Origin of the sequence: Actinoplanes sp. NPDC026670 (genome assembly GCF_040638175.1) — a bacterium.
Lineage (GTDB): Bacteria > Actinomycetota > Actinomycetes > Mycobacteriales > Micromonosporaceae > Actinoplanes.
The window spans coordinates 1-57,671 of sequence record NZ_JBEZXU010000055.1; the positions used below are offsets into that span (position 1 = coordinate 1).

Annotated in this window: 48 protein-coding genes (1 of these 48 running past the window's edge); 22 read left to right on the forward strand and 26 right to left on the reverse strand. The window is 70.8% G+C overall.

Annotated features, from left to right (window positions below; genetic code table 11):
- Positions 1 to 1,824: 1,824 nt before the first annotated feature.
- Together AB0E94_RS38135 and AB0E94_RS38140 are read right to left on the reverse strand one after the other, a co-directional pair.
- Positions 1,825 to 2,505, reverse strand: coding sequence for a hypothetical protein (locus AB0E94_RS38135; protein WP_360336603.1), 681 nt, complete (start codon positions 2,503 to 2,505; stop codon positions 1,825 to 1,827).
- A gap of 641 nt (positions 2,506 to 3,146) precedes the next feature.
- The gene (locus AB0E94_RS38140; RefSeq protein ID WP_360336605.1) at positions 3,147 to 4,802 is read right to left on the reverse strand and encodes a serine/threonine-protein kinase; all 1,656 of its coding nucleotides are present in this window, start codon (positions 4,800 to 4,802) and stop codon (positions 3,147 to 3,149) included.
- Positions 4,803 to 4,964: 162 nt separating this feature from the next.
- On the opposite strand from AB0E94_RS38140, the gene AB0E94_RS38145 reads away from it, so the two are divergent.
- Entirely contained in the window at positions 4,965 to 5,432 is a 468-nt protein-coding gene (locus tag AB0E94_RS38145; RefSeq protein ID WP_360336607.1) for a peroxiredoxin, read from the forward strand.
- Here AB0E94_RS38145 and AB0E94_RS38150 read toward each other — a convergent pair.
- The gene (locus AB0E94_RS38150; protein ID WP_360336609.1) at positions 5,404 to 6,573 is read right to left on the reverse strand and encodes an acyltransferase; all 1,170 of its coding nucleotides are present in this window, start codon (positions 6,571 to 6,573) and stop codon (positions 5,404 to 5,406) included. The two genes, AB0E94_RS38145 and AB0E94_RS38150, sit on opposite strands and share 29 nt — an antisense overlap.
- The gene (locus tag AB0E94_RS38155; RefSeq protein ID WP_360336611.1) at positions 6,564 to 7,685 is read right to left on the reverse strand and encodes an alpha/beta hydrolase; all 1,122 of its coding nucleotides are present in this window, start codon (positions 7,683 to 7,685) and stop codon (positions 6,564 to 6,566) included. Before AB0E94_RS38155 ends, AB0E94_RS38150 begins: the two co-directional genes overlap by 10 nt.
- A 528-nt stretch (positions 7,686 to 8,213) precedes the next feature.
- Here AB0E94_RS38155 and AB0E94_RS38160 point away from each other — a divergent pair.
- The 4 genes from AB0E94_RS38160 to AB0E94_RS38175 all read left to right on the forward strand — a co-directional run bounded on the left by AB0E94_RS38160 (position 8,214) and on the right by AB0E94_RS38175 (position 14,656).
- Positions 8,214 to 9,626: a histidine kinase gene (locus AB0E94_RS38160; protein ID WP_360336613.1), complete on the forward strand. Its 1,413-nt coding sequence runs from the start codon at positions 8,214 to 8,216 to the stop codon at positions 9,624 to 9,626.
- A gap of 635 nt (positions 9,627 to 10,261) precedes the next feature.
- Positions 10,262 to 10,579: a hypothetical protein gene (locus tag AB0E94_RS38165; protein WP_360336615.1), complete on the forward strand. Its 318-nt coding sequence runs from the start codon at positions 10,262 to 10,264 to the stop codon at positions 10,577 to 10,579.
- Positions 10,576 to 11,256, forward strand: coding sequence for a response regulator transcription factor (locus AB0E94_RS38170; RefSeq protein ID WP_360336617.1), 681 nt, complete (start codon positions 10,576 to 10,578; stop codon positions 11,254 to 11,256). Before AB0E94_RS38165 ends, AB0E94_RS38170 begins: the two co-directional genes overlap by 4 nt.
- A gap of 241 nt (positions 11,257 to 11,497) precedes the next feature.
- Complete coding sequence (locus tag AB0E94_RS38175) at positions 11,498 to 14,656, forward strand: LamG-like jellyroll fold domain-containing protein (RefSeq protein WP_360336619.1); 3,159 nt, start codon at positions 11,498 to 11,500, stop codon at positions 14,654 to 14,656.
- A gap of 16 nt (positions 14,657 to 14,672) precedes the next feature.
- On the opposite strand, the gene AB0E94_RS38180 is transcribed toward AB0E94_RS38175, so the two are convergent.
- The 3 genes from AB0E94_RS38180 to AB0E94_RS38190 form a co-directional block, all read right to left on the reverse strand.
- Positions 14,673 to 16,181 (reverse strand): hypothetical protein, encoded by a 1,509-nt coding sequence (locus AB0E94_RS38180; RefSeq protein ID WP_360336621.1) that lies wholly within the window; start codon positions 16,179 to 16,181, stop codon positions 14,673 to 14,675.
- A gap of 241 nt (positions 16,182 to 16,422) precedes the next feature.
- Positions 16,423 to 18,759, reverse strand: a complete 2,337-nt coding sequence (locus tag AB0E94_RS38185; RefSeq protein WP_360336623.1) for a 1-deoxy-D-xylulose-5-phosphate synthase N-terminal domain-containing protein — start codon at positions 18,757 to 18,759, stop codon at positions 16,423 to 16,425.
- A complete protein-coding gene (locus AB0E94_RS38190; protein ID WP_360336625.1) occupies positions 18,756 to 19,943 on the reverse strand; it encodes a PLP-dependent transferase in 1,188 nt (395 codons plus the stop codon). Before AB0E94_RS38190 ends, AB0E94_RS38185 begins: the two co-directional genes overlap by 4 nt.
- Positions 19,944 to 20,056: 113 nt before the next feature.
- Here AB0E94_RS38190 and AB0E94_RS38195 point away from each other — a divergent pair, with 113 nt between their 5' ends.
- The gene (locus AB0E94_RS38195; protein ID WP_360336627.1) at positions 20,057 to 20,536 is read left to right on the forward strand and encodes an Lrp/AsnC family transcriptional regulator; all 480 of its coding nucleotides are present in this window, start codon (positions 20,057 to 20,059) and stop codon (positions 20,534 to 20,536) included.
- A gap of 61 nt (positions 20,537 to 20,597) precedes the next feature.
- Here AB0E94_RS38195 and AB0E94_RS38200 read toward each other — a convergent pair whose 3' ends face one another.
- Entirely contained in the window at positions 20,598 to 21,368 is a 771-nt protein-coding gene (locus tag AB0E94_RS38200; protein ID WP_360336629.1) for a hypothetical protein, read from the reverse strand.
- Between the two features lie 59 nt (positions 21,369 to 21,427).
- The gene (locus AB0E94_RS38205; RefSeq protein ID WP_360336631.1) at positions 21,428 to 21,877 is read right to left on the reverse strand and encodes a GNAT family N-acetyltransferase; all 450 of its coding nucleotides are present in this window, start codon (positions 21,875 to 21,877) and stop codon (positions 21,428 to 21,430) included.
- A 280-nt stretch (positions 21,878 to 22,157) separates the two neighbouring features.
- Between AB0E94_RS38205 and AB0E94_RS38210 the strand changes: the two genes are divergently transcribed.
- The 3 genes from AB0E94_RS38210 (at position 22,158) to AB0E94_RS38220 (ending at position 24,436) form a co-directional block, all read left to right on the forward strand.
- Complete coding sequence (locus tag AB0E94_RS38210) at positions 22,158 to 22,457, forward strand: hypothetical protein (RefSeq protein ID WP_360336633.1); 300 nt, start codon at positions 22,158 to 22,160, stop codon at positions 22,455 to 22,457.
- A gap of 158 nt (positions 22,458 to 22,615) precedes the next feature.
- The gene (locus tag AB0E94_RS38215; protein WP_360336635.1) at positions 22,616 to 23,845 is read left to right on the forward strand and encodes an Ig-like domain-containing protein; all 1,230 of its coding nucleotides are present in this window, start codon (positions 22,616 to 22,618) and stop codon (positions 23,843 to 23,845) included.
- A gap of 192 nt (positions 23,846 to 24,037) precedes the next feature.
- A complete protein-coding gene (locus AB0E94_RS38220; RefSeq protein WP_360336637.1) occupies positions 24,038 to 24,436 on the forward strand; it encodes a hypothetical protein in 399 nt (132 codons plus the stop codon).
- A 1-nt stretch (position 24,437) separates the two neighbouring features.
- Here the strand turns inward: AB0E94_RS38220 and AB0E94_RS38225 are convergent, their stop codons facing one another.
- A complete protein-coding gene (locus AB0E94_RS38225; protein WP_360336639.1) occupies positions 24,438 to 24,818 on the reverse strand; it encodes a DUF2750 domain-containing protein in 381 nt (126 codons plus the stop codon).
- A gap of 92 nt (positions 24,819 to 24,910) precedes the next feature.
- The gene (locus AB0E94_RS38230) at positions 24,911 to 26,038 is read right to left on the reverse strand and encodes a cellulose binding domain-containing protein (RefSeq protein WP_360336641.1); all 1,128 of its coding nucleotides are present in this window, start codon (positions 26,036 to 26,038) and stop codon (positions 24,911 to 24,913) included.
- Positions 26,039 to 26,202: 164 nt separating this feature from the next.
- Here AB0E94_RS38230 and AB0E94_RS38235 point away from each other — a divergent pair, with 164 nt between their 5' ends.
- Positions 26,203 to 27,795, forward strand: a complete 1,593-nt coding sequence (locus tag AB0E94_RS38235; protein ID WP_360336643.1) for a lysyl oxidase family protein — start codon at positions 26,203 to 26,205, stop codon at positions 27,793 to 27,795.
- 36 nt (positions 27,796 to 27,831) lie between these two features.
- Here the strand turns inward: AB0E94_RS38235 and AB0E94_RS38240 are convergent, their stop codons facing one another.
- Positions 27,832 to 28,965, reverse strand: a complete 1,134-nt coding sequence (locus tag AB0E94_RS38240) for a ring-hydroxylating oxygenase subunit alpha (protein WP_360336645.1) — start codon at positions 28,963 to 28,965, stop codon at positions 27,832 to 27,834.
- Between the two features lie 6 nt (positions 28,966 to 28,971).
- Entirely contained in the window at positions 28,972 to 29,457 is a 486-nt protein-coding gene (locus tag AB0E94_RS38245; protein WP_360336647.1) for a GAF domain-containing protein, read from the reverse strand.
- A 279-nt stretch (positions 29,458 to 29,736) separates the two neighbouring features.
- Between AB0E94_RS38245 and AB0E94_RS38250 the strand changes: the two genes are divergently transcribed.
- Both AB0E94_RS38250 and AB0E94_RS38255 read left to right on the forward strand, forming a co-directional pair.
- The gene (locus AB0E94_RS38250; protein WP_360336649.1) at positions 29,737 to 30,111 is read left to right on the forward strand and encodes a hypothetical protein; all 375 of its coding nucleotides are present in this window, start codon (positions 29,737 to 29,739) and stop codon (positions 30,109 to 30,111) included.
- Positions 30,112 to 30,197: 86 nt separating this feature from the next.
- A complete protein-coding gene (locus tag AB0E94_RS38255) occupies positions 30,198 to 30,581 on the forward strand; it encodes a roadblock/LC7 domain-containing protein (protein WP_360336651.1) in 384 nt (127 codons plus the stop codon).
- A 4-nt stretch (positions 30,582 to 30,585) separates the two neighbouring features.
- Here AB0E94_RS38255 and AB0E94_RS38260 read toward each other — a convergent pair whose 3' ends face one another.
- Both AB0E94_RS38260 and AB0E94_RS38265 read right to left on the reverse strand, forming a co-directional pair.
- The gene (locus AB0E94_RS38260; protein ID WP_360336653.1) at positions 30,586 to 31,572 is read right to left on the reverse strand and encodes a phosphatidylinositol-specific phospholipase C; all 987 of its coding nucleotides are present in this window, start codon (positions 31,570 to 31,572) and stop codon (positions 30,586 to 30,588) included.
- A gap of 34 nt (positions 31,573 to 31,606) precedes the next feature.
- Entirely contained in the window at positions 31,607 to 32,116 is a 510-nt protein-coding gene (locus tag AB0E94_RS38265; RefSeq protein ID WP_360336655.1) for a peptidase M23, read from the reverse strand.
- 127 nt (positions 32,117 to 32,243) lie between these two features.
- Here AB0E94_RS38265 and AB0E94_RS38270 point away from each other — a divergent pair, with 127 nt between their 5' ends.
- Entirely contained in the window at positions 32,244 to 34,508 is a 2,265-nt protein-coding gene (locus tag AB0E94_RS38270; RefSeq protein ID WP_360336657.1) for an EAL domain-containing protein, read from the forward strand.
- Between the two features lie 936 nt (positions 34,509 to 35,444).
- On the opposite strand, the gene AB0E94_RS38275 is transcribed toward AB0E94_RS38270, so the two are convergent.
- The 4 genes from AB0E94_RS38275 to AB0E94_RS38290 form a co-directional block, all read right to left on the reverse strand.
- Positions 35,445 to 36,878, reverse strand: a complete 1,434-nt coding sequence (locus AB0E94_RS38275) for a diguanylate cyclase (RefSeq protein ID WP_360336659.1) — start codon at positions 36,876 to 36,878, stop codon at positions 35,445 to 35,447.
- 257 nt (positions 36,879 to 37,135) lie between these two features.
- A complete protein-coding gene (locus AB0E94_RS38280; RefSeq protein ID WP_360336661.1) occupies positions 37,136 to 38,827 on the reverse strand; it encodes a thiamine pyrophosphate-binding protein in 1,692 nt (563 codons plus the stop codon).
- 25 nt (positions 38,828 to 38,852) lie between these two features.
- Entirely contained in the window at positions 38,853 to 39,398 is a 546-nt protein-coding gene (locus AB0E94_RS38285; RefSeq protein ID WP_360336662.1) for a DUF305 domain-containing protein, read from the reverse strand.
- 38 nt (positions 39,399 to 39,436) lie between these two features.
- Positions 39,437 to 40,945 carry a DUF1996 domain-containing protein gene (locus AB0E94_RS38290; RefSeq protein ID WP_360336663.1) on the reverse strand — a complete coding sequence of 503 codons (1,509 nt, stop codon included), beginning with the start codon at positions 40,943 to 40,945 and terminating at the stop codon, positions 39,437 to 39,439.
- A gap of 246 nt (positions 40,946 to 41,191) precedes the next feature.
- Between AB0E94_RS38290 and AB0E94_RS38295 the strand changes: the two genes are divergently transcribed.
- The 5 genes from AB0E94_RS38295 (at position 41,192) to murJ (ending at position 46,530) form a co-directional block, all read left to right on the forward strand.
- Complete coding sequence (locus tag AB0E94_RS38295) at positions 41,192 to 42,361, forward strand: histidine kinase (protein ID WP_360336664.1); 1,170 nt, start codon at positions 41,192 to 41,194, stop codon at positions 42,359 to 42,361.
- Positions 42,358 to 43,014, forward strand: a complete 657-nt coding sequence (locus tag AB0E94_RS38300; RefSeq protein ID WP_360336665.1) for a response regulator transcription factor — start codon at positions 42,358 to 42,360, stop codon at positions 43,012 to 43,014. The genes AB0E94_RS38295 and AB0E94_RS38300 overlap by 4 nt, the downstream gene beginning before the upstream one ends.
- 78 nt (positions 43,015 to 43,092) lie before the next feature.
- Positions 43,093 to 43,905 (forward strand): CPBP family intramembrane glutamic endopeptidase, encoded by an 813-nt coding sequence (locus AB0E94_RS38305; RefSeq protein ID WP_360336667.1) that lies wholly within the window; start codon positions 43,093 to 43,095, stop codon positions 43,903 to 43,905.
- Between the two features lie 110 nt (positions 43,906 to 44,015).
- On the forward strand, positions 44,016 to 44,906 hold the full coding sequence (locus tag AB0E94_RS38310) for a hypothetical protein (protein ID WP_360336669.1): 891 nt from the start codon (positions 44,016 to 44,018) through the stop codon (positions 44,904 to 44,906).
- Positions 44,907 to 44,973: 67 nt separating this feature from the next.
- Positions 44,974 to 46,530, forward strand: a complete 1,557-nt coding sequence (murJ, locus tag AB0E94_RS38315; protein WP_360336713.1) for a murein biosynthesis integral membrane protein MurJ — start codon at positions 44,974 to 44,976, stop codon at positions 46,528 to 46,530.
- A 4-nt stretch (positions 46,531 to 46,534) separates the two neighbouring features.
- Here the strand turns inward: murJ and AB0E94_RS38320 are convergent, their stop codons facing one another.
- Positions 46,535 to 46,999: a tyrosinase family oxidase copper chaperone gene (locus AB0E94_RS38320; RefSeq protein ID WP_360336671.1), complete on the reverse strand. Its 465-nt coding sequence runs from the start codon at positions 46,997 to 46,999 to the stop codon at positions 46,535 to 46,537.
- Between the two features lie 199 nt (positions 47,000 to 47,198).
- Here AB0E94_RS38320 and AB0E94_RS38325 point away from each other — a divergent pair, with 199 nt between their 5' ends.
- Positions 47,199 to 47,678: a tyrosinase family oxidase copper chaperone gene (locus tag AB0E94_RS38325; protein ID WP_360336673.1), complete on the forward strand. Its 480-nt coding sequence runs from the start codon at positions 47,199 to 47,201 to the stop codon at positions 47,676 to 47,678.
- A 24-nt stretch (positions 47,679 to 47,702) separates the two neighbouring features.
- Positions 47,703 to 48,509 (forward strand): tyrosinase family protein, encoded by an 807-nt coding sequence (locus AB0E94_RS38330; RefSeq protein WP_360336675.1) that lies wholly within the window; start codon positions 47,703 to 47,705, stop codon positions 48,507 to 48,509.
- A gap of 3 nt (positions 48,510 to 48,512) precedes the next feature.
- Here AB0E94_RS38330 and AB0E94_RS38335 read toward each other — a convergent pair whose 3' ends face one another.
- Entirely contained in the window at positions 48,513 to 48,932 is a 420-nt protein-coding gene (locus AB0E94_RS38335; protein WP_360336677.1) for a hypothetical protein, read from the reverse strand.
- 172 nt (positions 48,933 to 49,104) lie between these two features.
- On the opposite strand from AB0E94_RS38335, the gene AB0E94_RS38340 reads away from it, so the two are divergent.
- Positions 49,105 to 51,060: a translation factor GTPase family protein gene (locus AB0E94_RS38340; RefSeq protein WP_360336679.1), complete on the forward strand. Its 1,956-nt coding sequence runs from the start codon at positions 49,105 to 49,107 to the stop codon at positions 51,058 to 51,060.
- A 75-nt stretch (positions 51,061 to 51,135) separates the two neighbouring features.
- On the opposite strand, the gene AB0E94_RS38345 is transcribed toward AB0E94_RS38340, so the two are convergent.
- From AB0E94_RS38345 to AB0E94_RS38360, 4 genes are all read right to left on the reverse strand, one after another.
- Entirely contained in the window at positions 51,136 to 52,440 is a 1,305-nt protein-coding gene (locus AB0E94_RS38345) for a right-handed parallel beta-helix repeat-containing protein (RefSeq protein ID WP_360336681.1), read from the reverse strand.
- Between the two features lie 69 nt (positions 52,441 to 52,509).
- The gene (locus AB0E94_RS38350) at positions 52,510 to 53,733 is read right to left on the reverse strand and encodes a putative acyl-CoA thioester hydrolase (protein ID WP_360336683.1); all 1,224 of its coding nucleotides are present in this window, start codon (positions 53,731 to 53,733) and stop codon (positions 52,510 to 52,512) included.
- A gap of 58 nt (positions 53,734 to 53,791) precedes the next feature.
- On the reverse strand, positions 53,792 to 54,244 hold the full coding sequence (locus tag AB0E94_RS38355) for a hypothetical protein (RefSeq protein WP_360336685.1): 453 nt from the start codon (positions 54,242 to 54,244) through the stop codon (positions 53,792 to 53,794).
- Between the two features lie 211 nt (positions 54,245 to 54,455).
- The gene (locus tag AB0E94_RS38360) at positions 54,456 to 54,725 is read right to left on the reverse strand and encodes a DUF2277 domain-containing protein (RefSeq protein ID WP_360336687.1); all 270 of its coding nucleotides are present in this window, start codon (positions 54,723 to 54,725) and stop codon (positions 54,456 to 54,458) included.
- Positions 54,726 to 54,879: 154 nt separating this feature from the next.
- Between AB0E94_RS38360 and AB0E94_RS38365 the strand changes: the two genes are divergently transcribed.
- Positions 54,880 to 56,352, forward strand: coding sequence for a GGDEF domain-containing protein (locus AB0E94_RS38365; protein WP_360336689.1), 1,473 nt, complete (start codon positions 54,880 to 54,882; stop codon positions 56,350 to 56,352).
- Here AB0E94_RS38365 and AB0E94_RS38370 read toward each other — a convergent pair.
- On the reverse strand, positions 56,349 to 57,671 hold the 3' portion of the coding sequence (locus AB0E94_RS38370; protein ID WP_360336691.1) for a DUF6114 domain-containing protein. 36 nt of this gene lie beyond the right edge of the window; the window shows 1,323 of its 1,359 coding nt (coding positions 37–1,359); the start codon falls outside the window, past its right edge; it ends in the stop codon at positions 56,349 to 56,351. The genes AB0E94_RS38365 and AB0E94_RS38370 overlap by 4 nt on opposite strands.

The window sequence follows — 57,671 nt, forward strand, 5'->3', positions numbered from 1 at the left end:
CCCGCCGCCTATCGCCCGCCGCCTGCCGCCTGCCGCCTGCCGCCTGCCGCCTATCGCCTGCCGCGCGCCGCGGGGGCGGTGGCCGATTTGGGGTCGCGGGTGGCTGGCGGGGTCGCGTTCGTGTGGTGGGCGGGGTCGCGGTGGCCGTCGTGGTCGCGGTCGCCGTGGCAGTCGCGCCGTTGCCGGGGCGGCGGGACAGACCGCCGAGGCGGCCTGTGGCGTGAAAACAGGTGCAACACGGCCGCCGACCAAACCCGGTGGTGCGACGGCATATCCCGCATCGGTTCGTGATGCGAGGGCCAGCGGCAGTGCGGGCGTGGGCTCACGCGCATGAACTGCCTGCGCCAGGGAAGCCGACCGTGGTGCGGTTCCGGACCGTCGTGCCCAGTCAGCAAGGGGAGCGGATCGGGGCTGCGAGGTGGAGACGGGCTGCGATGTCGGGCCGGTCGCAGCGCGGGGCATGCCGTGAGGCGAGACCTGGCCTCGGCGCGAATGAGACCTGTGAGGCGCGAGTCGGCTTCGGCACGGAGGGAATGCGGCGTGAAGTTGACGCTGCTGCGGCCTGTTGCGGTGCAGGAGCCGGTGGTGGTGTGGCCTGTTGCGGTGTGGGAGCCGGTGGTGGTGTGGCCTGTTGCGGTGTGGGAACTGGTGGTGGCGCGGCCCGCTGCGGTGTGGAAGCGGGCGGGGCGGTTACCGGCTCCGGTTCGCCGGTGGGCTGGGCCTTGGGCCTGGATGTGACGGCTGGCCGCTGGGTGTAGGCGGACTTCGATCGGAGGGCCGGCTGGGATGTAGGGGCCGAGGGCGGCTTGGTGGGGGACCTCTGTGGTGGGGCTGCCCTTCGTGTGTCGAGGGCTGAGCGTCCGGCGGGGTGTGTATGGCTACGCTCGGTGGCGGGTGCGGAGCCGCTTACGCGGAGGCGGCGTAGCTTTTCGGCGTGGCGGCGTTGTAAGCCCCAGGCGCGGTGCTTTCGTGTTCGCGGCGGAATTCTTCGCGTGCGGCGGAATAGTTTCGGGACGCGGTTCGGTCGCGCATCGCGGCAATCTCGGACCTGCTGAAAAGCGACCCCTGACTCATGCATAAATTTTCCTCCGCCTCGGGCAAGAAGTGTAAGAACTGGATCATGCCAAACTGTCTTCGCAAGGGTTCTGCATCGGTTCTTCACGTGATACGGCATGGCCTCTGCCGACGGTGAAGGATGCGAGTCCTGGCCGCCGGATGCCCGAAAGAGGGAGCCTCGGATTGCTGCGGCCGGCCGAGCCTGCGGAACTGGACGATGACCTACCGAGCCGCAGCCGAGGGTGGGGGATCGGACTCCGGCAGGACAACTCGGTGACGGGACGGCCGGGCTGCATGGTTCGGCGGCGTGCCTCGATGAGGGGCGGGGACTGAGCGGTTGGGCCAGGGGGTGCGCACGCCGGCCCGGCGTTGGCCAGCGGAACGGCGGAGAAGCGCAGGGGAAGGCGCGGAGAAGCGAAGGGTGGCGGAGCGAAGGGCAAGAGGGCAAGAGGGCGAAGGCGCGGAGAAGCGAAGGTCGGCGGAGCGAGCGGAGAAGTGAAGGGCGGCGGAGCGAAGGGCGAGACGGAGAGGGAGCGAGGGCGCGGAGAGGTGAAGGGTGGCGGAGCGAAGGGCGAGAGGACGAGGGAGCGAAGGCGCGGAGGAGCGAATGCCGGCGGAGAGGGCGAGGAGGACGGAAGGGCGGAGGAGAGAGGAGCGACGGGACGAAAGCGGAGGAGCACAGAGCAGAGGAGCACGGAGCGGAGCAGCGCGGAGACCCGAAGGGTGAAGGGGCGGGAGAGCAGAGGGCAGAGCGCGGAAGGGGGGTGGTCAGGCCTTGCAGCTGTACTGGACCGGCGTGCCGACCTGGAGGGGCGACGGCTCGAGGATGTTGACCGTTGCGGTCTCGGTGCTTGAACCGACGCCGGTGAAGGTCCATTTCAGGGTCAGGGCGGCGGAGCGCTGACCGCTGCCCACCTGTTCGGTCAGTACTGCGCCCGGTGGGGCGTCGGAGCGGAACCACTGGTAGCGGATCACTCCGCTTCGGCCGTTGGTTCGGACGGTGGCTACCACGTCCACGGTCACGTCGCAGCGGGTTCCGGCCGGTTCGGGAACGGCTACCGTTACGCCTTCCAGTTCCAGTGGGCTCAGGCGCTGCCAGATGTAGAACCCGACCACGCCGATCAAGGCCAGGGTCAGCAGGCTGGAGAGCAGGGACACCAGCCGGCGCCACAGCGGGCGACGGCGGCGGGCGGTGCCGGCTGCGCCCGGCCAGGCCGGGGTGGCCGCTGGAGTCGGTGGGACACCTGGGCCGAAGCGCAACTCGTTCTGTGCGCGCACAGTGGGCAGCGAACCGTCGGAGAAGGCGGTCGGATCCGCCGGCGCGGTCCAGGTGGGCGGTCCGAGGCTGACCGTTTGACCAGGATCACCGTGATATGCGGAGGGATCGCCGAGGCGAGCGGTGGCGTCACCGGAATACGCGTTCGACGGGCCGAGACGTGCGGTGGGCACGTTGGGCTGCCCAGATCGCACAGTTGGAGCGTCGGGCTGGCCGAGGTGCGCAGTGGGAGCGCCGGATTGCCCGGAATGCACGGTTGGGGCGTTGGGCTGGCCAAGGTAAGCCGTGGGCTGCCCGGAATGTCCAGTTGGGGCGTCAGGCTGACCGAGGTAAGCGGTGGGCTGCGCGGAATGTCCGATTGGGGCGCCAGGCTGGCCGAGATGAGCGGTGGGCTGCCCGGAATGTCCAGTTGGGGCGCCGGGCTGGCCAAGATGCGCAGTAGAAGCGTGGGGCTGGCCCATATAAGCGGTAGGGCCGTCAGCCTGACCAGAATCGGCCACAGGCTGCCCGAACGGCGCAGAAGGAACACCGGGCTGACCGACATACGCGGTAGGGGCGTCAGGCTGCCCCAGGTAGGCAGTGGGCTGCCCAGGACGATCCCCGCCGGAATAAACCGTAGGCTGCCCGGTGACATCACCGAGATGGCCGGGCCGCCCGAGACGACCCTGCTCCGACCCGCCATACGTGGCAGGCACCCCCGGCGCCGGACGGTCGATCGTCGGCCACGGGTCGGCCGGGACCGCCATGGTCTGGTCGTCGATGGGTTCGTCCGGCCGGTTCATGACGACCGCTCCCAGTTCGGCACGGCCTGCTCCTAACCCGGGGTGCAGATGTTGTCGAGGGTCACGTAGGTCGACGAAGGCGAACGGCCGGTGTTGCCGGCGGCGTCGACCGCGACGACCGACACCGGGATCCGGGTGGCCGTCTTGGGAATGGACAGCGGCCCCAGCGTCCCCTGGAACGTCCCCCGGCGGAGCAGGCTCATCGACCCGGTCGAGGTGGTCCCGTTCAGCGTGTAACGGAACGTCACGGTCAGCGCCCCCGCCGCGCTCACATCATCGCTCACGGTGGCCGTGATGGTGCTGGTCCGAGGGCCGTACGTGCACCCCGTACCCTCGATCCGGGTGGGATTTGCACCTGCCGTGCCGACCGTCGGCGCTGTGGTGTCCGGCGGCGTCGTGCTGACCGACGGCGAGGGCGACGGCGAAGCCGAGGCCGACGCCGAGACGCTGGGTGAGACGGACGGCGAAGGCGAAGCCGAGGCCGACGCGGACGGCGACCTGCTGGGTGTGCTGCCCGGTTCCGTGGTCGGCGACGGGCTCGCCGAGGCGACCGGGGTGGCCGAGATCCCGGCCGGCACGACCCCGGACGGCCCGGCGACCGCCGGAGCGATCCCGGGCGTGGTGGTCGGCCCGCCCGAGACGGCCGTGCTCTCCTCGGCCGCCGAAGCGTACTGATAGCCCATCCCGCCGAGCAGCAGAGCCACCACCACCCCGGCCCCGACCAGCGCGGTCATCTTCCGGTTGCCGCTGAACCGGCCGGGTGACCCGGTGCCGAGCGCCGTTGTGGCGAAGCTGGTGCCGCCGGAGTTGCCGTCCGGGAACGGCCACAGCGCCGCGAGCAGCGCCGCCCGCCGCCCGAGCTCCTGCAGGCCGCGATCCTCCCAGTCGGCGCCGTACGCGTCCCCGGCCACCTGCTCCAGGATGTCGAGGAAGGCGATGGCGTGTGGCGGCCGGTCGGCGGGCTGCTTGGCCAGCCCGTACCGGAGCAGGTCGTGGACCGGCTCGGGAGCCGGATCGGTCGGGATGGGCGCGTTCGTGTGCTGCTCGTGCAGGACGAACAGGTTGGTGCCGTCGAACGGCGGCTTGCCGGTGAGGCATTCGAAGAACGTGGCGGTGGCGGCGTAGATGTCGCACGCCGGGGTGGCGGGCGCGCCGGTCCACTGCTCGGGCGCCATGTACCGGGGTGTGCCGGTGACCACGGTGCCGGTGCCCTGGCCGACCTGGGTGGCGATGCCGAAGTCGGCGAGTTTGCTCTGCCCCTCGCCGGTGACCAGCACGTTCTCCGGCTTGTAGTCGCGGTGCACGACGCCGTGGGTGTGTGCCGCCGCGAGCCCGGCGAGGGAGCCCTTGAGCACCACGAGCGCCGCCTCGGGGGTGGTCGGGCCGTGTTCGCGCAGCATCTGCCGCAGCGACACCCCGTTGACCAGCTCCATCACGATGGCCGCGCCGTCGGCGGACTCGACGTATTCGTAGAGGCGGGAGACGTACGGATCGTCGATCTCGCCCAGCAGTTGCGCCTCGCGGCGGAACGCGGCCCGGAACGCCGCGTCGTCGCCGAGGACGTGCGTCAGGTACTTGATGGCGACCGCGGTGCCGGTCTCGTCGTGGGTGGCGAGCACCACGGTGCCGGACGCGCCGGCGCCGAGCTGACGGACGGGCGTGTAGCCGGACAGCTCCCAGCCGCTCATGTGAAGCACTCCACCATCCATGGGGGCGGATGCCTTCGTCCGCCGCGCCGATCATTCTGGTCCTGGTGAAAGTACTGGACAACCGCAACTCGGACGGATTCTGTGACCGAAAGGCGACCGCGCCGCGTGGTGGTGAACGGGCGTTCACGTACCCTCGATCGGGTGAACATCGGCAAGGGTGACATCGCGCCCGATTTCGAACTGTCCGACCAGGACGGCACACTCCGGCGGCTGAGTGACCTGGTCACCGCCGGCCCGGTCGTCCTCTTCTTCTATCCGGCGGCGATGACCCGCGGCTGCACCGCCGAGGCCTGCCATTTCCGTGACCTGGCGGCCGAGTACCGGGCCGCGGGCGTGCAGCGGGTCGGCATCAGCAAGGACCCGGTGGCGAAGCAGAAGGAGTTCGCCGAGGCGAACACCTTCGACTACCCGCTGCTCTCCGACCCGGATTCCAAGACCATCGAGGCGTACGGGGTGAAGCGCCGCCTGAGCCTGGGCTCGCTGAGCACCAAGCGGATGACCTTCGTGATCGGGACCGACCGGGCGATCCTCGACGTGATCCACAGCGAGCTGGACATGAACCAGCACGCGGCCCAGGCGCTCAAGGTGGCCGCTGCCGCGACGGCGTGACAGCCCGGTGGAAGACCGCGCACAGCACGGCCAGCGTCACCGCGAAGACCGGCAGCCACAGCAGGCGGTGCACGGGCCAGTCGCCGGCCGGCTCGTCCAGCAGCCCGGGCAGCGGCCCGGCGAGCATCCCGGCGAAACCGACCAGCAGCAGCGCGCTCTGATGCCAGCAGTACACGGTCATCGCCACCAGGTTGAGCCCGGCGACCGGCGCCCACCGCGCGGGTCGCCGCAGCGCTCCGGCGATCCGGTCGCGGACCAGCAGGAACACCCCGAGTTGTGCGGCGGCCAGCGCCAGCGCGAACAGCGACGGCGGGTCGAGGTTGGACCATCCGTCGCCCGGCACGCCGACCGCGCTCGCCGGGTAGCCGGCCACCAGCACCAGCAGCGTGCCGGCCAGGACACCGGCCGGCGCCAGCACGAGCCCGGCCCGCCGGGGCAGAGCGCCCTGGGCCAGCGCGATCCCGAGCAGGTACGGCGCCGCCCAGCCGGCCACAGTGGCCACCGGGGGCAGCCAGTCCGCGGTGTCCAGCCGCCTGGTCACGTCACTGACCGCGACGATCGCGACGGGCGGCAGCAGCGCCCACCCGCCGTACCTGATGATCGCCTTTCGCAGCATCGGGGCAAGACCGGTCAAAATCAAAAAGACCAACAAAAACCACATTGGGTGTACGAGTAACGAGCGCACCAGATGCAGGGTGTTCTCCGGCACCCCCACGGCACTGAGCAGCAGCCAGGCCGGCACCCAGACGGCGGCGAGCACCAGGACCGGGCGTCCCAGCCGGGCGAACCGGGCGGCCAGTGACCGGTGGCCGCCGTCGCCCCGGGCGGCCGGTGACCGGTGGCCGCCGTCGCCCCGGGCGGCCAGTGACCGGTGGCCGCCGTCGGCCCGGGCGGCCGCATACCCGCCGGCGAAGAAGAACAGCCCGAGCGTCTGCAGCACCCAGGTCAGCGGGATCAGCGCCGGCCGGTCCTGGAGAGGGCTCGCGCCGTGCCAGTCCGAGGGCCGCGCCGGGTCGCTGACCACCGCCGAGACCAGCCAGTGCCCGAGAACCACGCCGACGATCGCGACGGCCCGCAGCCCGTCCACGCTCCGGTCCCGGTGCGCCGGCGTGCCCGCCTCGATCCGCGCGATCAGACCCACGCCACGCCACCCTCAATGGCCGCGCCGTCGCCGATGGTCGTGCGATTGGTAAGGCCCGCGCCGTCGCCGATGGCCGCGCCATCAGTAAGAACCGCGCCGTCGCCGATGGCCGCGCGATCAGTTAGGGCTGCGCCGTCAACGATGGCCGTGCGATCAGCGATGGCCGCGCCGCGATCAGCGATGGCCGCGCCGTCGACGGTGGCCGCGCGATCAGCAGGGGCCGCGCCATCAGCAACGGCCGGACGTTCGGCGATGACCGGATCGTCGGCGAGGGCGATCCGGGTGAGCGCCGTCATCGAGTCGGTCCCGGGCGTCAGGTAGTGGTCGTGATCGTGGACATCGGCGGTCGCGAACAGCCTGGCGCCGAACCCCGGATCGGTCGGCGCAACACCGTGGCCGAGCCCCAGCAGCCGCCCGCCGGGCACCCACCCGATCCAGTCCGACGTGCTCCGCCCGGCCCAGACCCGGGCCCCCGTGCCCAGCGCGGCCACCGAGTCCACGCCCATGCCGGGACTGCCGAACACCGCGATGTCGGTCACCGCCGGGCCGAGCCGGGACGCCGCGTGCCCGATCACGGTGGACCCGTAACTGTGCCCGAACAGCGCGATCGTGGCCCGCGGCCGCACCGCGACGAGCCCGTCCACGAACGTCACGAGCGCGTCCGCCCCGGCCTCGGCAAGGTTGGCCCGGGCGGCCTCGTCGACGCCCTGCGGCGTCTCGTAGCCGAGCCACGCGATCACCGCGAGCCCACCGGAATCCGCGGCGGCTCTCCGCAGGTCCTCCGCCCAGACAGCCGGTGATCGGTACGCCTGCCCGCCCACGCCACGCCAGAAGTTCTGGAGCCGGTTACGCATGCCCGGAACGAGCACCACGATCCGCCGTGCGTTCGTCAGGTCACCGAAGACCTGGGCGATCCGGCCGCGCCCCCGCGGGTCGAACAGCAGGAAGTCCCCGTCCGGCCGGTCGAGCCCAGCAGCGAGCATGGCCCGCCGGTTCGCCTCGTACCGCACCCCAACCGGCGCGCCGTCCAGGTTCCCGACCAAACCGGGATACCCGGCCGCCAGCTCGTGCCGCGCACCGTCGTCAAGGGCCGCGAACCAGTCCCGTGCCACCGCCGGTTCCCCCGGACAGGGCCACCGGACCACCCCGCCAGCCGTCGCCCACCGCTGGAATCCGCCTGGCATTACCGCCGTCAGCGACGGCTCACGGTCCGCTATCCCGCGAGCCGTCGTCCACGACTGGAATCGGTACGGCATTGCCGTTGTCAGCGACGGCTCGCGGTCTGTGAGCCCGTGAGCCGTCGTCCACGACTGGAATCGGTACGGCATTGCCGTTGTCAGCGACGGCTCGCGGTCTGTGAGCCCGTGAGCCGTCGTCCACGACTGGAATCCGCACGGCAATACCGCCGTCAGCGACGGCTCGCGGGCTGAGGGCGGGGCCAGCACGGAACTCGCGGCCGGCGCCACGATCACCGTGGCCACCGTCAGGAACGTCCGCAACCGTCTGATCAGATGCATGCCGCTCACCGTGCCGGGCCGGCGTCGCCGTCACATCGGCCCGTGGATCACACCGGAGGTGGCCCGTGGGCGTAAGCCCGCGGGCCGATGCCCGCCGGCGCTCGCGTCGATAAAGTCGGCGCCATGTCGACCGCGCGAAGCCGGACAGGCGCCGTGTTGGCCTGGGCTGGCACGATCCTGTTCCCGTTCGCCCTGTTCGCCGTGGTCGTCCTGCCCGGCTTCACCGACCCGCTCCTCCGGGTGGTGACGGTGGTGGCAGCGCTGGTGCTGCCGGTCGGGCTGGCCCGCCGTGCCCCGCTGCCGGCGCTGGCGCTGCTCGTGATCGGTGGCGCTGCGGTCTCCGTGCTCGCCATCTCTGGTGGGTTCCCGGAGATGGCCGTGGTCGGCGCCTTCGTGGTGGTCGCCGACCTGATGGTGGGCAACGTGGCGTCCCGGCGGGAGCGGCGGGTGTCGATCACGGCGGCGGTCCTCACGGCGATCGCGCAGGTGACGATGATGCTGGTCTTCGAGAACCCGGGCGACCTGCTGACCGTCCCGGCCGTCATGATCCTCGCGGTGGTCACCGCCTGGGTCGCCGGCGATTCGATCCGGCAGCGCCGACGGCACGCCGCCGCGCAGCGGGAGCAGGCCGAAGCCCGCGCGGTCGAGGCGGAGCGCCTGCGGATCGCCCGCGAGCTGCACGACATGGTCACGCACAGCATCGCTGTGATCGCCGTCCAGGCCGGGATGGGCCGCCGGGTGATCGACACCCAGCCCGCGGAGGCCCGTGCCGCGCTCGCCAACATCGAGGAGACCAGCCGGGACACCGCGGCGGCGCTGCGCCGGATGCTGGGCTCGCTACGGCGTACCGATGCGGGTTCGGGCCCCGCGCCCCGCGAACCGGCGCCGGGACTGGCCGATCTGGACGGTCTGGTCGCCCGTAGCGCGCAGGCCGGGGTGGTGGTCGGCCTGCGCCGCGACGGTGATGCGGTCCCGCTGCCGCCGGACATCGACCTGTCGGCGTACCGGATCGTGCAGGAGGCGGTGACCAACGTGATCAGGCATGCCAGCGTCGGACGTTGCGACGTCGAGGTCCGGCAGGACGCCGGCACGCTGACCATCGAGATCACCGACGACGGCACGGGCGCCGGCGGCAGCACCGACAGCAGCCGCAACGGCAGCACCGACGCCAGCCGCAACGGCAGCACGGACGACAGTCGTCGTGGCGGCACCGGCAGCAGCCGTGACGACGGCACCGACGGCAGCCGTAACGGCGGCACCGACGCCAGCCGTAACAGCAGCACGGACGACAGTCGTCGTGGCGGCGCCGCCGGCAGCCGTTACGGCAGCACGGACGGCAGCCGCAACGGCAGCACCGACGGCAGTCGTCGTGGCGGCGCTGCCGGCAGCCGCAACGGCATTACCGGCATGCGCGAGCGGGTGAGTCTGCTTGGCGGCGAGTTCGACGCGGGCCCACGACCGGGCGGCGGCTTCCGGGTGACCGCCCGAATCCCCCTGCCGGAGTCGGCGACTCAGCCCGCCTCTCGATCTTGGTGAGTTCCGCGATGACGGCGAGACTTCTGCACAGCCACCTGAGCGTGAGAAGGACAGCCCTCAGGCGGGATGACGTCTCCTCCCCGGCGCATCGCCCCGGCTCGTCGCCTGGGCTCGTCGGCCTGGCTCGTCGCCTGGGCTCGTCGGCCTGGCTCGTCGCCTGGGCTCGTCGGCCTGGCTCGTCGCCTGGGCTCGTCGGCCTGGCTCGTCGGCCCGGCGCGTCGCTCGCGGATCTTGCACGGTTCTCCGCCCTCGCGGCGATCTTGCAGCCCTTTCCATGTCCCGACGGGAAGAAAGCTGCAAGGTCTCCCCGGCGCAGTGGACCTTGCACGACAAACCACACCCAGACATGAAGAAACCTGCAAGATCGCCGCGAAGGTGGAGAACCGTGCAAGATCTGCGAGGCTGGCCAGGGCTGAATCCGCTGCGAGCACAATATTCCGGTCGGCGTCCCGGTCGCATGCGTGACCGGTGCGACAGCCCGAAGGTGTGGAAGGCCCGGTGGGTTGCGTGATGACGGTGTGCCGGAAGTTCACAAGTCTTCCGGGGCGCTTCGCGCCTGCCCGGGGTGAGGGAAAACTGCTGTGGCAGGCGTCATTGCGCCCTTACGCCCCGCGAGATCGGGCGAGCCTCGCGTCATGGCCACAGTCACCTGCAGCTTCGCACGGGTCGGCTTTGTTTCTATCCAGATCGCGGGCGTTGGGGTGGGTGGCGCGATGGCCACGTTCCCCTTCTCGATCTTGGTGAGTTCCGCGAGGACGCCCGGCGTGTCGCAAGTCCACAAGGTCGCGGGTGGCGGGATGGCGGTGTACCGGAGGTCCACAAGATCGCGGGGGAATGGGTGGTCGCTCGATGACGGTGTGCTCGAAGTCGACAAGATCGCGAGGAAGTGGGTGGGCTGGGCGATGGCGGTGGTGTTCGACGTTCGCACGAAACGTGGGAAGGCTGGTCGGTGACGGCTGACGGTGCTGTGGCGGCGATCCGGGTGGTGCTGGCCGATGATCAGCCGCTCATTCGCAGCGCGCTGCGGGTGCTGATCAACGACGCCCCGGACATCGAGGTGGCCGGTGAGGCCGCCACCGGCGCCGAGGCGGTCCGGCTGGCCCGGGAGCTGCGCCCGGACGTGATCGTGATGGACATCCGGATGCCGGTGATGGACGGCATCGAGGCCACCGGGCACGTCATGGCCGACCCTGATCCGGCCCGGGTGCTGGTGCTGACCACGTTCGACGACGACGAGTACGTGTATGCCGCGCTGCGCGCCGGGGCCAGCGGTTTCCTGGTCAAGGACATGGCGCTGGACGACATCCTGGGCGCCGTCCGGGTGGTCGCCGGCGGGGACGCGCTGATCGCCCCCAGCGTCACCCGCCGCCTGATCCGCGACTTCGTGGCCGGCCCGAGGGCAGCGCCGGCGCGCCGCCGCCCGGACGACACGATCACCGAACGGGAGCGCGAGGTGCTGACCCTGGTCGGCCGCGGCCTGTCGAACGCGGAGATCGCCACCGATCTGCACATCAGCCCGGCGACGGCCAAGGCGCACGTGGCCAGGTTGTTCACCAAGCTGGACGCCCGCGACCGGGTGCACCTGGTGATCCTCGCCTACGAGATGGGCCTGGTGACGGCACCCGACTGAGCCTGCGAGGTGGGCCTGGTGACGGCACCCGACTGAGCCTACGAGGTGGGCCTGGTGACGGCACCCGACTGAGCCTGCGAGATGGGTCTGGTGGCGGCACCCGACTGAGCCTGCGAGATGGGTCTGGTGACGGCACCCGACTGACGAGCGAACATGTCCGAGGTTGTTCCTTTGTGTTGACTCACCAATGTAAATAGTTCAGGGTGTTGGCAATGCGCTGTTGATCGAAGGGAAACAATCGATGCCGCGATTGCCCGCCAAATCTCTGCTCGCCACCGTCCTCATGGTCCTCTCCGTGCTCGTCGCGCCCGCCGGCCCCGCCTCGGCCGCCGACCCGGTGCACGGCCTCAAGGGCGAGTACTTCCGGATGTCCGCTCCGGGCGCCCGCGACTTCCCCGAACTCGGTGGGATCGTGCTCGACCCCAACATCGACCTGCCCGGCCTGGCCGGCGCGTTCGAGTCGCTGACCGGGCGCACCGAGCACACCACCGCCCGCTGGACCGGGAAGATCACCGCCCCGGCGACCGGCGACTACACGTTCCACATGATCGGCGACAACGGGTTCCGCTTCCTGATCGACGAGCGGCCGGTGATCGACCACTGGGTCGGCGACTGGGACCGTGAGCAGGTCAGCGCCCCGGTGCCGCTGGTCGCGGGGGAGGCGCACACCGTACGCATCGAGATGTTCCAGGATGTCGGCGGCGCGAACCTGTTCCTGCGCTGGTCGGGCGCCGGCCTCGACAAGCAGATCGTCCCGGAGAGCGCTTTCACGCCGCCGGACGGTTTCCAGATCTTCCCGGTCGCGTTCACCGTGCAGCCCGACGGCCAGACGCTGATCGCCGACTTCGACGCCACTGTGGACAGCCTCGGCACGCTCGCCGAGCACCTCAGGGTCGAGGTCGACACCACGCCGTTCCCGGTCAAGAGCGTCCGGAAGAGCCGTGACAAGGTCGTCGTCACGCTCGCCGAGAAGGTGCAGAAGAACCAGAAGGTCCGCGTCAACTACGACGGCACGGGCGGCCTGGTCGTCGGTGGCGTGACCGTCCCGCAGGTGATCCGATCGGGAACGAACACGTCCACACACCGGCTGACCACCCCGTGGGGCGATCGTGTCGACACGCGCAACCCGCTGCCCGAGTACCCGCGCCCGCAGCTGATCCGCAAGGACTGGCTGAACCTGAACGGCCAGTGGGAGTTCGCCGGCGCCGAAGCCGGTGAGCAGCCGGTCTTCGGTCAGAAGCTGGCCGAGAAGATCACCGTCCCGTTCCCGGTCGAGTCGCAGCTGTCCGGCATCGAGCGGCGCGAGGACCACATGTTCTACCGCAGGCTGATCACCGTCCCGCACGGCTGGACCGGCAAGCGGATCAAGCTCAACTTCGGCGCCGTCGACTACCAGGCCAAGGTCTGGGTCAACGGCACCCTGGTCACCGAGCACACCGGCGGCTACACCGCGTTCACCGCCGACATCACCGACGCGCTCAAGAAGCGCGGCCCGCAGGAGATCATCGTCGGCGTCACCGACGTGACCGGCCCCAACCAGCCGAAGGGCAAGCAGTCGCTCAACCCGGGCGGCATCGTCTACGAGCCGTCGTCCGGCATCTGGCAGACCGTCTGGCTCGAGCCGGTCGTCGCCGCCGGGATCGACGGGATCGTCGCCACCCCGGACGTCGCGACCGGGTCGGTAAAAGTCAAGATCAACTCGACCTCGACGCGGGCTGCGACGGTCGCCGTCAAAGACAAAAAAGGCAAATCAGTCGGTACGGCCACCGGCCCCGCCAACGCCGACCTCACCATCAAGATCGCCAAGCCGCGACTGTGGAGCCCCGACGACCCGTACCTGTACGACCTCGACGTGAAACTGGGTGGCGACTCCGTCCGCGGGTACTTCGGATTGCGTACGGTAGCCGTACAGAATATCGGTGGTTTTCCGAAGTTGACTTTGAACGGAAAGCCGATCTTCTCGCTGGCCACTCTGGACCAGGGGTTCTGGCCGGACGGCCTCTACACCCAGCCGAGCGACGCCGCGCTCAAGTTCGACCTGGTGGAGACCAAGAAGCTCGGCTTCAACGCGGTCCGCAAGCACATCAAGGTCGAGTCGGCCCGCTGGTACCGGCACGCCGACGAGCTCGGTCTGCTGGTCTGGCAGGACTTCGTGTCGGCCGACATCAACAACCCGGCCGGTCAGGAGGCGTTCCTCAGCCAGGGCCGGGAGATGATGCGCCAGCTGCACAACTTCCCGTCGATCATCGGCTGGATCGTCTTCAACGAGGGCTGGGGCGAATGGGACCGCACCGCCACCGGCCAGATCGCCACCCAGATCAAGTCCGAGGACCCGTCGCGCATCCTCAACGCGCACAGCGGCGTCAACTGCTGCAACTCCAAGGGCGACTCCGGCAAGGGTGACGTGATCGATCACCACGACTACGTCAACAACGACCCGGCCTACCCGGACGCCACCCGCATCGCGATGGACGGCGAACACGGCGGCTTCACCCTGCGCACCCCCGGGCACATGTGGCCCGGCCCGCCGGCCGTCATCTACAGCGGCGTCGCCGACAAGGCGGCCCTGACCGCCAAGTACGTCGACAACACCGAGCGCTACTACCTGGAGGCGGCGGCCAACGAGCTGTCCGGCTCGGTCTACACCCAGATCACCGACCTGGAGACCGAGCTCAACGGCCTCTGGACCTACGACCGGCGAGAGATCAAAGTCGACCCCGCGGCGGTACGGGCGGTCAACGCCCGTGTCATCGCGGCCGGCGCGGCGTCGGGGCAGGCCCGCACGTACCCGGGTCACGGCGACTGGAACCTGGACGAGGGCAGCGGCACGACGGCCGGCGACAGCAGCGGCGACAGTGACCTGACCCTGACCGGCAACGCCGCGTGGACGCCGGGCGTGACCGGGTCGGCGCTGAAGTTCGACGGCGACGGCGACTACGCGGACACCACCGCGCCGGTCCTCGACACCACGAAGGACTACACGGTCAGCGCCTGGGTGACACTCGACAGACTGCCCGGCAACTACGCGACGGTCATCAGCCAGGACGGCCGCCGCACCGAGAACCCCTTCTACCTCCAGTACGGCCAGGGCGCCTTCGCCTTCAGCACCCCCGGCGGCAACCGGGCCCGGCTCGTCACCACGCCGGAGCTGAACCGCTGGTACCACCTGGCCGGCGTCCGGGATCACGCCACCGGCGAGATCCGCCTCTACGTCGACGGTGTCCGCGCCGCCACCGTGGCGGCCGGCCCCGACGTGGTCAGCACCGGGCCGCTGTCGGTGGGCCGGGCCAAGTACGCCGGGAACCGGGTCGACTTCTGGGCCGGCTCGATCGACGGGGTGCACGCCGTCGACCGGGCACTGACCGACACCGAGGTCACCGCCCTGTACAACGCCCGCTGATCACCGAACCGGCGTCTCACCCGTTGGTGAGGCGCCGGTTCACCTCCTCGGCCAGCCGCTTGTTCAGCTCGGCCAGCTGCTGATCGGTCAAGGTGGTCAGGTCACCGGTCTGGTTCTGCTGCTCCTGCTGGCGCTTCTGCTCCTCGATCCGCTTCAGCTCCTGCTCCTCGGGGGAGCCGGGCGCCGCGTACGCGCACCTGATCAGCGCGCCCTCGGCGGTCTTCAGACAGGTGGCCTCCCGGCCGCCGACCTGGCCCCGGCCCTCGATCCGGTAGCGGATGCTCTGCTCACTGCCGACCGTGGCGGTCCACGTGGTCCCGCCGGTCGGCACCACCTCGAACACCCGGTCCTCGTTCCAGCAGCAGACGTCCCGGTACTCGGCCTTGATCAGCGCCACCACCGCCTCCGGCGACGACCACGTCGGGTTCAGCCGGTGCACGGTCATCGGGGCGAGACCCAGCCCGGTCTGCCGGGTCGCCACCGTGGACACCGCGACCACCGAACTGGCCTCGCCCTGCGGGGTGAGCGGAGTGACGTACGCGCTGCCGGTCCCGTCCGCGAACCGCAACGTGAACTCGGAGTTGTTGCCCTCGTTGGTACCGTCGTCGGAGGCGTCCCAGCCGCCGCGCTCGGCCCACCAGTCGGCGAACCCGCCGACCGCCGCGGTGCCCTCCCGCTGCCGGGCCGCCAGGCTGATCGGATAGGTCGGCCCGGGGATCCGCGCGGTGTCGTTGGTGACCGTCAGGTCGCCGGTGCGTCCGTTGTAGAGCGCCACACCGGCCGGCCGCTCGGTCACCGTCACCACCCCCACCTGCCGTTTCAGCGGAACCACGACCATCGGGGTGTCACCGTCGCAGTACACGTAGACGTCCCGCTCGTCGAACCGCACCCACCGCTCGGCCGCCGAGATCTTCCGGCCCAGGTTGTGGCCGAACCAGCCGCCGACCCGTGCGTCCGCCGCGTCCAGGTCGAACGCGCAGCGCTGCGAACTGCGGCTGTTGCTGCCCAGCGGCACCTCCTGGACCAGGCCCACCTCGTAGCCGGACAGCCAGCCCCGCCGCTCGACCAGCGTGCCGAACCGGTCCGAGTCCGGCAGATACGTGATGTCGAAGATCTCCCCGGTGACGTCACCCAGGTTCGGCGCGGCCTGCGCACTGCCGACCAGATACGGCGCCCGCGCGGTCAGGCCGGGCACCGGGTCGTCGACCACCACCATGGCCGACGCGTAGTCACGGTCCCGCAGGTACGAGTCGTAGAACAGGCCGCAGATGCCGAGGATCAGCCCGGCCACCACGCCGAGCCCGGCCAGCGCGCCGACCCCGCCCGGCTGCCGTTCACCGCGCCGGCGGGCGGCGCTCACCAGTTGCGGCACCGCGTACAGCACCACGATCAGGGCCGCGGCCAGCACCCACGGGATCAGCTTCCGCAGTTCCCAGACGACGATCGTGGTGGCGTAGGACGCCCACCAGACGAACAGCGCCAACACGGCGACGAGCGGAAGAACCCACCGCAGCACACGACCCACCGGAGCCTCCTCGCGACCTTGCTCCGATTCTGGTGCACCGTGTCCACCACACCAGACCGCCGCCCGCCGTCCGTCGCCGGCCGCCGGCCGGCAGAGACCGTCAGCCGTCGCTCACCGCGGTTTCGGGTGCGCTGTTCGCGCGCTGAGCGACGGCTGGTACGGCTAGCCGTCGCTCAGACCGGTTTTGCGGCGGTATTCCATGGCTGAGCGACGGCTAGCCGTACCTGAGGCCGGAACCTCGTCAGCGGGATGTCACGGTCAGGGCGGCGTCCACGATGGAGACCGTGTCGATGCCGTGCAGGCGGTACGCGTCGGCCAGGCTCGACGACTGGCCGAACTCGGTCACGCCGAGGCACCGGATCCGGTCGCCACGGACCGCGGCCAGGAACGCCAGCGTGTGCGGATGCCCGTCGTGCACGGTGACCAGCGGCGCCCGGCAGCCGTCCGGGAACAGCTCGGACACGATGTCCCCACCCACCCCGGACTCCCGGGACCCGCGCTGCTGGAACGACCGGAACACCAGATCCGGGCTGGTCAGGCACACCACACCGGCGTTGACGCCCTGGGCCGCCAGAGCCGCGGCCGCCTCGATCACCTCCGGCATGATCGCGCCGACCCCGACCAGCGTCACGTCCTCGGCCGCGAGCGGATGCGCGGCCGGCAGACGGTACCCACCGGCGACCGCCTGCCGGCGGCGGCGTTCGCGGAGGGCGGGATCGTCCGGCACGGCGGCCAGCTGCGGGTCGATCGGCCGGGTGGAGAGCCGGAAGTACGCCGAGGTGCCGTCCGGCACACCGACCCGGCTCATCGCGTGCAGGAAGCACCACTCCAGGTCCTGCGGGAAGGCCGGCTCCCAGGCCACACAGCCGGGCTGCTCGAGCCCGATCGACGGGGTGGTGATCGACTGGTGGGCGCCGCCCTCCGGCGCCAGGGTCACCCCGGACGGCGTGCCGACCAGGATCGACTGGCCGCCGGCGTAGATCCCGTACGACCACGGCTCCAGCGCCCGCGACACGAACGGGTCGTAGAGCGTCGCGATCGGGATCAGCCGCTCGCCCCACCGGGACCAGGTCGCGCCCAGTTCGCCGAGCAGCGACACCAGGTTGACCTCGGCGATGCCCAGTTCGATGTGCTGGCCGGTGCGGTTCTCCTGCCAGCGCAGCACCCGCTCGGCGTCGTCGGCGAACCAGTCGTGCCGGTCCTGCACCGCCCACACGCCGGTCTTGTTGATCCAGCCGCCCAGGTTGGTCGAGGAGGCGACGTCGGGGGAACAGGTGACCACCCGGGCCGCCGCCGACGGCGCGTCCCGGGGCAGGTCGGCCAGCAGCCGGCCGAGCGCGGCCTGGGTGCTGATCGGCTTGCGGTAGGCGTGCCCCAGCTGGGCCGGGACGGACACCGGTGCCGGGGTGGCGACCGGCTCCCGGCGCAGCACCCGGCCCCGCTCGGCACACCACCGCCCGGCCGCGGAGCCCGGGTCGAACCGCTGCCACGGCATGGCCCGGTCCACCTCGGAGGATTCGGCCAGCACGTCCATCTGCGCGCCGGTGAGCAGCGCCGAGTGATTGTTGGGGTGGCCCTCGGTCGGCAGGCCACGGCCCTTGACCGTGTAGGCGAACACCACGGTCGGCCGGTCGGCGTCCGCGTCGACGGCCCGGAACGTGTCCACCAGCAGCCCGATGTCGTGGCCGCCCAGATCCCGGACGGCCGCCGCCAGCTCGGCCGGGTCCAGCTCGTCCAGCAGCGCCTTCAGCTCCGGCGCGCCGGGCAGCGCGTCACCGGCGTCAAGGATGCGCTCGGCCGTCTGCGCCGGGTCGGCCCGCAGCATCCGCTGGTACTCCTCGTTCGGCATCGCCTCCAGCCGGGCCCGCAGCGCCTGCCCGCCGGGCCGCTCGAACAGCTCCGAGATGATCCGGCCCCACTTGAGCACGACCACCTGCCAGCCGGCCGCGGCGAACATGCCCTGGAGCTTGGCGATCTGGATGTCCGGCACCACCCGGTCCAGGGACTGCCGGTTCAGGTCGACCACCCAGAGCAGCTCGCCCATCCGCGCGACGGCCGGGTCCATCACCGCTTCCCAGATGGCGCCCTCGTCGAGCTCGGCGTCACCGAGCAGGCTGACGAAACGGCCGCCGGTGGGCGTACCAGAGAATTGGGAACTGAGATAGCGGTGCGCCATCGCCGCCCAGAGGGCGGCGGTCGCGCCGATGCCGACCGACCCGGTGGAGAAATCGACGGTGTCCGGATCCTTCAACCGGGAGGGGTACGACTGGAGGCCGCCCTTCTCCCGCAACCTCGGCAGGTACGCCTCGTCGAGGTCGCCGAGCAGGTAGTTGACCGCGTGCAGCACCGGCGAGGCGTGCGGCTTGACCGACACCCGGTCCTCGGCGGTCAGCTCGGCGAACCACAGCGCCACCATGATGTCGACCATCGACGCGCTGGAGGCCTGGTGGCCGCCCACCTTGACCCCGGAGTCGTTGGGCCGGCCGGCGTTGGCGGCGTCGACGATCGACGCCGACAGCCACAGCACCCGGCGGGCGATTTCGCGCAGGATGTCGACGTCGGGGGCGGGATGGGTCATGACGGTCTCCGGGTCGGGGCGGTGAGGGCTCGGTCGAGGTCGGCGATCAGGTCGTCGGTGTGTTCCAGGCCGACGGAGAGCCGGACCAGGTCGGCGGACGGCCGGGCGTGCGCCGCCACCGGCCGGTGGGTGAGGGCGGCCGGATGCTGGATCAGCGAGTCCACCCCGCCGAGCGAGACGGCGTGGGTGAACAGCCGGGTGCCGGTGGTCAGGCGGCAGGCGGCCTCGAAACCGCCGCGCAGCGCGACCGACACCATCGCCCCCGGGCCGCGTGACTGCCGGCACAGCAGGCCGCGCGGATCGCCGTCCAGCCCCGGGTAGTGCACCCGGGCGACGGCCGGATGACCGGCCAGCCATCTCGCGATGCGGCCGGCGGCGGCCTGCTGGGCGCGCATCCGCACCGGCAGCGTGGACAGGCCGCGGTGCAGCAGGTAGGCGCCCCACGGGTGCAGCAGCCCGCCGGTGACCGCCCGGACCTGCCGCAGCCGGCTCGCGGTCTCCTCGCCACAGGCGATCACCCCGGCGACGACATCGCCGTGGCCGCCGAGGTATTTGGTGGCGCTGTGCAGGGCCATGGTGGCCCCGAGAGTAACCGGATTCTGCAGGACGGGAGTGGCGAAGGTGTTGTCCACCAGCAACGGGACGTCGCCAGCCTGTCCGGCGACGGCCGCGATGTCGACCAGGTCCAGGGTCGGGTTGGCCGGCGTCTCCAGGATCACCAGGCCGGTGTCCGGGCGGATCCGGCCGGACACCTCGGCCTCGGCGCAGAACGTGACCTCGGCGCCGAGCAGACCGGTGGCCAGCAGATGGTCGGTGCCGCCGTACAGCGGGCGGACCGCCACCACGTGCCGCCGGCCGGTCATCGCGGTGTGCGCCAGGATCGCCGCGGTCATCGCCGCCATGCCCGATCCGAACGCCACCGCCGTCTCGGTCTGTTCGAGCTGGGCCAGCGCCGACTCGAACCGGGCCACCGTCGGGTTCCACAGCCGGGCGTAGACGGCGCCGCCGTCGGCGAGCGGGTAGCCGCCGGTCGCCATCGCCTCGTACGACTCGCCGCCGCGCGCCGGATCGGGCAGCGGATAGGTCGACGACAGATCCAGGGGCGGCGCGTGCACGCCGAGCGCGGTGAGGTCCGCACGGCCGGCGTGCACCGCCACCGAGTCGCTGTGCAGAGGGCTCGTCATGCTCGTAGGGTTCCGGAATTCGCAACCCGAACATAGAGTCGCCGTCGAATCGGTAACCACTCGGCCATAATTCGACTTTTTCAGCAGCCCGGCGGCGATTTGGAGCGATCACTTTGCGGAACCCGCAACGGCCGGTCACCCTCGACCACGTCGACCAGCAGCTGCTCCGCGCGCTCGCCGAGGACGCCGGTGTCACCAACAAGGCGCTGGCCGGGCGGCTGGGCCTGGCCGAGTCGACCTGCGCCTACCGGATCCGGGCGCTGCGCGAGGCCGGGGTGGTCACCGGCGCCCGCGCCCAGCTCGACCTGGCGCTCCTCGGTTTTCCCTTACAAGCGATGATCAAGGTACGGCTGGGCAGCCACACCATGGCCAACGTCAGCCAGTTGTACGACGCGCTGGCCGCGACCCCCGGGGTGTTGCAGGCCTTCCACGTGGCCGGCGCCGACGACTTCTACCTGCACGTCGCGGTGGAGAACGCCGAGGCGCTGCGTGATTTCGTGCTGCGCCACGTCACCAGTCACCGGGTGGTCCGGCAGACCGAGACGCACCTGGTGTTCGAGGTACGCCCCGGCGCCGGAGTCCTGCGACCCTGACTCTCCCGCCCGCGTGGTGATGTGTGGCGTGGTTCGAGCCGCAGGCCGCCACGGTGGGCGGTCAGCAGCCGAGCCGGCGGGTGCTCAGGGCCACGTCGTCGATCCACAGGTCGAACGTGGTGGGTGTGGTGCCGGCCTGGTAGAGCTGCCAGCCGACCTTGACCGTGTTCACCGCGGGCAGCACGAACGGCACGCCGGCCCCGCCGTGCTCGGTGGTGGACGCGGTCAGCTCCGGGTTGGCGACCCCGTCGATCCACACCGCGACCTGGTTGCCGGCCCGGTCCAGCTTCCACTCGAAGCACTGCCAGGTGTCCTCGGTGACCGGGGCCGACTCACGCCAGTTCGTCCAGTCGCCGGTCGGCCCGCCGTCGGCGCCGACGCCCCAGAAGACGCCCGGAACCGTCGGCGCGTATTGGCCGCCGACCGGCCGGACGACCTCGCTGCTCCCCGTCCCGGTCGCCTCCACCAGAGTGAAGTGCGCCCAGTCGGGGGCGGTCGGGAACGCGTCGACCCGCAGCCGCATCCGGCCGAAGAGCCGGTCGCCGGGCACGGTCAGGTCGTCGATCCGCAGGAAGGCGCGCCCGTTGTCGACGGTGTGCACGTGCAGCACCCGGCCGTGCCGGGCCCGCTCGACGGTGAGGGTGCCGTTGCGGGTGTCGACACCCCACTCGGTGGTGGCCGGCCCGCCCAGTGGCTGCCGATCGAAGCTCTCGCAGAACAGCAGGTCCCGGCCACAGGACGCGGGTCCGGCGGGCCCGGACGCGACGGCCGGGACACTGCCGGCCGCGCCGAGCAGAGCGGCCGTGACGACCGCGGCGAAGAACGTGCGCAAGATTGCCTCCTACGATTCTGGGAGCGCTCCCGAAATCGTAGTGCATCGATGTCTTCGGGTCAGGTGGCGAGCGGCAGGTAGTAGGCGGCGAAGGTGTCCGGCTGGAAACCCTCGGAGCGGTAGAGGGCCTGCGCCGTCTCGTTCTCCGGGGCGGTCTGCAACTGGACCGCCACCGCGCCGGCCGCCCGGGCCTCGTCGGCGCACGCCCGCACCAGGGCCCGGCCCGCGCCGGTGCGCCGGGCCGAAGGCGCGACGAAGAGGTCGTTGAGGGTCCAGACCGGGGCCATCGAGAGCGACGAGAAGGTCGGGTAGACGTTGACGAAACCGGCTGGCTCGCCGTCCTCGGCGCGGGCCAGGAACACCACTGCCTCGCCACGCTCATGCCGTTCGCGCAGGAATGTCAGCGCCCGCTCGGGCGACGCCGGTCGGTGATAGAAGTCGAGGTACCCGGCGAACAGCGTGGCCACCTCGGGCAGGTCCTCGGCGCTGGCTCGGCTGACCTTGATCATGTCGTTCCCTCTCGTCGGGCCATCGCGGCCGGGCCCATCCTGCACGGCGAGCCGTACCTGAGCGCCGGAATTACCGGTGCATGACCGCGGTGAGCGACGGCTGGCGGGCTCAGCCGTACGTGAGCGCGGGAATTACCGGTGCATGACCGCGGTGGGCGACGGCTGGCGGGCTCGGCTGTACGTGAGCGCGGGAATTGCCCGTACCAGACCGGCGTGGGCGACGGCTGGCGGGATTTAGTCACCTCTTGTGATAGTCACTTATTCTTACTATCTTGGAGGTGTGACCACTGTTGAACTGACCCGCTTTCGGGTTGAGCCGTCCCGCGTCGATGAACTGCTCGGGGCCCGGGCGGCGATGCTTGCCGACTTCCGTGCCGACCGGGCCGGATTCCTGGACGCCCGCCTCGTCCGGCTGCCCGGGGATCACTGGCTGGACATCGTGACCTGGCGCACTCCCGAGGACTTCGCGGCCTCCCGGGCGAAAGGTGCGAATCTTCCCGGGATCGGTGCTTTCTTCGCCGCGATCGCCGAACTCGTCAGTGCCGAGGAAGGGGCAGAGCCACCGATTCCGGGCAGCTGAGGCACGTATCCGGGATACCGCGGGAGATGTAGATCTGTCAGGATGATGGCCCTCGAAGTTTTGATCGACTCGGCAGGCAACGTTTCCGGCCGCAGGCCCGTCATCTATCAGTAACGGCCATGGATGGCGCCGACCGGGACCCCTCGATTGTGAGAGCCATGATTCAGCGACGTAAGGTCATCATCGGCACACTCGGCGTGGCCGCTGTCGCCACCGCCGCCGGGTGCACCGCCTCCGGCAGCAAGAGCGCCGACGGTTCCACGGCCTGGGTCGAGCCGGTGGCGGAGTCCGAGCAGACCGCGGTGCCGGCCCGGGTGGCGATGACCCCGGTGAGCGGTACCAAGGACGTGTCGCCGGCGAACCCGATCGTGGTCACCGCCGAGGAGGGCACTCTCAAGTCGGTCACCGTCACCTCCGGCAAGACGAAGGTGGCCGGCGCCATTCAGGCCGACGGGACCTGGAAGTCGGACGACGAGCTCGACTACGGCAAGAGCTACAAGGTCGTCGCGACGGCCGCCGACAGCAAGGGTGTGGACAGTGAGCACACCTCCACGTTCAGCACCGTGAAGCCGGCGAACACCGCGAAGATCACGTTCCAGGCAAACGGGATGGCGGCGCTCAAGGACGGCAAGACGTATGGCGTGGGCCAGCCGGTGATCGTCGCGTTCAGCCGGGCCGTCAACAAGACCGCGGCGGAGAAGGCGATCGAGATCGAGACCTCGCCGGCGGTCGAGGGCAAGTTCTACTGGCGTGACGACAAGACCGTGCACTGGCGGCCGAAGAAGTACTGGACGGCCGGCACGACGGTCAAGGTCAAGGTGAACGTCTTCGGCGTCAAGCTGGGCAAGACGGTCTACGGTGCGAAGAACGCGTCAGCCAGTTTCAAGATCGGGCGCTCGCTGATCGCGGTCAGTGACAACCGGACCCACATGACGAAGGTCTACATCGACGGCAAGCTGGTCCGCTCGATGAAGAGCAGCCTCGGCAAGGGCGGTTACACCACCGGGTCGAACGGCGAGAAGATCAACTACTGGACCACCGGTGGCCCGCACGTCGTGCTCTCCAAGGAACGCGTGCACAGCATGAGCTCGGCGAGTTACGGCGTCACCGACCCGAACGACCCGAACTTCTACGCGCCCGAGGACATCCAGTACTGCACCCGGATCAGCTACTCCGGTGAGTTCCTGCACGCCGCGCCGTGGAACGGTTCGCTGGGCCGGGCCAACCTGTCGCACGGCTGCATCAACCTGAGCACCGCCGACGCCAAATGGGTGTATGAGAACTTCATGCTCGGCGACATCGTCGACGTCACGAACAGCCCCCGCGACCTCCAGGTCTGGAACGGCATCGGCGACTGGACGGTCCCCTTCGACAAGTACGGTGACTGACCGCTGACCCGGCTCGACGGCAGCCCGACCGCGACCGCGGCCGGGCTGCTCACGTCTCAGTGACGGTCAAACCTTCCGGTGCCACCAAAAGCATCACCGAATATAAATATGGTGCAATACGGCCATCGTTTGCTGCTGATCTATCAGGATATTGCCTGCGCTGACCCTTTCCATGGACCGAAGGAGTTCAGCGTGATCCGCAAGCGAATGCCGACCGCCGTCGCCATGACCGTCGCCGCCGGAGCCGGTGTGGTCGGCCTGACCGCGTCGCCCGCGGCCGCCCAGGCCGTGCCCTGCGTGCAGAAGGTCGCCGTGGTCAACAACGGCGGCTTCGTGATCGACTTCCAGATCACCACGCGTGACGGCCAGCTCTCCGCGCCGACCGACGACTACCCGATCAACCAGTGGCGGATCGTGGACCTGGCGTCCACGGCGTTCGCCGAGGGCGTCGACGTGCGGCCGCTGGTGCACGCGCAGGCCGGTGACGACGTCCCGGGCAACGTCTTCGTGTCGTACTGCGCTAACGGGCAGACCGCGACCTACACCGCGAGCGGCACCACGCTCGATTACTCGGTGACGCTGCTGACCTGAGTCAGGCGGTGAGGCGGGAGCGGAACTCGGCGAGGGTGAGGATCGCCGCGTTCCGCTCCTCCACCGGGAAGATCGCGATGTCGGCGTCGTCCTCCTCGAGCTGCGGCAGCCACTCCTTCAGGAAGTCCCGCACCGGGATCCGGATGGCGTGCTCGCCGTCGACGTCACCCTCGTTCTCCAGGCGGGCGACCGTCGCGTAGGGCCAGATCGGCAACAGGTTGCGGCGGCGGCCGTCCTCGGTGAAGAGGATGTCGCCCTCGTCGCCCCAGACCCACAGGGCGCCCCGATCGGCGATGGCCTCGAACGTGCGGGCCACGCGGGCCTCGGCGTCCAGCCCGAGCAGTCGCTCCGCGTCACGCCGTGAGATGTCATCCGATGCCATGGCGACGATGCTATCTGCCGCCGGACGGCCCGCTTCGCCGGGAGACCCGTGCCGCCGGACGACCCGTGGGGGGCCGCCCGGCGGAACTCGCATCAGGCCCGTGTACAGGCGGTTCCGTTCAGCGTGAACGTCGCCGGGCTGGCGAACGTCCCGCTGTAGCCGCCCTGGAACCCGAACGACGTGCTGCCGCCGGCCGGGATGCTCCCGTTGTGTCCGGCGTTACGCGCGGTGATCGCCCCGGAGGCGCCGCTCAGGGCCGCGTTCCATGAGCCGGTGATCGACTGCCCGGACGGCAGTGTGAAGTTCAGCGCCCAGCCGTTGATGGCGCTGCCACCGGTGTTGGCCACCGTGACGTCGGCGGTGTAGCCGGTGTTCCAGACGTTGGTGGCGTAGGTGACCCGGCAGGCCGCGCTTCCCGACGGCGTGGACGGCGACGGCGAGGACGGGTTCGACGGCGTGCCGCCACCGTTGACCGTCGCCGAGAAGTCGGTCACCGCGAGGCCGGCGCCGCCGATCCACGGCTCGAAACCGGCCTGCACGCTCGTCAGGTACCAGGAGTTGGTGACCGACGTACGCGTCTTGGTGTCGTTGATGAAGTCCAGGACGCTGAAGCTCCAGCTGTTGATCGCCGACGGGGCCAGGTAGGACACCACGGCGTTGGCGCCGTTGCTGCCCTGCCACACCTGCCAGGTCCGCCCGCCGATGGTGGCGTTGCCGACCGGGGAGCCGATCGGCTGGATCGAGCCCTGCCGGTTGAACCAGATCATGATCTCCTGCGCGTTGACGCCGTCGGTCCGCGGTGACGGGTCGAGCCAGATGTCGTACGCCGCGTCGTAGGTGGCGCCGGAGACGTACTGGAAGCTGACGTTGCTGGTGGCGCTGCTGATCGAACCGACCTGGATCGGCAGGTTGGTGCCGGGGGAGCACTTCGTGTAGTGGCATCCGAAATAGACGGCCGGGTACGACACCGGCGCGCCACTGGTGTTGCCGGTGCCCTGCTGGCTGGTGATCGAGAAGCCGGTGCCGGTGACGTTGATGCACTGCTGGGCCGAGGTGCCCCAGCGGTTGTTCATCACGACGTAGCGGCCGCCGATCGTGGTGGTGCCGTACTGCTCGCAGATCTGGGTGTCGGCCTCGGCCGGCCCGGCGAGCGTGAGCGCGATGATCCCGGATACGGCCAGCAGGCCTATCGCGAGCAGGGAACGGAAGGGACGGATCACGGGGGAGCTCCTTCTGGGGGATGGTTTGGGAGCGCTCCCAGAAGCGTACGTCCATCCCTGTTTCGTGCCAACGGGCATCTATTTCACAGGAAATTCATAGGTGTCCGATTTGGATGGTTCGGCCGCGGCCGGAGCACCGCCGGCCGCCCGACCGGAAGGACCTCATGACAGAACCGACGAACCGTCGTGGCCGCTCCCGCCTGATGACGGTGGGCGCCGTGACGGGCGCGCTCGCGCTCACCGCGGCCGGGGTGGGCGTGGCCCGGGCCGCGACCACCACGCCGGCGCTCTCCTTCGTGGCCGCCACCTCGGCGGTCACCGCGGAACGCTACGAATACGACGGCGAGGTGTGGCTCTCGTTCGACCTCGGACTGCACGTGATCGCCGGCAAGGACCCGTTCGAGATCTGGGCCAAGCGCTCCGGCTACGACAAGCCGATCGTCGCCGAGCAGGTGGTGGTCCAGAACGGGAAGAAGAAGAAAGTCGCCCTGCCGGCCGGCACGGTGGCCGACTTCAACGGCCTCAAGGACTTCACGAAGATCACCATCGCCGACGAGGCCGGCACTACGGTCAAGGAGTACTCGACGGCGTTCTGCGGCAACACCCGGGGCTCGGCGCGCACCCGGCCGGACGCCCCGGCGACCAGCCCGTACCCGACCAGTTGTGGTGGCTACAACCCGTTCACCCTCGGCGCGGTCTGGGGCATCCAGGCCGGCTGGAACTCGGCGGTGCCGGACCGGCCGTTCAGCAACGGCCGCGGTGACGACGGCTTCGACCTGCCGGTCGGGAAGTACACCGCCACGGCCACGGTGAGCCCCACGTACCAGAAGCTGTTCGGCATCCCGGAGAAGTCGGCGACCGTCAGTGTCGCCGTCACCGTGGTCGACGCGTCCGACGAGGGCAAGGGCGCTCTGGCCCAGGCGAAGAAGGCGGACCTGGAAGAGATCGGGCAGGCGCCCGCCGACGAGCACTCCCTGCACGCCGGTGAGGGCGACGCGACCCGCCAGGTCTCGTCGTACCTGCCCGAGTTCCGGGCGCCCGCCAAGCGCCCGGCCACGCTGAAGGCCGCGCCCGGCAGTGGCCCGAAGCCGGACCTCAAGTCGCTGCCGGCCTGGGGGATCGAGCTGTCCGAAGAGGACGGCAAGTGGTACGTCAACTTCGGCGCCACCGTCTGGAACGCCGGCACCTCGCCCCTGCTCGTCGACGGCTTCCGGCGCTCCGGCACCGAACTGATGGACGCCTACCAGTACTTCTTCGACGCCAAGGGCAACCAGGTCGGCTCGAAGGAGGCGGGCACCATGGAGTGGGACCCGCGGGAGGGCCACAAGCACTGGCACTTCACCGACTTCGCCCAGTACAACCTGCTCGACGCCGGTCAGAAGCTGGCCGTGCGCAGCGGCAAGGAGGCGTTCTGCCTGGCCAACACGGACGCGGTCGACTACACCATCACCGGCGCCAAGTGGCGGCCGGAGAACACCTCGCTGGAGACCTCGTGCGGCGCCGACACCGTCGTCGCGGTGCGTGAGGTCCTCGACATCGGCAACGGCGACACCTACAGCCAGAGCCGTCCCGGCCAGTCGTTCGAGATCACCGATCTGCCGAACGGCACCTACCACATCCAGGTGCTGGCCAACCCGGACAAGAAGCTCGCCGAACTGAGCACCACGAACAACTCGGCGCTGCGCGAGATCATTCTCGGCGGAACCCCGGAGGCACGGACGCTGACCGTGCCTCCGGTGTACGGCATCGAGGGCTGACATCGCAGGGTGGCCGCCCCTTCGCGGGGCGGCCATTCACCGTACGAAATCCTCATAGGCTTTGAGAATCAAGCCGTGGAAGTGGTGCACACCGTGCTCGGACAACCCCGAGCCCTCCGGGTCGTAGACGATCCGGCCCTGATCAAAAGCGGGCGTCGCCATGCCCCGCTGGACGCTCTCGACGATCGCGATGTCCTGCTGCTGGAGCACCTCGTCGATGTAGCGGACCGCCTCGGCCTCGGCGTCCGAGATCTCCGGCGTCTCGAAGAAGAAGTCCCAGGTCTCCAGCGTGCGGTCCGGCCCGTCCGGGATCACCTGGAAGACCATGAAGTTGCCGCGGCCGGGATAGCGCAGCAGGCAGGTGTTCGGCCAGAGCCACCACACCGCGTGCTGGGTGACCGACGCGCCGGACACGTCGTAGGCCGGATTGTCCGCCTTGCCGGCCTCGGCGAAGTGGCTGGACCAGATGCCGTGCGTCCTGACCTCGTAGGTGTCCATGTCGACCAGCGCCACGAACTCGCGGTGCGCGATGTGGCAGTGGTAGCACTCCAGGAAGTTGTCGATGACGTTCTTCCAGTTCGACTTCACGTCGTAGGTGAGCCGCTTGGCGAAGGTCAGCCCGGCGACGTCCGGCGCCCACCGCTCGATCTCGGCGAGCAGGTCCGGCGCCTGCTGCGCCAGCGGGGCGGCCGAGCCGTCCAGGTTGACGTAGACGAAACCGCCGAACTCCTCGGCCGCGATGCGGTCGAGACAGATCTCAGCGCGATCAAAACCGGGCATGCGGTCGGTCTGGCGGGCCCGGCGCAGCGATCCGTCCAGGTCATAGACCCAGGCATGGTACGGGCAGACGATGGTCCCCGTGGTTCCCGAACCGGAGAGCAACTCGTGCGCCCGATGCTTGCACACGTTGTAGAAGGCCCGCAGCTCGCCGGACCTGTCCCGCACCACCGCGATCGGTGACCCGGCGACCGTGGCCGCCACGTAGCTGCCCGGCGCCCGCAGTTTCTCCACGTGACAGAGCCACTGCCAGGTGCGGGCGAAGATGGCCCGCTGATCCACGTCGACCCAGCGCGGATCGGTGTACGCCGCCGCCCGCAACGACATCGACCGGGCCGGATCCGGATCGTACCCCGAACCGATGTCCTTGACGTCCTGCCTATTGACCGTCATGACTGGTCATTGTGGTGGCTCCGGGAGCAGTCGTTCGAGCGCCGCGCCGGTCGCGTCGGCCAGCGCGCAGAGCCTGGCGATCTGCTCGTCGGTGGGCCGGCGCGCGGTGGCCCAGTAGACGCCCACCGCGCCGAGCGGGTCGGCCGTGCGCACCGGGATCATCGCCAGCGACCGGACGAAGGTGGGCCGGTAGGCGGCCATCGGGATCCGGTCGTCGACGCGGATGTCCGGGATGACCGCGGTCGACCGGTACAGCATCGCCCAGCCGCTGATGCACTCCGTGATCGGGAACCGCTGGCCCTTCCAGAGCGGGCTGATCGCGTCCTCGTCGGCGTAGAAACAACGGTCGCCCTCGCGCAGCACGACCGTGGCGCCCTGCGCGTCGGCCAGGGCCCGCGCGTTGCCGCGCACCAGGTGCTGGACGCCGGCCAGGCTGGGCGCGCGGGCGAGCGCGGCCACCACGTCCCGGAGCATGTCGTCCTTGGAGTACACCACCCAACACTAGGGTCGCGGCCCGGGCGCCGCCGCCACCCCGGAGAGTGACGGCGTGTCTGTTATGCCTGATCCGTGCCCGGATGCGCTGCGGCTGGACCGACGATCGAGCCCGATTCGGCCCGCGCGGTGGACCTCGCCAGCCGATCGGAGCCCTTGAAACGATCTTAAGCCGGGCTTCCGGGGCAGTTGTTCCCCGGAGCAAGTTTCCTGTGCCAGGGTTGGCCCTTCCCGCCGATCAGCACCGGCGAAACCCGGTGCGAGAAATGTGGAGGATCCGTGGCGAACATCGAGACCGCGCTGAAAGAGGCCATGACCCTCGAAGGCGCCGTCGGCGTCGCGCTCGTTGATTACACCAGCGGGCTCACCCTCGGTTACCTGGGCGGTGACGGGGTCATGGACATGACCGTCGCCGCCGCCGCGAACACCGACGTGGTCCGCGCCAAGATGCGGGCCCTGGAGCTGCTCGGCCTCCAGGACGGCATCGAGGACATCCTGATCACCCTCGACTCGCAGTACCACCTGATCCGGCTGCTGCGCTCCCGGCACAGCGGCGACGCGCTCTTCCTCTACCTGGCCCTGCACAAGAGCCGGGCCAACCTGGGCCTGGCCCGGCACCAACTGCGCAAGATCGAGTCGGACCTCGACGTATGACTGGCCCTCATGGCGGTCTGCCGAGCCGGCTCGCTCCGCGGCACTCCACCCAGCAGCAGTCCGCGAGGTCCGTCCAGCTCGATCCCGTGACGGACCCGCGGCGGCCGCTGCGGCTGGAACTGGCCGGGCTGCGGCACCAGGTCGTCGGCGTCACCGGCTGCATCATCGCCGGCGTCGACGGCCTGCTGATCCTGCACGACAGCCGTACGCCCGGTGAGCCGCACGACGTGGCCGCGATGGCCGCCGCCGCCCACGGCATCAGCCGCACCTGCGGCGGCGCGCTGGGCCAGGGGCAGTTCCAGGAGGTGACGATCCGCAACCGGGACGGCTGTCTCGCGGTCTACGGGATCGGCGACCTGGCGTTGCTGGCCGTGGTCGGCGACGGCATGGTCAACATTGCGCGCCTGCACCTGGAGGCCCGGCCGGTGCTGGGCCGCCTGGCGCAGATGCTCGACCTGACTCAGCTGTGACTTCTCAGTTGTAGGAAATGATCTTGTTGATCAGTCCGCCGCCGGGGAAGTCCATCATCAGCACCCCGGTGCGGGTGAAAGATCCAGAATTCAACCTCCCCAGCAGGTACGGGTTGACGCCCTGCTGGAACAGCGCGCCGCCGGCCACCCAGTAGGGCGGGGCGAGGGCGCCGGAACCACTGGTGAAGTTGACGTAGATCTTCGTCGGGTCACCCGTGTTCGTGGTGGTCAGGAAGTTGTTCACGGCGGTGCGCTTGTCGGCGATCTGCGCGAACGTCGGAACGCTGTACTGGTCCTGGACGTAGGTGGACGACCCGTCGGCCCACCCGGAGAACTGGGCGAGCCCGTAGTCGGCGAACCGGCCGCCGCGCGGGCCGTTCAGCACCGCCAGCACCACCTTGCCGCGGACCGCGCCGAGGGTGGGCACCGCCGCCGCCGACGAGCGGGTCACCGACGGCGCCCAGAACAGGCCGGGGCGGGCGGCGACGTACGAGTCGAAGATGTCCGGGAAACTCTTCTGCCCGGCCGCGTCGCTGCACGACCCGGTCTCGCCGGTGCACTCGTGCTTGAACCGCAGCAGAACCGTCTCGGCCGGGTGCGCGGTGAGGAACGCGGACAGCTTGTTGAGCACGTCGTCGAAATTGGCGACCTGGTAGACCGCGCCGTGGTGGATGGTGAACGTGTTGCCGTCGTTGATCCGCGCCCGTACGTCGATCGCCCGGATGCCGGCGTTGAGCTGGGCGGTGAGCGTCCCGCCGCTGTCGCCGTAGTTCTCCTGGGTCTGCGTGTAGTCGCCGCCGTGGATCGAGATCGTCTCGTGGGTGCCCGGCACCGACAGCGCGGCCAGGCTCCGGCCGTCCGGGACCCGGGCCATCCAGTCCGGGTTGTTCGCGCTGCTCAGCGTCCGGTACGAGGTGTCGGCCGCATATGCGGGCTGGGGCACGAGGAGCAGCGCGGCGGTGGCGAACGCTGCGGCGAGAAGGCGCTTCATGCGACGAGAAGATATCGACTGCGCTTTATAAACGCTAGTCGCAGCCTTGATCCGGTTCGCCGGTGAGCTCGGCGACGAGACGGGTGGCCGCCCCGGTGTGCTTCGTGTACGCCTCCGGGAACGCCGAGATCTGCACCGCCTGGGCCGCCTCGGTGAGCCGCATCTGCTGCCAGCCCCGTACGTCGAGCAGCTTGTCGTAGAACTTCTGGGTCTGGTACGCCGGGTCGGACAGCTGCTTCGGCGTGCCCCACCCCTGGCTGGGGCGCTGCTGGAAGAGGCCGATCGAGTCACGGTCGCCGCCGCGCAGGTTGCGCAGCCGGGACTCCTGGAGGGCGGTCGCCACCGCGATCACCAGGCCCTGCTCGGGCACCCGCCGGTCGGCGCCGATGGTGACGATGATGCGTGCGTTGGCGAGCTGCTCGTCGGTCCACCTGTCGGCCGCCGACGCCGCCGGAACGGGCGTGCACCCGGCGTCGGCACGCACCAGCGGACTGATCAGGAAAGCGACGAGAACAGCGACGGCGGTCACGAACAACGCGCGCACAGGAGCCAGCACCTTACTGCGGGGCAGTGGGGACCGGCGAAGGATACCGATCAATGTCCGCCGGGTGAAAGCTCACGGGATCGGCCGTTCGGCCGAAGAAGTCTCTGTGGAGTCCACGGAGACGGACGTGCCGCGATGGAGGCTGACCCGCACGCTCGCCGCGTCGACAGGCGTGGACGCGGTCGCCTGGGCGTGGTTCGGGATCGGCCTGTTCACACCGACCCCGCCGGCGGTCGGCTGGGCGCTGCTGATGTTCGCCGTGCCGATCGCGGTGTACGCGGGCTGGCGGGCCGGCGCGGCGGGCCGCACGTTCTGGCGGTACGCGTCAGCGGGCATGGTCGGGATGGGCCTGGCGTCGATCGCCGCGGCCCGGGACTACTTCAGCGGCGATCAGGTGGGCCAGCACATCGGCGAGGTCACCGCCGGGCTCTACGTCGCCGGCCTGACCGCGTTCCTGCTCGGCCTGCTGCGCATCCCCGGGGCGAAACGCACCCGCATCGAGTGGACCCGCTTCGGCCTGGACGTCGCCACCATGGTCGTCACCGTGACGACGTTCAGCTGGTACCTGATCCTGCCGCGCTGGGAGAGCTGGACCCAGGGCACCGCGGCCGGCGCCGCCTCGATAGTCGTCATCGCCACCGCGGCGATCATCGGCATGCTGGCCTTCGTCAAGGTGTCCTTCACCGGCACCGGGCCGATCGACCGCCGGGCCCTGTACATCCTCGCCATGACCGGCGCGGTCGGGGCCGGGGGCGGCGCGCTGGCCCCCTTGCTGGCCGACCGGCCCTACCTCAACACCGGCCACGTGCTGCTGCCCACCACCTCCCTGCTGGTCTGTGTGGCCGCCGACCGGCAGCGGCGGGCCTCCCGGGCGGGACTGCCGGCGCCCCGGCCGCTGTCCCGCCGGCCGAGCATCATGCCGTACACCGCGGTCCTGGCCACCGGCGCGCTGCTGCTGTCCGCCGCGGCCTCCGGCGCCGGGAACCTGCTGGTGGTCGCGGCCGGATCGGTCGTCGTCACCCTTCTCGTCGCGATCCGGCAGGTGATCGCGCTGCGCGACAACGCGCGGCTGCTCGACGACCTGGACGCCCGCCAGCGGGAACTCGCCCACCAGGCCGGCCACGACAGCCTCACCGGCCTGGCCAACCGGGCCGTGCTGGTCCGCGAGATCACCACCGCCCTCGACGACGGCCCGGCCGGCGTGACCGTCGCGCTGCTCGACCTGGACGACTTCAAGGAGATCAACGACGACCTCGGGCACCCGGTCGGCGACGCGCTGCTCGCCGCGGTCGGCGCCCGGGTCACCGCCCAGCTGCCGGCCGGCTGCCTGGTGGCCCGGCTCGGCGGCGACGAGTACGCGCTCCTGCTGCGCCACGAACACGCCGCCACGATCGCCGCGATCGCCGCCGACCTGCGCCGCCCGGTCCGCGCCGGCGGCCACGAACTGGTCGTCGAGGCGAGCATCGGGCTGGCCCCGGCCCAGTACGGCGACACCGCCGACGAGTTGCTGCGCCGGGCCGACGTGGCGATGTACGAGGCGAAGAGCCAGGGCAAGGGCCGGCACGTGATCTACCACGAGCGGATGGACCACCGGACCGCCGAACAGTCCCGGGTCGCCGCCGACCTGCGCGGCGCCCTCGACACCGACCAGCTGCACCTGCTCTACCAGCCGATCGTGGAGATGCCCGGCGGCGAGCTGTTCGGGGTGGAGGCGCTGATCCGCTGGACCCACCCCGCCCGCGGGCCGATCGGGCCCGGCCTGTTCATCCCGGCCGCCGAACGCACCGGGCTGATCGTGCCACTGGGCGCGTGGATCCTCGAGGAGGCGTGCCGGCAGGCGGTTCGCTGGCGCAACGAGATGGGCGACGCCGCGCCGCGGACCGTCACCGTGAACGTGTCGGCCCGCCAGCTGCGGGAGGCCGGGTTCGCCGGGGAGGTGGACACGGTGCTGCGCCGGACCGGGCTGCCGCCGCACGTGCTGACCGTCGAGGTGACCGAGACTGCGGTGTTCGACGGCGGCACCGCGCTCGACGAGCTCAAGGCGATCGCGGCGCTCGGGGTGAAGATCGCCCTCGACGACTTCGGCACCGGCCACTCGTCGCTCGGGCTGCTGCGCACCTGCCCGGCCGACATCCTCAAGGTCGACAAGTCGTTCGTCGACGACGTCACCGAGAACGGCGAACCGGCCGTCATCGTGGCGGCGCTGCTCACCATCAGCGAGGGCATGCGGTTACGGGCGGTCGCCGAGGGTGTGGAGACCGCCGCGCAGGCCGCCGAGCTGCACCGGCTCGGCTACCGCTACGCGCAGGGCTACCACTACGCCCGGCCGATGCCCGCCGAGGCGATCAACGCCTACCGCCCAGCCGCCGACGGCCACCGAGTCGCCGCCTAGCCCCGGCCACCTGCCCCGGCCACCGGTCACCTGTCCCGGTTACCTGTCCCGGTCACCTGCCCCGGCCGCCGGTCACCCGCGCCGGTCGCCCGTCAGCCCGGCGGTTGGGACGCGTTCGGGCAGCGCGGTTTCGGACGGCGTTGCCGGAACGCCCGATGACGGCTGGGCAGTGCTCTTGTTGAACGATGACCAGAGCACACAATCGCCGAATGCGTGCGTTCATCAGCGCTATCACGTGGACCAGGTCCCGCGATCGGCTCAACGTGGACGCCTGTCATCGCGGCAGCGACGATCAGCGCCCACAATCGCGCAACGTGTGCTCTGGTCATCGTTGGCGATGCTCAATAGGCCGAATTTCGTGCCGCCTCCGCCGCAGATCTTGTTGACTTCGTGCACACCTGAAGCGTCTTTCAAGACTTTCGCCGTATCCGCGGTCGATCCCTCTGTCGTGCGATGATTTCGCGCCCGGCCTTCGGACTGTCGCACCGGTCACGCATGCGACCCGGACACCCGCCCGGAATGTCGTGCTCGCCCAGGATTAGGCGTCTGCCGGCCTCGTGAATCTTGCACGGTTCTCCACCTTCGCGGCGATCTTGCAGGGTTCTTCACGTCTGGATGTGGTTTGTCGTGCAAGGTCCACTGCGCCGGGGAGACCTTGCAGCTTTCTTCCCGTCGGGGTGTGGAAAGGGCTGCAAGATCGGAGCGAGGGTGAACATTCGTGCAAGATCCGCGAGAGGCGAGAGGCGAGAGGCGAGAGGCGAGAGGCGAGAGGCGAGCAGGGAATGGTGAGGGTGAGTGGGGAATGGTGAGGGTGAGCAGGGAATGGTGAGGGTGAGCAGGGAGAGGTGAGGGTGAGCGGGGAGAGGTGAGGGGCGAGGGGCGAGAGGGGGGCGCCTCGAGATGCTGTCGGATTTCAGGGGGCTTGTGGGATTCGGGCTAGACGGGGGCGTCGTCGCGGCTGTGGGCCTTCACCTCGTACATTCTGGTGTCGGCTGCGGCCATCAGGTCGTCGGCGCCTGTCGCCGGACCGCCGACGGCGACCCCGATGCTTGCCCCGATTCGGACCCGGCGGCCCGGCAGGTCGAAGGGCAGGCGCATGTCGGCCATCAGCCGTTGCGCGCGGGCCTGCACGTCGGCGGTGCTGGTCACGCCGGTCAGCACGGCGGCGAACTCGTCGCCGCCGAGACGGCCCAGCAGGTCCTCCGCGCGGAGCCCGGCGCGTAGCCGGTCCGCCGCGGCCACCAGCAGCGCGTCGCCTGCCGCGTGGCCGTATCCGTCGTTGACCGCTTTGAAGCCGTCCAGGTCGATGAAGAACAACGCCACCGAGCCCGCGCTGTCGGCCCCGGCCAGCGCCTCCTCGAGGACCCGCAGCACCTCGGCCCGGTTCGGCAGGCCGGTCAGCGGGTCGTGTGCGGCCGCGTGCGCGAGCCGGTCCTGCTGGGCGCGCCGGTCGCTGATGTCGCGCTGGTTGGAGACGATGCCGCCGACCGCCGGATGGTCGATGGCGTTGCGCAGGGTGACCTCGTGCCAGTGCCAGGTGCCGTCCCGGTGGGCGACCCGCAGTTCGAGCCGGTCCTGGCTGTCCGCGCCGCCGTCGGTCACCGTGGTGAGCGCCGTGTTGATCTGGAGCTGGTCGTCCGGATGGAACAGGTCCAGGTAGCCGGTGTTCAGCAGTTCGCCGGGATCCCAGCCGCTGACGTGCCGGACGGCCGCGCTGACGTGGGTGATCCGGCCCAGCCCGTCGATCACCGCGACCACGTCCGAGGAGTCCTGGACCAGCGCCCGGAACCGTTCCTCGGCACGTTGCAGGGTGAGGGTGGCCTCCTCGGCGCGGGCCGCGGCGAGTCCCAGGTTGCTCAGCCCGAACCCGGCCAGCAGCAGGTTGATCGTGGCGGCCAGGTGCGAGTGGGCGGGTGGCACCACCGATGGCGCGCCGAACTGTACGGCCACCTCCATCACTATCGTCACCACCGCGGTGACCGCGGTCGCCGGCCGCCACGTCTGTGACCCGGACCAGCCGATGTGCAGCACGCCGATCAGGACGACCGCGGCCGGCAGCAGGAAACCCCAGCCGGCGACCAGCAGCACGACCCCGATCAGCACGGTGGCGTGGATCAGCCGCAGCACCACCCGGTTGTGCAGGTGCCCGCGGCCGAGCCAGCGCTGGTACCGCTCGCTGCCGCTGGCCGCGAACAGCACGACGAGCGACGCCAGCAGCGCCGGGGAGCCGAGCACCGCGCCGTGCCGGCGGCCCCACACGGCGAGCCCCAGAATCGCGAGGAACAGCACCGGCGCGCCGATCACCGGCGGCACGGCGTCGGTCGCCGGGCGCGCGCCCAGGAAAGGCCGGCCGGTAGGCACCTGCGTCACGTCGCTCCTCCGCCCTGGGACCGGTCCTCGGTCTCATCGGGCGGCCGGCGCCCGGCATGAGAATTTTCCGGGCGGGATACGACGACCGGCACGGGGCGCCGGGTGGGATATGACGGCCGGTCCGGGGCGCCGGGTGGGATAGGACGGCCGGTCCGGGGCGCCGGGTGGGATAGGACGCCGGGCAGGGTATGACGGCCGGCACGGGGCGCCGGGCGGGATACGACGGCCGCCACAAAGAGCGGGGCGGGCCGTGGCGGCTACCGGCCGGTGCGGGCGGTTCCGCCGCCGGGTTCGTCGAGGACGGCCTCCACCAGGTACGGGCCGTCGTGGTCGAGCATCGTGCGCAGAGCCCCCGGCAGGTCGGCGGCGTGCCGCACCCGGGCCGCGGGCACCCCCATGGCGGCCGCCAGGTGCACGTAGTCGACACGCGGCTCACGTACGTCGAAGAACGGCGGGAAGGCGGCGGCCGGATCACCGTCGTGGTCCCGCCGGTAGTTCGCGAGGTCGTCCTTGAGCAGCTGGTATCCGCCGTTGTGGCAGACCACGAACTTCGCGGCGACCCGGTGGTGGGCGGCCGTCCACAGGGCCTGGCAGGTGTACATGCCGCCGCCGTCGCCGGTGAAGCCGACGACCGTACGCTCCGGGTGGGCGATCTTCGCGCCGATCGCGCCCGGAACGCCGACGCCGAGCGTGCCCCCGGGGTTCTGGAAGAAGTGTCCGGGCCGGGTCGGCGGCAGCCAGCGGGTCATCGCCGGTGAGCTGGTCATCGCCTCGTCGAAGACGATCGCGTCGTCCGGCAGCACCCCGGCCAGCGCCGCCGCCACGGCCGCCATCCGCAGCGGCGCCGAATCCGCGTCCAGCCCGGCGCCGAGATCGTCGGTGAGCGCCCGGTCCAGTTCCGATGCGCGCAGCGCCCCGCGCCGCCGGACCCGTTCGGCCGCGGCCTGCCGCTGCGGCTCGGTCATCGCCTCCTCGAGCGCGGTGGTCAGGGCCCGCAGCGTCAGCCGCGGGTCACCGAGCATCCCGGCGGTCACCGGATGGTCGTGGGCTATCGCGTACGGGTCGAGGTCCACCTGCACCACGGTGGCGCCCGGCGCCGGGCGAGAGCCGGGGAGCCACTGGGCGCCGACGATCAGCAGCGCGTCGGCGTGTGCCACCGGCTCAGCGCCGCCGTCGCCGCCCCACAGCGGATGGGTCCACGGCATGAGCAGCTCGGACGCCATCGCCCCGTACACCACGGCGCCCCAGGTCTCGGCGAACCGGGTCAGCTCGGCGACCGCGCCGGAGGCGGCCACACCGTCGCCGGCCAGGATCACCGGCGCGTGCGCGGTGGCCAGCAGCCGGGCCGCCGCCTGGATCGCGGCCGGCTCCGGGACCACGCGGGTGTCCGGCACGCTCGTGGGCAGCACCGCCTCGTCGGCGACCTGGTCCAGGACGTCCGGCGGCAGGGCCAGGAACACCGGCCCGCGCGGCGGCGTGGCGGCCACCTTGAGCGCCCGCCGGACCAGCTGGAGCATGCTGTCCGGGTGGGTGACGCGGGCGGCGTGCCTGGTCACCGGCCGGGCGATGTCGACCAGGTCGGCGGACCCGTCGTCCCCGGCCATCACCAGCATCGGCGTCTGCCGGCGCAGCGCGTGCCAGAGACTGCCGACCGCGTTGCCGAGCCCGGCCGCGCTGTCCAGCAGCACCACGCTGGGCCGCCCGGTGGCCTGCGCGTACCCGTCGGCGGTGCACACCACCGCGGCCTCCTGGAGGCCGAGCACGTAGTCGATGTCCGGGAACCGGGCGATCTCCTCCAGCAGCCCGTCCTCGCTGGAGCCCGGGTTGCCGAACAGGTAGCGCACCCCGTCGGCCCGGAGTTGTTCGAGTAGCCGCCGGTGCCCGGTGCGCAGGGTCCCGGCGACCGGCACGGGGGTGGTGGCGGGCGGTTGGAGCCGGCTCACGCTCATGGTCAGAGCGTAGGTAGCCGCCTGACTAATTTTCGCGTTTCCCGGCATCCGCCCCGGCGGCGACGGTGGCCCGGGCGGCCAGCACCTCGCCGGCCAGGGCCCGGGTCCGCGGATCGATGCCGTGTTCCTGTTCGCTGCGGGCCAGGGTGACCGCCTGCTCGATCGCCTCGGTCAGCTTGCCCGAGGCGGCCTCGTCGAACGCCGGCCCGGACAGCGCGGTCATCGCCGCCAGGTCGGCCTCGGTCACCATGCCCGGCATCGGCATGCCCACGTGCTGGTTCTCGGCCGGCAGCCCGGCCAGGTCGTGCAGGGCCCGCAACTCGGGCAGCTCCGCCTCGGTGAACACGCGGACGGTGGCGGCGAGGTCCCGTGTCGCCGCACCGCCCGCGCGCGCCGGCACCGCGTCGAGCAGGGGAACGACCTGCTCGTTCATGGCCAGCATGATCTCGATCCAGGCCAGGTCGGTGCCGCCGAAGGTGCTCGCCGGCGTCGGGGCCGGCGTCTTCTCCGCCTGCTGCCCGCCGCATCCGGCGAGCAGCAGGACCACGGCCACCGAGGCGATCAGGCGCATCGTGTTCCTCCTCGGTGACCGGTGACCCGTAAGGATTCTCAGCCGAACGACGGTGTCGTGCCGCACTTGGCGTCCGCGTTGATGCAGACCTTGACCAGCGCGGCCAGCTTCGCCGGGTCCCACGCGTTCATGAAGTCGCCGTGGATCGACGACGCCATGCCGGAGGACAGGGCCAGCCCGTCGCCGCCGAGCGAGTCGTAGCCGAGCATCATCGAGATGTTCGGGATCGCCACCGGGAACTTGCCGGTGCAGACGCCGTTGACCGACGGGCCCATGTGCGACTTGTGGTCCGGCGAGTCGATGTGCTTGCCGTCCCAGCAGTCCTGGTAGGTGAGCTGGTAGATCAGGTTGCCGCCGGCCGCGCACTTGGGCCAGTTGCCGTCGGCGCTGCGGCCGATCTCGGCGCTGCCCGCACACCAGAACTGGCCGCTCGCGCCCTTCGGCGTGGCCACCTGCCGCTTGGCGTCACCCTGCACCATCACCAGGCCGGGCGGGAACGGCAGGACCGTCGCCGGGTCCTTGATCTTCGCGCCGTAGTAGGCCCGGAAGTTCTTCATCTTCACCGGCTTGCCGTTGAGCAGCAGCGTCGGCGCCCAGTACGCGCTGTGGTCACCGGCCGCGTCACACGTCGTCGACTGCTTGAGCAGCTGCGCTCCGGTGCTGCTCGCGGTCACCTTCGGCCCGAAGAACGTGTGCAGGTGCGAGGCGCCGGGCAGGTTCGGCAGCACGATCGGGTCGTCGGCGGCCTCACCGGAGACGGTGCAGTTGGTGTGGAACTCCGGCACCCGCACGATCCCGGCCGGAACCGTCTTCGGCTGGACCGCCTTGTGCAGGGCGAGCGTCTCCTTCCAGGCCGCCTCGTCGACCGGCACCCAGCCACCAGGGCTCGCGGACGGGTTGGTGGGCGCGGCACTGGAGGCGGCGGGCTTGGACGGAGCGGCACTGGCCGGGGTGGTCCCGGTCGGGGTCGCGGGCGGCGGGGTGGCCGGGGTGCCAGCCGGGGTGGTGGCGGCCGGAGCGACGCCGACGTTGAAGTGGTTGATGTTGACGAAGTCCGAGCGGGACTTGCTTTTCATCACCAGGACCAGCGTCTGCTTGCCGGCCGGCAGCTTCGCGGCCTTCGCGGTGACCGTCTTCCACTTCTGCCAGCCGCCTGTCGACGCGATCGGGAAGGTCGCCAGCAGCGTGCCGTCCCGGCCGCCCAGGCGGGCCTCGATCGAGCCGCCCTCGGAGTTGTTCGACGCGATCCGGGCGCTCAGCGAGGTGGAGCCGATCGTGACGTTGCGGTACTCGAGCCAGTCGCCGGCGGCCAGCCAGCCGACGTTCTTGCCGCCGCCGGTGTCCGAGGTGTTCTCGGTCTTCGCGCCGCCCTGCGCGGCGAACGACTCGGCCTGGAGCGTGCCCGGGGTGGTGACCTCATCGGCGCCGGCGGTGGTGATGTAGATGCCGCTCGCGCCGAGCGCGGCGACGACGGCGGCACCCAGGACCACCCGGGTGGTACGGCGGCGGCGCTTCGGGTCCGGCGGGGCGACGTGCTGGGATTCCATACCCATATCGATCCTCAACAAAATGGCGGGGAAAGGGTGCGGCACGAATTATGCAGACCTTGCACAGGCGGTTCAATACGTCAAGAAAAAATTCATTTCCCCAGGTCAGGGCGGTGCTGGTGGCCGCCGTAACGCCTTTCAATAACAGTTTTTCGAGATTCCTTCCTTAAGTCTCCATTAATTAGTCGGCGGTCGATCCCCGGTTCGGCCGCAAGGCGTTTCCGGGCGGCGGGCTAGGATCCGCGGATGCGCTGGTGGAGAGCTCTGGACCCGATGCTCCGGGACGCCGCCGGCGCGGCCCTGCTGATCGTCGCGGCTTTCGTGCCGGGGGTCGCCGAGCTCGGCCTGGAGATCGGCGAGCTGCACCTGCGCCCGGCCGACCGGATCAGCCTCGCCCTGCTGCTGATCCAGGCGCTCGCCCTGATCCCGCGCCGCCGCCGGCCCGCCCTCAGCCTGGCGATCGTCGCCGCGGCGTTCGCCACGCACCAGCTCGCCGGATACCCGCCGACCGTGACCGGGCTCGCGCTGCTGGTCGCCCTGTACAGCGCGGGCGCCCACCAGCAGGGCCACCGCCGGGCGATCGCCGCCGCCGCGACCGCCGGTTACGCCGCGCTCGCGGTGGCCCTGCACCAGCGCGGCGCGGCTGAGCGGGTGATCGACTTCGTCACCTTCGGAGCGGTGCTCGCCGCGTGCTGGGCCGCCGGATCGTGGGTGCGGGCCCGGCAGGCCGAGGAGCGTCGGCGCCGTCAGGAGAGCGTCGGCGCCGCGATCACCGCCGAGCGCGCCCGCATCGCCCGGGAGTTGCACGACGTCGTCACCCACCACGTGACCGCCATGGTCGTGCAGTCCGACACGGCCGGTTTCCTGGTCGGGCCGCAACCGGACCGGGCCGTCGAGGCGGTCGCCGCGGTGAGCCGGTCCGGGCGGGAGGCGCTCAGCGAACTCCGGGTGCTTCTGGGCGTACTCGAAAAGGGTCTGGAACCGGTGGAGACCACCGAAAGCCGCCTCGCCGACCTGGTGGACCGGATACGCCGCGCCGGTCAGCCGGTCGAATTCGCCGAGGAGGGCGGGCCCGGGCCGGACGGCGGCCTCGGGCTCGCCGTGCACCGGGTCGTGCAGGAGGGGCTGACCAACGCGGTCAAACACGCGCGTGGCCGCCCGACCCGGGTGCTGGTCCGGCACGCCGTCGACGGGACCGCGATCGAGGTGGTCACCGCCGGGTCGGCGCGCGGCGAGGCCTGCGCCGGGCGCGGCCTGACCGGCCTGCGCGAACGAATCAAGATCTTCGGCGGGACGTTCGACGCGGGCGGTGGTCCGGACGGCGATTTTTCGGTACGGGTCTGGCTTCCCCTGGTCCGGGCTGAGGCGGGCGCGGGCGCGAGCCTGTCAGGAGAAACGATCGGCGGTGTGGCGTGATCCGCGTGCTGGTCTGCGACGACCAGGCGCTCATCCGCGCCGGTTTCGTGACCGTTTTCGGACTCCAGCCCGACCTGGAGGTGGTGGGGGAGGCCTCCGACGGTGCGGCCGCCGTGCGGGAGGCGCTGCGGCTGCGCCCCGACGTCGTGGTGATGGACATCCGGATGCCGCTGCTCGACGGCATCGAGGCCACCCGTCGGCTGGCCGGCCCGGACGTCGCCGAACCGATGAAGATCCTCGTGGTGACCACGTTCAACCTGGACAGCTACGTCTACGAGGCGTTGCGGGCCGGGGCCAGTGGCTTTCTGCTCAAGGACGCGCAACCGGCCGAGCTGATCGACGGCATCCGGACCGTGTCGCGGGGCGAGGCGCTCCTGGCGCCGGCCGTGACGCGTGCGCTGGTCGGGCGGTTCGGTGATCGGGTCCGGCCAGCCACCGCCGGGCAGGACGATCGGCTGGCGGTGCTGACCGCCCGGGAGGTCGAGGTGTTCCGGCTGATCGCCGAGGGCCTGTCCAACTCGGAGATCGCCGGGGCGCTGGTGATCAGCCACGAGACCGTCAAGACGTACGTCTCCCGGATCCTGACCAAGCTCTCGCTGCGCGACCGGGTGCAGGCGGTCATCCTGGCCCACCGAACCGGCCTGGTGACCTGACCATCCCCCGGGAGAGCTACCCCGGGTGCCCACCACGGGGCGATGATCTTCGATGCGATGCTGCCTAGCGTCGTACCCATGAAGGCTCTTGGTCGTCCGCTTCTCCTCCTGCTGATCTTCATCGCCGTCGACGCGCTGGTGGTGACGGTCCTCAACGCGCTGTCCGGCAGCGCGATCCGGTTGCTCGCCGCGGGCTTCGCCGCCGCCGCGGCCACCCTGTGGCTGTACGCCCTGACCACCCGCCGCATCGAGCGCAAGGAGCCGGCGGACCTGCCGCGCGCCGGGCGGCTCCGGACCCTGGCCCGGGGGACGCTCGCCGGCATCGGCCTGTTCACGGCGACCGTGCTGGCCATCGCGATCTTCGGCGGGTTCGGGATCGACGGGTGGGGCTCGTTCAGCGGAATGCTCTCGATCTTCGGCCTGATGGTGGGCGTCGCCACCGTCGAGGAGGTGCTGTTCCGCGGCATCCTGTTCCGCCAGATCGAGGAACGCGCCGGAACCTGGCCGGCCCTCGCCGTCTCGGCCACCCTGTTCGGCCTGCTGCACCTGATCAACGACCCGGCCGCGATCGGCGGCGCGCTGGCGATCGTCGCGGCCGGGCTGATGGCCGGCCTCGCCTACGTGGCCACCCGTGCCCTGTGGCTGCCGATCGGCCTGCACCTGGGCTGGAACTTCGCCGAAGGCGGCATCTTCGGTGTCCCGGTCTCCGGCGCCGACAGCTCCACGCTCGGCCTGCTGCGTGGCGTCTTCGACGGGCCGGCCGTGCTGACCGGCGGCGACTTCGGGCCGGAGGCCAGCATCTTCGCCGTGCTGGCCAGCCTGCTCGCCTCCGCCTACCTGCTGCGCCTGGCCCGCCGCCGGTCCGCCTTCCGGACCCGCGCGACCGTCTGAACGGCCCCTGTTCTTCAGGCCTGCCCGCTCCACTGAGCTGCGGGCTTCCCTCGGGCATCGAGAGCGGCTATGGTCACTCTCCTTTGATCAAGGCCAGAAGGGACAGCGCAGTGGTGGCGATCCGGAGCCGTGTGGTTTACGCCGGGCAGTCCATGGCGGCGATGCCCGCCCGGATGGTCTACGGCAACGACGCGTGGGCCAGCAACAACCGCGGCCAGCAGCGGACCCTCCGGGACCTGCGCAGCCAGCGGCCGGCCCCGGTCGACGTCGAGACGCAGCGCCTGGCCGACCAGATCGACACCCTCGGATACGCGCTCCTGGACGCCCCGGCCGACCCCTCGGCGCTGCGGGCCGTCCAGGCCGGCTACGACAACGTGATCGACGACCCGGCCGCGACGGTCGACATGGGCCGCCGCATCCGGCACGTGGTGCGTTACGTCAAGGACCCGCTGCGCCACGTGCCGGAGATGCGGGAGCTGCTGACCCCCGGCGCCCTCGGAGTGCTCGACGCCTTCTACGCCGGGGCCTGGCAGATCCAGCACGTGCGAATGTGGCGGATCGGGCACATCCCGCTCGACGAGCAGCGCTACCACCACTACGGCAACCAGTGGCACTGCGACCAGCACCCGACCACCACGCTGAAGCTGTTCGTGCAGATCAGCGACGGCGTCACCCCGGAGAACGGGGCGTTCCGTTTCCACGACGTCCCGAACACCCGACGCATCATGCGCACCGGTTTCATCGACAACGGCCACGCCGTCGGCCCGGCCCGCCGCCTGATGGACGACCCGCGCAGCGCCCACTACTTCGACGTGCCGGCCGGGCACAGCGCGTTCTGCAACACCACCCGCTGCCTGCACCGGGCCGGCATCCCGCCGGAGGGCACCACCCGGGGCATGGTCCAGTTCACCTTCGTCCCGACCACGACCGGCCTCCGGGGCGCCGACCCGTTCGCGAACGTCCCCCTCGACCCGAACGTGGCCGAGGGCAAATTCGCCTGAGGCGTGCCCCAGACGGTATGCAGGTCACGTGAGTGACGGATCTTCGATCGGGCGGGCCGGGCAGCGGATGGCGGTGGCCACGCTGGCCTCGCGGGTCGGCGGGTTCCTGCGGATTCTGGTGCTGGCCGCCGCGCTCGGGCTCGGCACCCGGCTGCTCGACACCTACAACGTGGCGAACACCCTGCCGAACGCCGTGTACGAGCTGGTCGTCGGGGGCACCATGGCCAGCATCGTGGTGCCGCTGCTGACCCGGGCGAGCCTCACCGAACCGGACGGCGGGGTGCTCTACGCGCAGCGGCTGCTGTCGCTGATCGTGTACGTGCTGAGCGCCGTCACGATCCTCGCGATCGTCGCCGCGCCGTGGCTGATCGACCTGTACGCGCCCGGGTTCACCGCCGAACAGCGGGATCTGGCGATCGTGTTCAGCCGGTTCTTCCTGCCGCAGATCCTGTTCTACGGGCTGAGCGCCACCACAGGGGCGATCCTCAACATCCGGGGCCGGTTCGCGGCCGGGGCGTGGGCGCCGCTCTGCAACAGCGTCATCGTGATCGCGGTGGGGCTGACCTACCTGTCGGTGGCCGGCAGCGCGGTCGCCGGCGCCGGGCTGAGCACCGGGCATCTGCTGCTGCTCGGGCTGGGCACCACCGCCGGGGTGGTGGCGCAGACGATTCTGGTGCTGTGGGCGCTGGCCCGTAGCGGGTTCCCGGTGCGGCTGCGGCTCGACCCGCGGGGGATCGGGATCCGGCGGATCGGGAAGCTCGGGGCGTGGGTGCTGCTCGCGGTGGTGGCCTCGCAGACGCTCACCGCTGCGGCGACCCGGGCCGCGTCCTGGGCCGGGCCGGGCGGGGTGACCGCCTATCAGAACGCGAGCGCCGTCTACCTCGTACCGTATGCGGTCATTGCCGTGTCGGTGATGACCGCCATCCTGCCGCGCCTGAGCCAATATGCCGCCCGTGGCGAACGGCAGCGGGTGACCACCGGCCTGTCCCGGGCGGTCCGCACCGCGCTCGTCGTGATGGCCCCGATCGCCGCCGCGTTCCTGCTGCTCGGGCCGCACATCGCGACGGTGCTGTTCGCGCACGGCAACAGCAGCGCGGCGACCGTCCGGGTGCTCGGGCTGGTGCTCGCCGGGTTCGGGCTGACGCTGGTGCCGTTCACCAGTTACATGATTCTCCAGCGGGGCCTGTACGCGCTCCAGGACACCAGGACGTCCGCGCTGATCACCGCGCTGGTGGCGGCGGTCGGAGTGGCCGGGTGCGCGGCCGCCGGGTGGCTGCTGCCGGGCGAGGACATCGTGATCGGCATCCCGATGGCGTACGCGCTCGCCTACACCGTCGGGCTGAACGTGACGGCCCTGGTGCTGCGCCGCCGGCTCGGGTATCTCGACGGGCGGCGTCTGGTCCGTACCCATGTGCGGGTTCTGGTGGCGACGGCGGCCGGCGCCGGATGCGCCGGCCTCGTCGTCTGGGCCGTCGACGCGGCGACCTGGGCCGGCGCGCTGTGCACCCTGGCCGGGGCCGTGTTCGCGGGGGCCGCCGGATATCTCGCCGCCGGACGGCTGATGCGCCTGGCCGAACTGCGGCACCTGCTGAACCTGGCGCTGCCCGGCCTGCGCACCTGGTGACCGCCTACTTCTTGGGGGCGGGCACCGGCTTCGCCGGCTTTCGTACAACGAGGGCCGGGCAGTGCGCCGGCGCGTCGGACGGCACCGCCGGGGGGAGCTTGCCGAGCGTCTTGACCGACGCCCTGGTGATCGCCCGGACACTGGACTTCAGTTCGAAGGCAGCCAGATTGCTGGTGTACTGACCGTCCCCGCTCGGGTAAAGCACCAGCGGCACCCCGTCGATGTACGCGCAGGCTTTCTCGTTCGCACCCCACCCCATGATGTGGTGCCCACGGTAGGTCTCGTAGAACCCGGGCTTGGCGGCGACCGGCTTGATCGACGCCGAGGGCGCCGGAACCGGGTCCACATCCGGCCCGGTGCCCGCCCACACGGTCCCCGCCGTGGTGGCCAGCCCGACCGCCACGGCGAGCAGGGCGATTCCCCGCGCGGCGTATCCCGGGCGCTTCGCCGTTCGTTTGTCGTGGTGCATGGAATTCATTCTCGGATCACTTTCGTCGACCTTTACCGGAATGGGCGCGTTATCCGCGACCGTACTCCCGGATAACGAGCGTGATCGCCGCCCGGCAGTCGTTTTAGTCCTTTCGGTGACCATGGCGACACGAATTCTCGGGAATCCGGTTGATTAGGTCTACCGACAAGTTCCGTCCATTCGAGGATGAGGATTCCGCATGGCGAAGACGAACCGTCGCGACGTCCTGCGCTACGGCGCGGCCGGAGCGGTGACCGCGGCCACGGCCGTGATCGCCGGCCAGGAGCTGGCGAGCGCCGACCCGCCACCGGGCCCCGGCGACAAGAGGAACCTGCCGGGTGGCGTCAAGGACCTCACGAACCTGCTCGACCCGCGCGACTTCGACGAGCTCTTCAAGGGCAAGAAGATCCGCGGCCTGCACAACCTCCGGGGCCGCAAGGAGCTGATGATCAACAACCGGCGACTCGCCCTGACCGAGATCAAGACCCTGTTCGTGCCGGCCGACGGGTCGCCGCCGTACGTCGGGGTGGGCTGGATCAGCGCCCTGAACCATTACGACCCGGTCGAGATCGACGACAGTCGCAACCGCGACGGGCTGCGCAAGCTGGCGAAGAAGGTCGTGGACATCCTCGGCGACTTCGAGCTGGCCGACGCCGCCGCGCAAGACCACGCGCACTGACGATCGAAGGAAAGGCGACTGAACATGGCAGTACGCAAGAACATCACCGCGATCACCGTGGCGGAGGGGACCGCATTCATCAATGCGCTGCGCCAGTTCAAGACGACGTCGGCGAACGGGCGCAACTACAACTGGTACATCGACCAGCACGTGCTCTATTTCGCCCGGACCGCGGACGACATCAGTCACGCCCACCAGTCGCCGTCGTTCTTCCCATGGCACCGTGAATACCTGCGATTGCTGGAACTCGACCTGCAGACGGTGAGCGGCAACCCGAACGTCTTCATCCCCTACTGGGACTGGACCGGCACCGCCCACCCGTTCTCCGCCGACTTCCTCGGCGCGATCACCAACGGCAGCGTCACCAGCGGCAACTTCAGCCCGTCGTGGGGCTGGTCGCTGTACCGCAGCAGCATCCAGACCAACTTCCTCCAGCGGCGGGTCGGCGTCAACGCGAGCCGGCCCACCGCCGCGACGGTGAACAACGTCCAGAGCTACCAGGTGTACGACCAGTCGCCCTGGGACGCGACGGTGTCCAACAGCTACCGCAACCGCAGCGAGATCCTGCTGCACAACCGGGTGCACAACTACGTCGGCGGGCACATGGCCACCCGGGAGGCGCCCAACGATCCCGCGTTCTGGCTGCACCACTGCAACATCGACAGGCTGTGGTGGCTGTGGCAGAACAGCAACGGCCCCGACACCTACCAGCCGCGGACCGGCTCCACGGCTGGTGTCGTCGACAACAACGAGACGATGCGGCCGTTCGCGAACGGGCGTACCCCGTCCGTGGTCCGCGACATCGGCGCCCTGGGCTACAGCTACCAGTGACGCTCAGGCCACTGCCCGGCGGCGGCGTGCGAAGCCGCCCCCGGCAGCGGCCTCGGCGATGGCCGGGGACCGGTTCACGGTGCGGCGTTGGAGACCCGGGTGCCGGGTCTCCCAGGCGGCGCGGACCCGGGCCGGCAGGTGCAGGTCACGCCACACCCGGCGGAGCACGGCCGGGTTGATCAGGTCCTCCACCTCACCGCAGTTCGCGGCCTCGCACAGGACCTGCTCGTAGGCGTGCCGGACCTGGGCCGGGTCCTCGAGCTCGTACTGACGGCGGCTGGCATGCCCGCAGGCCATGTGATGCGGCACCTCGAGCACACCGACGCTGTGTCCGTGCAGGTCGTCGATCCGGTCAGGGACGGCGGGGGCCCGGGTGGCGGCGCTGCGGTTCTTGCGGCCGTCACGGGCGGCGACGTACGACATGCCCCTCAGGCTAGGCCCGCCGGGGTGCCGGAGTGGCCGGATACGAAATCGGTGGCGGCGCCGTGACAGCCGTGCCAGGGTGGTGCCGAGCAGTCCCCACGAGACGAGGAGAGACCGATGCGAGCAGCTTCCACGCTCCGGACCCCTTACCGTCCTACCGTGGAGTTCTGCTTTGGCATTGTTGAACCTCGGGATCGTCGCCCATGTTGACGCCGGCAAGACCAGCCTGACCGAGCGCCTGCTGTTCGAGGCCGGGGCGGTGTCCCGTCCCGGAAGCGTCGACGACGGCACCACCCGCACCGACTCGATGGAGCTCGAACGGCGGCGCGGCATCACCATCCGGGCCGCGGTCACCTCGATCAGCCTCGGTGACCTGACCGTCAACCTGCTCGACACCCCCGGCCACCCGGATTTCATCGCCGAGGTCGAGCGGTCCCTGGCCGTGCTCGACGCCGCGGTTCTCGTGGTGTCCGCGGTGGAGGGTGTCCAGCCGCAGACCGTCGCCATCTGGCGGGCGCTGCGCCGGATCGGCGTGCCCACCCTCTTCTTCGTCAACAAGGTGGACCGGCGCGGCGCCGACGTGGACCGGGTGACCGCCCAGATCCGCCGCCGGCTGGCCACCGCCCCGGTCACTCTCACCAGGGTCAAAGACCAGGGCAACCCCTTCGCTACGGTACGGGCGGAGCCGCTCGACGCCGAGCCGGTGGTGGCGGCGGTGGCCGAGGGCGACGACCGGATCGCGGAGAAGTGGCTGGCCGGCGAGCCGGTCCGGGCCCGTGACGTGCGCCGCGCCGTCCGGCGGGCGGTCCGCGACGGCCGGCTCAGCCCGGTGGTGTGCGGCTCGGCGATCACCGGCGCCGGAGTGCCCCAGTTGCGGCACATCCTGTCCGGCCTGCTGCCGCGCAGTGACGAGCGGGACGGTCCGCTGGCCGGCACGGTCTTCGCCGTCGACCGCGACGACCACGGCCGGCGCGCGTGGGTGCGGTTGTGGTCGGGGCGGCTGAGCGTACGCGATCGGGTGGATCTCGGCGGGACGCGGCCGCAGACCGTCACCCAGATCGCGGTCAGCGAACCGGACGGTGTGCTGGTGCGCCAGTCGGCGGCGGCCGGGCAGATCGCCGCGGTGCGCGGCCTGTCCGCCCGGATCGGCCAGCACGTCGGAGAGCCACCCCGGCGGCGGCTCTACCGGTTCCCGCCGCCGACCCGGCAGGCCCTGGTCGAGCCGGTCGACCCGGCCCGGCGGCTGGCCCTGTTCGCCGGGCTGACCGAGCTCGCCGACGAGGACCCGCTGGTCGACCTGCGGCTCGACGAGCAGCAGGAACAGGCGGTGATCAGGCTGCACGGCGAGGTGCAGAAGGAGGTCATCGCGGCGCTGCTGCACGATCGGTACGGGGTGGCGGTGCGGTTCTCCGGCACGCTCACCGCCTGCATCGAGCGGGTGTCCGGTGCCGGGTCGGCGCAGGAGCGGATCCGGGAGCGGGGGAACCCGTACCTGGCTGGGATCGGTCTGCGGATCGAGGCCGCCCCGGCCGGTCACGGTGTCGAGTTCCGGCCCGGCATCGAGCCCGGCCGGCTGCCCCCGGCGTTCATCGCGGCCACCGAGGAGGGGGTGCGGGCGGCGCTGCGGCAGGGGCCGCACGGCTGGCCGGTCACCGACTGCGTGGTCACCATGACGTCGTCGCAGTACTGCCCGCGGCAGAGCCGGCCGCACCAGAAGTTCGACAAGTCGATCTCCAGTGTGGCCGGCGACTTCCGGCATCTGGCGCCGGTCGTGGTGGCGTCGGCGCTGCGGACCGCCCGGACCCGGGTGTGCCATCCGGTCGAGCGGTTCGACGTGAACCTGCCGCACGAGGTCGCCGACGTGGTGACGGCGCTGCTCGGCCGGGCCGGGGCGGTCATCCGGGACACCGCGACGGCCGGCGGATACCTCGAGGTGAGCGGGATCCTGCCGTCGTCGCGGGTGCCGCAGGTGGTGGCCGCCCTGCCCGACCTGACCGGCGGCGAGGCGGTGCTGACCGCCCGGTTCGACCATTACGCCCCGGTCACCGGCGAGGACCCGCCACTGATGCGCCGGCGAGGCCCCGACCCCGCCGACCGCACCGAGTGGTTCCGCGCCGTCCCCCGCTGAGACCGCCGGCCGTCGCTGAGCGATGGAATGTCGCTCGCATTACCACGCTGAGCGACGGCCGGCGGTCTGCGACGGTCAGGACGTTTCGAACGCGCCGACGTCCGGTGCTGACCCGTTGTAGGGCAGGCCCACGTTCACGCCCTTGTTGATCAGGGTGCTTCCGGAGGCCAGGTGCAGCGAGGTCAGCACCGGCAGGCTGCCGTCGGACTGCCGGGACACGTTCCAGCCGGACGTCGAGACGCTCTGGAACTGGCTGTCCGACATGGTGACGCCGAGGTTCCACGAGTTGTTCGACGCGCTCGTGCCGCTCAGGTTGGCCGTCAGTGTCCCGCCGTACGCGATGTTGTTGCGCAGGGTCCCGAGCCCGACCGCCGCGCCGCTGGAGTTGATGCCCAGCATGTTGAAGCCGATGCCGTTGCTGTACGCGGTGTTGTTGAAGTAGTCGTTGGCGACCGGGTGGTGGTTGCTGTAGAAGCCCGGCCCCCGGTTCAGGAACGCCACCGAGGTGCGCACCGTGTGCTTGACCCCGTTCGACACGTACACCCCGCCGTACCCGCCGGCTTTGAAGCCCGCGCCGTTGCCGGCCGCCGTGGTGGTCTGCGGCAGGTACCCGTTGCGCCACGCCCACGAGTTCTCGATGGTCACCGAGGAGTACGCGTTGATCAGGTCGAACCCGTCGTCGGTGTTCCACCAGGCCCGGCAGCCCCGGAACACGTTCCCGGCCCGGCCCGCCCCGACGTGCGCGCCGAACCCGTCGGCGTTCTCACCGGCGCCGTTGGAGCTGTACGGGTCGTAGTTGTCGTGCGAGTCGGAGTTGAGCACCAGGTTGTTGCTGCCGCTGGCGATGAACACGCCGGGACCCATGATGTGGTGCGTGTTCAGCTTCTCGAACGTGTTGGAGCTGCCGGAGATCCACACGCCCCACGACTCGTGGTTGAGGCTGTTGTTCTGCGGCACGCCCTTGATCTCCAGGCCCCGCAGGTGCAGGTAGCTGCCGGTCACGTCGAAGCCCTTGATCCGGCAGTTGCTGGTCATCCCGGTGAAGTCGAAGAGCACCTTTTCGCCGGGGTAGTTCCAGTAGTTGATCGGGCTGCCCGAGGTGCCGCTCTTGTTCAGCGTGATCGCGTCCACCACCGAGGTCTGGCTGGCGCAGCTGGTGGTGGCGGTGGTGTAGGCATAGGTGCCGGCGCGCAGGTAGACGGTGTCGCCGGCGGTGGCGGCGGTCTGCGCGCGGGCGATCGACTTGAACGGGGCGGCCTGGCTGCCGGCCGCGGTGTCACTGCCGGTGGGGGAGACGTACCAGACGCTGCCGGCCGCCCAGCTGGTGGCGGCGAGACCGCCGGCGGCAGCGACGGGGATCACTGCCAGCAGGGCGATCATCAAGACTTTTCGTGCTCTCACGGGGATGCTCACTTTTCCGGGGAACGAACGGGGGATGGGGGACGGGGGTCAGACGGCGGAGGGGCCGTGGTTGGCGTACTCCCACAGACGGTTGTGATTCACGTCGGAAAGGTTGCGCCCGATTTCGATCAAGGCGGAGAACGGCCGGGCGGTGGTGGCCGCCGGCGCCCACGGCGCAGCCGTGTCGAAACCGGCGCCGAGGTGGCTGTCGCGGATCACCAGCTGCCCGTTGGGGGTGCTGCCGGGCAGGTATCCGGTGGCGCTCGCGCCCCGGTCCCAGGCCCGGCCGAGGCGTCCGGTGGGCGCGGCCTGATACCCGTCGTCGGCGACGATCCGGGAGCGGGTGACCAGGAAGCCGTACGGGTACGCCGGATGCGTGTTGGGGGCGAAGATCACACCGCCGGACGCCTTGCGGCTGGAGACGAGCCGGAACGTGCAATGGGTGAAGACCGCGGCGGCCCGGCCGAAGACGAAGTCGGTGTCACCCTCGACGTAGGTGTCGCGCACCGACACCCGGGCGATCCGGTTCACGTCGTCGGCGTTGGCGAGCAGGGTGTCCTGGCGGCTGATCAGCCGCAACCCCTCCAATTGGGTACGGTCGGCGTCGGTCCGCAACGCGAGCGCCTGATGGGTGCCCCGGTCGACGGTGTCCAGCAGGGTGTTGGTGATCGTCAGGTTCTTCAGTTGCAGGTCGGTGCTCTGTGCCCACACGACGGTCGCGCACAGCCCGGCGGTGGCGCTGGTCTTGGTGGCGCACGACTGGTACATCGGCCAGGCCGGGTCGCCCTCGGCGTACCTGCCGTCCGGGTTGACCTGGGCCGCCCACTGGGCCGGGGTGACCGTGGCGTCGATGGTGAACTCGAGCCGGACGTCCTCGGCCCGGCCGGTTCCGTAGACGGTCAGCGGGGGCGTGCCGGCCGGGATGAGAACGGTGCCGGTGTACGTGCCGGGCCGGATCGCGATCCAGCGGCGGGCGGTTCCGCCGGCCCGGTAGGCGGCGTTCACCGCGTCCTGCACGGTGGCGAAGCCGTGCGGGCCGACCACGAGATCGGGGCGGTGCGGGGTGCGGATCGGGGCGGGCCGCCAGGGGTCGGCGACCGGGGCGGCGTACGTGCCGGAGAAACCCAGATAGTTCTCCGGCACGTACGGCGAGGCCTCCCCGGCGGACAGGACAGGGCGGGCTGTCGTGCCCGGCGGGAGCTGTGGCGAGGCCGTCCCGGGGGTAGCCGGGAGGGCCAGTGTCAGGGCGGCAACAGCCGCGAGGATGTGCATCGTCGACCTCCAGGAATGCGCTTTCCTGGAGGATCGTACTGTGAAGTGTGTCGATGGGTCACTCGTCCGGGGTGATCGTGAAGGTCACCTCGGCCTCGTAGTCGTCGTTGGCGTCCCAGGTGCAGGTCAGGCCGTCCGGCACGTGACAGTCGTACTCGGCGGTCTCGTCGTACGGCCCGTTCCAGGTGACGATCACGTAGCCGCCGTTCTCGGCTGTGTACTTGACCTTGCCCTTGGTGCCGCCCTGGTCGACGTCGGCCGACGCCTTCAGCCAGTCCGACCGGTACGCCGGCAGCTTCGACTTGAGGTATTCGTCGATCACGCCCTCGGACGTCGACTGGGAAACCAGTTCGAATAGCTCCGAGGTCTGGTTCTCAATTGTCACGGTGGTCGTGTAGACACGTGGATCGGCCTGCGCCGGAGCTGCCAGGCCGACCGTCGCAGCCGCCGTGGCCAGCACGGACGCGGCCAGCACCCGGAATGACGGGAAACCGGTGTACGAGGTGTTCATGCGATTCTCCTTCGGTCGTGAAACGGTTCGACAATTGCGGTGCTCATGCATTTGCGAACCAATCATCACGGCCCGGAAAAACCGCCGTTCACGAAATCAGGCGGTCCTCGTACGAATGGCCGACGCCATCGGTCGTTCGGTTTCACCTCCGTGCTCCGGCAGGTGTTCGGCCACCCCCGCCGGTGGCCGGGAGTAGACTCCGCGGCCGCCGTCAGGAGGCGTAACGGCGCTCCGCGCGGGCCCGGGCCTTCGCCGCCTCCACCTCACGGTCACGCGGCGGGGCGCTGGTCACCAGGGCGGCCAGCAGCTCCGCGGTGGCCGCCCGGACCGCCTCGACGGCCTGGTCGAAGGCGGCCTGGTTGGCCTGCGACGGGCGGGTCGTCCCGGCGATCTTCCGGACGTACTGGAGGGCTGCGGCGTGCACCTCGTCAGGCGTCGCCGGCGGCTCGAAGTTGTGCAGCTGGTGGATGCTCCGGCACACGGTTCGGTTCCCTTCGGTCACAGCTCGTGGACGCCGTCAAGCCTAGGCCGCCGGGCCGGTTCGTCCTCGCCCGAACCCCGGCGCCCGGGGATCTTCGCGTGCCATACTCGCTTCTCGATCGAGTCGCCGCGATGCTGGGAAGACCGGGGTGGGCATGCGGTTGCGGACAGCCTTGGCGGTGGGTGCCGCCTTCGCGCTGGTGGTTCAGGGCATCCATCCGCTGCTGCCGGTGAACGGCGGCTACGCCCTCTCCGACGTGGTCGTCGCGGCAGCGAGTGGTTACGCGGCGTTCTTCTACCGGCGGCGGATGGGTGACGACGGCAACTCCCGGCGGATCCGGCTCGCCTTCGGGTGCGGGGCCATCGCCTGCGCGATCTGGTCGTTCAGCAACGTGCTGCTCCTGCTCTCGGTGACCGTGCTGCCGGTGCTGGCCCAGCCGGGCAGCCTGCTCTCCACGGCCGCGGCGGCGTTCGTACCCGTGGCGCTGATCCTCGCCTCGCCGCGCCTGCGTGGCATCGCGGCAGCCCGCCGGGCCCTCGACGTGGCCGCGGTCTTCGGCGCCGTCTTCGCGCTGGCCTGGACGTTCGTGTTCGCCAGCACCGGCAGCCGCAGCGGCGCGTGGACCAACATGGTGGTGCTGGTCGGTCTGCTGGTGTTCGCCGCGGCGCTCGCGCTCGTCACACTCTCCGGCGCCGATCCCGGGCACGGCGCCAGCGCCCAGCAGCTGCTCGCCACGGCGGCGCTGCTCCAGGCCCTGACGCTGATCGGCGGCCTGCGCAACGGGCTGGACGGCGCGGCCTGGTACGCCAACGGCGTCGGCGCCGGATTCGTGCTGGCCGCGTGGGTGATGGGGGTCTCCAGCCGGCTCGCCGCGTCCCGTCCCGGCGACGGCGGCCTGGACACGCTGATCTTCCGGCCCTGGGCGCTGCTGCCCTACGCGCCGGTGGTCTGCGCGGTGGCGGTCGGCGGCTCGTTGCAGGCGCGCGCCGGCCGGCTCGACCCGGTGCTGGTGTGGACCCTGCTGGCCACCTTCTCGCTGGTGCTGCTGCGCCAGTTCATGACCCTGATCACGATCGGCCGGATGGCGGTGGTGCTCCAGGACCAGCGGGACACCCTCGAACACCAGGCGCACCACGACGGCCTGACCGGGCTGCTCAACCGGGCCGCGTTCGAGGAGCGGGCGACCGCGGTGCTGGCCGCCGGCTGCGGCGAGCTGACCGCGATGATCCTCGACCTGGACGGGTTCAAGCCGGTCAACGACACGTTCGGGCACGCGGCCGGCGACGACGTGCTGGTCGTGGTGGCCCGCCGGCTGACCGCCGAGCTGCGCGCCGCCGACCTGGTCAGCCGGATCGGCGGCGACGAGTTCGCGATCCTGCTGGCCGACCCCGGCTCACCGCCGGTCGAGCAGGTGGCCGGGCGGCTGCTGGCCCGGATCGCCGAGCCGATCCGGGTGCACGGCCACGACGTCACGGTCGGCGGCAGCATCGGCCTGGCCACCACCCGGGCCGGCGAGCTGGCGGTCCTGCTGCGGCACGCCGACACCGCGATGTACGCCGCGAAGGCCGCCGGCAAGGGCACGATCCGCCGTCACGAGACCGACGGGGCCTGGCCGGCCTCAGCCTAGCTGACCCGGGTCTCCTCGATGTCGAGCGGCTTCGCGGTCAGCACGTCGGAGCTGACGTAGGCCAGGTCCAGGGTCACGTCGGTGAACCAGAGCACCGGCAGGGTCAGCGGCGGCGGCTGCTCCGGCGTGAACGTGACCGGGATCAGCCCGAACAGCTTGCCCTTGAAGGTGGGGCTGTAGAACTGGACGTTGCCGTCGAGGACCAGCTCACCGCTCTCGATCACGGTGACCGCGTCGCCGGGCTCGTCGATGGTGAGGCTGAACGGCTTGTTCACCACCTTGTCCATGGTGAATTTCAGCGCCTTGATCACGCCGTCACCGGTCGGCACATCGGCCACCCCGTCGTACGACGAGTTGTACATGGTGATCGACGCGGCCTTGACCACCCCCGGCTTCGCCCCGGCCCGCGGGATGCCGCCCTCGTCGGCCAGCACGTTCATCTGCCGGGCGCCCAGGCAGGGGATCTCCTCCGGCGTGGCGCTCGCGCTCGCGGACGTGGCCGCGCTGGGCGTGGCCGACGTGGCGGAGGGCGCCGGGGTGGGTGAGGCGGCCGTCGCCGAGGGAACGGCGCTCGGTTCGACGCTGGCCGAGGGCGCGGGTTCGGCCTCCTCCTCGCCGCCGATGCCGAGGAAGTCGCCGACGCCGTTCCAGAAGTCGTTGATGCCGTCCAGCACCGGGTTGCCGCTGCCGGTCTCGGTGGGTGACGCCGACGGGCTTGCCGAAGCGGACGCCGAGACGGCCGGGGCGGCCGTCTTCGTCTTCGTGGCGGCAGGTTTCGGCTTGACCTTCGCGGCGGACGCGGCGGCGCTCGGGGAGGCCTTGCGCGACGGCAGGCCCGCCGGGCAGTCGGCGGCCTGGGCGGGCCGGTTCCCGGCGACCATCACGCTGGCCGCCAGCAGCAGCGGCGCGACGATGAGCAGCGCCTTGCGGTGCGCGCCGGTCGGCGGCTCGCCGCCGACCGGGTCGATCTCCTGAGTGGGCCGTTCCGCCAAAACTGCCCGAGGCGGGCCCCAGGCGATCACCAGCGCGCCGCCGACGATGCCGATCATCATGCCGGCGATCCAGCCGCCCAGGTTGAGACCGATGAACGAGTACAGCGCGGTGATGATGCCGATGATCCCGTAGAACAGGCGCTGCGCCGGGGAGAACCAGGTCAGGGCCCCGGCGGCGATCATCATGACCGGCAGGAGGTACGAGTAGAAGCCCTGTGGCCCGATGTGGATCTGGATGTTGTCCAGTTCCATGTTCGCGCTGGCGAACATCTCCAGCCCGGACAGCACGAGGAAGAACCCGCCCCAGTACGGCCGGCCCCGCCGCCA

Bases quoted from the DNA above. Each gene is read 5' to 3' on its own strand.
- AB0E94_RS38185 (WP_360336623.1), bottom strand. From the start codon at position 18,759: ATGACCCATCCCGCCCCCGACGTCGACATCCTGCGCGAAATCGCCCGC.
- AB0E94_RS38330 (WP_360336675.1), top strand. From the start codon at position 47,703: ATGGCAGTACGCAAGAACATCACCGCGATCACCGTGGCGGAGGGGACC.
- AB0E94_RS38240 (WP_360336645.1), bottom strand. From the start codon at position 28,965: ATGACGGTCAATAGGCAGGACGTCAAGGACATCGGTTCGGGGTACGAT.
- AB0E94_RS38280 (WP_360336661.1), bottom strand. From the start codon at position 38,827: ATGAGCGTGAGCCGGCTCCAACCGCCCGCCACCACCCCCGTGCCGGTC.
- AB0E94_RS38295 (WP_360336664.1), top strand. From the start codon at position 41,192: ATGCGCTGGTGGAGAGCTCTGGACCCGATGCTCCGGGACGCCGCCGGC.
- AB0E94_RS38290 (WP_360336663.1), bottom strand. From the start codon at position 40,945: ATGGAATCCCAGCACGTCGCCCCGCCGGACCCGAAGCGCCGCCGCCGT.
- AB0E94_RS38175 (WP_360336619.1), top strand. From the start codon at position 11,498: ATGCCGCGATTGCCCGCCAAATCTCTGCTCGCCACCGTCCTCATGGTC.
- AB0E94_RS38160 (WP_360336613.1), top strand. From the start codon at position 8,214: ATGTCGACCGCGCGAAGCCGGACAGGCGCCGTGTTGGCCTGGGCTGGC.
- AB0E94_RS38285 (WP_360336662.1), bottom strand. From the start codon at position 39,398: ATGCGCCTGATCGCCTCGGTGGCCGTGGTCCTGCTGCTCGCCGGATGC.
- AB0E94_RS38165 (WP_360336615.1), top strand. From the start codon at position 10,262: ATGGCCACAGTCACCTGCAGCTTCGCACGGGTCGGCTTTGTTTCTATC.
- AB0E94_RS38225 (WP_360336639.1), bottom strand. From the start codon at position 24,818: ATGGCATCGGATGACATCTCACGGCGTGACGCGGAGCGACTGCTCGGG.
- AB0E94_RS38355 (WP_360336685.1), bottom strand. From the start codon at position 54,244: ATGAACACCTCGTACACCGGTTTCCCGTCATTCCGGGTGCTGGCCGCG.
- AB0E94_RS38350 (WP_360336683.1), bottom strand. From the start codon at position 53,733: ATGCACATCCTCGCGGCTGTTGCCGCCCTGACACTGGCCCTCCCGGCT.
- AB0E94_RS38325 (WP_360336673.1), top strand. From the start codon at position 47,199: ATGGCGAAGACGAACCGTCGCGACGTCCTGCGCTACGGCGCGGCCGGA.
- AB0E94_RS38345 (WP_360336681.1), bottom strand. From the start codon at position 52,440: ATGATCGCCCTGCTGGCAGTGATCCCCGTCGCTGCCGCCGGCGGTCTC.
- murJ (WP_360336713.1), top strand. From the start codon at position 44,974: ATGGCGGTGGCCACGCTGGCCTCGCGGGTCGGCGGGTTCCTGCGGATT.
- AB0E94_RS38215 (WP_360336635.1), top strand. From the start codon at position 22,616: ATGATTCAGCGACGTAAGGTCATCATCGGCACACTCGGCGTGGCCGCT.
- AB0E94_RS38305 (WP_360336667.1), top strand. From the start codon at position 43,093: ATGAAGGCTCTTGGTCGTCCGCTTCTCCTCCTGCTGATCTTCATCGCC.
- AB0E94_RS38205 (WP_360336631.1), bottom strand. From the start codon at position 21,877: ATGATCAAGGTCAGCCGAGCCAGCGCCGAGGACCTGCCCGAGGTGGCC.
- AB0E94_RS38260 (WP_360336653.1), bottom strand. From the start codon at position 31,572: ATGAAGCGCCTTCTCGCCGCAGCGTTCGCCACCGCCGCGCTGCTCCTC.
- AB0E94_RS38320 (WP_360336671.1), bottom strand. From the start codon at position 46,999: ATGCACCACGACAAACGAACGGCGAAGCGCCCGGGATACGCCGCGCGG.
- AB0E94_RS38235 (WP_360336643.1), top strand. From the start codon at position 26,203: ATGACAGAACCGACGAACCGTCGTGGCCGCTCCCGCCTGATGACGGTG.
- AB0E94_RS38365 (WP_360336689.1), top strand. From the start codon at position 54,880: ATGCGGTTGCGGACAGCCTTGGCGGTGGGTGCCGCCTTCGCGCTGGTG.
- AB0E94_RS38190 (WP_360336625.1), bottom strand. From the start codon at position 19,943: ATGACGAGCCCTCTGCACAGCGACTCGGTGGCGGTGCACGCCGGCCGT.
- AB0E94_RS38140 (WP_360336605.1), bottom strand. From the start codon at position 4,802: ATGAGCGGCTGGGAGCTGTCCGGCTACACGCCCGTCCGTCAGCTCGGC.
- AB0E94_RS38335 (WP_360336677.1), bottom strand. From the start codon at position 48,932: ATGTCGTACGTCGCCGCCCGTGACGGCCGCAAGAACCGCAGCGCCGCC.